Here is a 57,671-nt window from a genome sequence, read left to right on the forward strand (position 1 = left end):
GTAAATCCGGTTGTTGGTGCTGGTGATCCATTCGCAGAATCGATCCCATACGTTGGCGCTTTCGCGACGTTGTAAGGTTGTTGTCATTGTTTTATGATTGCGGTTATTTATGAATCAGGCAGTAAAGTCTTTGCCTGTGAAACTACTTTACACTGCTTTACAATTTTTAATCAACTTTTGTTACTTTAGTAAACCTGATGCAAGTTATTAGTTTTGCTTATTTAAAAGCAAATACTCGTTGTTTGCTTACTTCTCTGGGAATAATAGCTTTGTATATTACCGCTATTCTGAAAAAAATTAACCCTCAGCTTACAACTGGGGGCTTTTTTTGTTTGGCAAAATGGCATATCTCTAAATTAGAGGGTTGTTATGGTATTGGGGTAGGATACATTCCATGCGAAAAGTACTGACTTGCATTACCCCTGGTAGTTTGCTAGGGGTTTTATTTTTTATTTAAACTGAGAGCGATCGCTCTTAAATATTCTCCTGAGAAATTTATTTTTAGCGATTTTAATATAAGTAATTTTAGAATTCCCTACTTTTGGGAATTAATGAGAGATGGCGATTTTAATTCAACCATAGGACTGACAATAAATATAAGCTTATATCAAGTTTAGAATCAAGTACAACGAAGAATAATGGCAGATTGGCAAGAAATAACAGGTGGCATCACAGCACCCAGAGGATATCAGGCGGCGGGAATTACCGCAGGATTGAAACCTTCGGGGTTGCCAGATTTAGCTTTGATATTTTCAGAGGTGGAAGCGATCGCAGCAGGTGTATTCACCACCAGCCAAGTCAAAGCAGCCTGCGTAGACTATTGTCGCCAACGCTTGCAAGCTAAACAGAGCGCTCGTGCCATTCTCTGTAATGCTGGACAAGCAAATGCTGCTACAGGTAATCAAGGCTGGTTTGATGCTTTAGAGTCTGCGCTGGCAATAGCCCAAGCCCTGAACATCTCATCTGAATCTGTGTTATTGGCTTCCACTGGCGTGATTGGTCAAAGAATTAAGATGGATGCCTTGCGAAGTGGGATTCCCAAGGTAGTAGCAGCACTATCAGACACAGGCTCAAATGCCGCCGCTGGGGCGATTATCACTACAGATTTGGTAACAAAATCCATTGCCCTAGAGACAACTATAGGCGATGCCTCCGGCGGGCTGCGCCAACGCCCAGTAAGAATTGGTGGCATTGCCAAGGGTTCCGGTATGATTCACCCCAACATGGCAACCATGCTGGCATTTGTGACTTGTGATGCTGTGGTTTCGCCTCACCTTTGGCAACAGATGTTAGCCAGAGCAGCTGATAGAAGCTTTAATTCCATCACTGTGGATGGTGATACCAGCACCAACGACAGCTTAATTGCCTTGGCAAATGGTCAATCTCGCACCCCAGCAATTATAGAATGGGGCGCAGAAGCAGAGAAATTAGAGGCGATGTTAACAGCAGTCTGCCAGCATTTAGCCAAAGCGATCGCTCGTGATGGTGAAGGTGCAACTTGTCTCATTGAAGTGGAAGTGACTGGCGCTCATGATGAACTCTCAGCTAGGCAAATAGCTAAAACTATCGCTGGTTCATCCTTAGTTAAATCTGCAATCTTTGGACGCGATCCAAATTGGGGACGCATCGCCGCCGCCGCCGGACGTGCAGGTGTGCCCTTTGAGCAAGAAAACCTGCAAATTAAGCTAGGAAATTTCTTAATGTTAGAAAATGGACAACCTCTGGAATTTGACCGTGCAGCAGCGAGTGCTTATTTGAAAAAAGCAGCAGCAGGTGCTTATCTCCAACAGGATACGGTATTAATCTCCGTTAATGTTGGCAATGGTTATGGTGTGGGTAAAGCTTGGGGTTGTGATTTGAGTTATGACTACGTGAAGATTAACGCCGAATACACTACTTGAAATACTCACAATTGCTTGGTTGAGACAATCATAACTAATTTCTGGACATGACATAGCAATCCGTGTAGGAGTTACGAACAAAAAGATCCCCGACTTCTTGAAGAAGTCGGGGATCTAAGCCTCTCGGTGTTTCCAAATCAAATAGGATTACTAGATAAATCATAGTCTCAACATAATAGTCATTATAAATTAAAACTTATATATGACACATTACGACTAAAATTAAGTTAGAAAATAAACCATAATAGTAAATCATAAAATAAACATAATAGTCTTCATAAACAAGAGTCTATATATTAGAAATTATTCCTATAGTTAAGGATAATAGATAAATTTTTACTTATACATTCAATCTAATATTTGTTTAATAATCCCGAATCAAAGTTAATAATTTCGGCTTCAAAGGCTGTAAACTGATCTCAACAAGGTGAATGATACCTCTGCATCACATTAAAAAAGCAGAGCCAGTAATTTAACCGAGTTCTTATATAGGTAGCTATTTCATTGATGAAATGGCTGCGATCGCTTGGTCAAATATAGCTAGATTAATCATTAATAATGCAAGAAATACAAGGTTTTTTGCCTAAATTGTCATAGCTATAAAAAATAATATTCACGTTTTCAGGAGATATTTATGACAGAATTTTTTAATCAAATTTCTCGCCGCAAATTTATCTTCACAGCCGGAGCATCTGCGGGTACTATATTCCTCAAAGGCTGTTTGGGTAATCCTCCTGAAAACCTTACTGGGGCAACCACTCAAGTAAAAACAACTGCTAAATCTGTTGTTAATATTAGTCCAGAACAAACACCAGAAACTACTAGAGTCAAGTTGGGATATATTCCCATTGTAGAAGCGGCTCCTTTAATTATTGCTAAAGAAAAAGGCTTTTTTGCGAAGTATGGAATGACTAATGTTGACCTTTCCAAACAAGCTTCTTGGGGGGCAGCTAGAGACAATGTAGAAATTGGTTCTGCCGGTGGTGGTATAGATGGCGGTCAATGGCAGATGCCAATGCCACATTTAATTACAGAAGGTTTAATTACCAAAGGCAATCAAAAAATTCCCATGTATGTATTATGTCAGTTAATTACACATGGTAATGGAATTGCGATCGCCAGCAAGCACCAAGGCAAAGGTATTAGTTTACAACTCGCCAGCGCTAAGTCTTTATTTAAGGAATTAAAATCTTCAACACCCTTCACTGCTGCATTTACCTTTCCCCATGTCAACCAAGATTTGTGGATTCGCTACTGGTTAGCAGCAGGTGGCTTAGACCCGGATGCAGATGTCAAGTTGCTCACAGTACCAGCCGCACAAACTGTGGCCAACATGAAAACCGGAACAATGGATGCCTTTAGTACAGGTGACCCCTGGCCTTATCGCCTGGTGCAAGACAAAATTGGTTACGTAGCAGCATTAACCGCAGAAATTTGGAAAAATCATCCTGAAGAATATCTTGCCATGAGAGGTGATTGGGTTGATAAAAATCCTAAGGCTACCAAAGCAATTTTAAAAGGAATTATGGAAGCCCAACAATGGCTAGATAATTTTGATAATCGCAAAGAAGCGGCTGAAATTCTCGCTGGACGAAATTATTTCAACCTTTCTTCACCGGAAATACTAGCCGATCCATACCAAGGCAAATATGACATGGGTGATGGTCGCAAAATTGATGATAAATCAATGGCTGCTTACTACTGGAAAGATGAAAAAGGTAGTGTTTCTTATCCCTACAAGAGTCATGATTTGTGGTTCATCACTGAAAACGTTCGCTGGGGATTCTTACCCAAAGATTATCTAGATAATAATGCTGCTAAAGCTAAAGAACTGATCAACAAAGTCAACCGCGAAGATATTTGGAAAGAAGCTGCCAAAGAAGCTGGAATTGCTACTGCTGATATTCCGACAAATATATCTCGTGGTGTAGAAGAGTTTTTTGATGGCATCAAATTTGACCCCGAAAAGCCAGAAGAATATCTCAAGAGTCTCAAAATCAAAAAGGTCAGTATTTAGTCATTGGTCATTAGTCATTGGTCATTAGTTATTTGCAAAGGACAAATAACAAATAACAAATAAAATTTCAGGAGAATACAGCATTATGACACTCGCCCAAAAACGTCCTGCAAGCCCTAGATTTAGTAATAGCTTTATAGCCAGTCTGCAAAAGCAATTTCCTGACCTGATACCACCAACGATCGCGATCGCCATCTTCCTCATTCTCTGGCAACTCTTCGCCTGGACTCCCGGCGCAACATTACCAGGGCCAATACAGGTTATCCAAGACACTTGGGTTTTGATTTTCTGGCCATTTTATGACCGAGGTGGCATTGATAAAGGTCTATTTTGGCAGATTCTCGCTAGTCTACAACGAGTTGCCATCAGTTATACTCTAGCTGCGATCGTTGGTATTGCCTTGGGCATTTTAATTGGGGTGAATAAAACCATGTCCAAAGCTTTAGACCCCATCTTTCAATTATTGCGAACAGTACCACCTCTAGCCTGGGTTCCAATTTCTTTAGCAGCTTTACGACAAAACGAACCCGCAGCCTTATTTGTAATTTTCATCACTGCAATTTGGCCCATCTTAATTAACACTGCTGTCGGCGTTACCCAAATTCCCCAAGATTACAACAACGTCGCCAAAGTTCTGCAACTTAGCCGCAAAGAATATTTCACTAATATTTTGATTCCGGCGGCATTACCCTACATCTTTACCGGCTTGAGAATTGCGATCGGTTTAGCTTGGTTAGCGATTATTGCCGCCGAAATCGTCATGTCCGGTATTGTCGGAATCGGCTTCTTTATCTGGGATGCCTATCAAAATAACAACGTCAGCGAAGTTATTTTAGCTCTAATTTATATCGGCATTGTCGGCCTGGTGCTAGATAAAGCAATGGGTTGGCTGCAAAACAAGATTTTACCAGCAGAACAGAAATAGGGACTGGGTACTGGGGACTGGGAAAGAAATTTCCTAATCCCCAATCCCCAATCCCCAATCCCTAATCCCCAATCCCTAATCCCCAATCCCTAATCCCCAATCCCTAATCCCCAATCCCTAATCCCCAATCCCTAATCCCCAATCCCTAATCCCTAATCCCCAATCCTCTATGTTCGTAGCTGTCGATCAAATTGAAAAAGTTTTTGAATTAACTGGTGGTGGCAAATATATTGCCCTTAAAGGAATCGACCTCCAAATTAAAAAAGGAGAATTCGTATCTTTGATTGGTCACTCCGGTTGCGGCAAATCCACACTCTTAAATATGATTGCGGGTTTAGATTTGCCTACAGAAGGTATTGTTACTCTCGAAGGACAAAAAATCACCAAACCTGGCCCAGACAGAATGGTGGTGTTCCAAAATTATTCGCTATTACCTTGGCGGACAGTCAGAGAAAATATTGCCCTCGCCGTGGACTCGGTAATGAAAGGTTTACCCGCAGATGAACGCAACGCTATTATCGAAAAACATATAAATATGGTGGGTTTGCGTCCCCATGCTGACAAACAACCGGGAATGTTATCAGGTGGACAAAAGCAGCGAGTTGCGATCGCCCGCGCCTTAGCAATTCGCCCCAAATTACTGCTGCTAGATGAACCCTTTGGTGCGTTGGATGCACTCACACGTGGCAATTTGCAAGAACAACTCATGCAAATTTGCGAAGAAAATCAAGTTACTGCGGTGATGGTGACACATGATGTCGATGAAGCGGTGCTGTTATCTGACAGAATCGTGATGTTAACCAACGGCCCCGAATCTAAAATCGGCGACATTTTAGAAGTGGATATTCCCAGACCCCGCAAGCGGATGGAAGTAGTAGAACATCCCAGCTACTACAGCTTGCGGAGTGAGATGATTTACTTCCTGAATCAGCAGAAACGCATCAAGAAAATTCGGGCGCGGAAAACTGCCGACGTTGCCCGTCATGGATTAGAAAAAGTTAACCTAGAAATTGGCTTTTTACCGCTTACCGCTTGCGCCCCTTTGGCAGTTGCTAAAGAAAAAGGCTTTTTTGTCAAGCATGGTTTAGATGAAGTTAACCTCGTGCGCGAAAGCAACTGGCGGGGTATCGTCGATGGCATAAGTGGCGGTTATTTGGATGCGGCTCAAATGCCTTCAGGGATGCCGATGTGGCTAACTTTGGGAGGACATAATAATCAACCCCTGCCCGTTGTCACCGCCCTTACCATGACTCGCAACGGTAACGCCATCACCTTGGCAAAACACTTTTACGACCAAGGGGTGCAAACCTTATCAGATTTCAAAAGATATCTGCTTCGCACCCGCGAACAACGGCACACAATGGGGGTAGTGCATCCCGCATCTATGCACAATTTGCTGCTGCGTTACTGGCTAGCGGCGGGTGGAATCGACCCCGATAGCGATGTGGATATGAAGACCATTCCCCCAGCGCAAATGGTAGCCGACTTAAAAGCCGGAAGTATTGATGGTTACTGCGTGGGTGAACCTTGGAACTACCGCGCCGCCGTGGAAAATGTCGGCTTTACCATCGCTACTGACTTAGAAGTTTGGTTCGGGCATCCCGGTAAAGTTCTTGGTGTGCGCGAAGATTGGGCAGAAAATTATCCCAATACGCATATTGCTTTGACGAAAGCTTTGCTAGAAGCTTGTCAGTATTGTGCAAATCCCGATAATGCCCAAGAGATTCGGCAAATTTTAGCAGGGCGAGATTACGTCAGCACTGATTTAGAATACATTCAACTCGAAGATCCAGATAGTCTCACTTGTGACTTAGACCTTCCGTTGCAAGACTATGCCCATCACCAGTTTTATTCTGAGTCTGCCATTAACCGCCCTAGTCGCACCGAACAAATTTGGATTATGAGTCAATTGGCGCGTTGGGGTGATACTCCCTTCCCCAGAAATTGGGTAGAAGTTGTGGAACGGGTGTGTCGAGTGCGTGTTTTTAGCACCGCCGCACGAGAATTAGGTTTAGATATTAGCTATATTCGCCAACCGATCAAACTCTTCGATGGTACTCCCTTTAATGCCGACGATCCGATCGCTTATCTCAACAGCTTGAAAATCAAACGTGATTTTTCAGTTGCGGAAGTTGTTCTTGATGCACCAAGAAGGAGACTCGCGTCATAAAAAAATCGTGAGAGAAAGAAGGAGTGGAAGAAGTAAAACATCTTACTTCTTGTGGGATGGGCGACACGAGTGCCCGTAATTAAAGGCGGGCAAGATGCCCACCCCACAAGATTAAATAATTTTAGTTGTTAAAAATCTCTTGAACTCCGTTAACGAGCCTTTGAACTGGATGAATCCACCTTTGAACTCCGTTAACGAGCCTTTGAACTGGATGAATCCACCTTTGAACTCCGTTAACGAGCCTTTGAACTGGATGAATCCACCTTTGAACTCCGTTAACGAGTCTTTGAACTAGATGAATCCACCTTTGAACTCCGTTAACGAGTCTTTGAACTAGATGAATCCACCTTTAAACTCCGTTAACGAGTCTTTGAATTAGATGAATCCACCTCTGAACTCCGTTAATGAGCCTTTGAACTTCATTAATAAACCTCTAGGTTGCAGCGAGTAGTCCCCAGTCCCCAGTCCCCAGTCCCCAATACCCAAATACCCAATCCCCAAATACCATGCAAAACCGCAACTCAACAGCTACAAACACACTAGGAAAACCATTAACCACTGCAACCACCAGCCGCAGACCTTTCCTAGAAATTAAAGACGTTACCAAAGTCTATCCTACAAAGAAAGGCCCCTTCACCGTACTCGACGGCGTTAACCTCAACGTCGAACAGGGCGAATTTATCTGTGTCATTGGTCATTCGGGCTGTGGCAAATCGACACTGCTAAATATGGTATCCGGTTTTAACTTTCCCACCTCCGGGCAAGTGTTACTCGAAGGAGAACCCATTACCCAACCAGGCCCAGACAGGATGGTTGTCTTCCAAAACTATGCCTTGCTACCTTGGCGAACTGCTTTTGAAAACATCTACTTAGCTGTTAACGCCGTTTATCCCAACAAACCACAAGCCGAAAAAAGAGCGATCGTTCGCGATCATTTAGCAATGGTGGGACTGGCTGATGCGATGGAAAAGAAACCGATGCAAATGTCCGGCGGGATGAGACAACGGGTTTCTATCGCCCGTGCTTTGGCGATTCGTCCCAAAGTTTTAATTTTAGATGAACCTTTTGGGGCGCTGGATGCCATTACCAAAGAAGAGTTACAAGAAGAATTGCTGAAAATTTGGGGCGATAACCGTTGTACAGTGCTGATGATTACTCACGACATCGACGAGGCACTATTTTTAGCAGACAAATTGGTGATGATGACCAACGGCCCCCATGCGAAAATTGGTGAAGTTATGGAAATTCCTTTTTCTCGTCCGCGCGATCGCGCCAGAATCATGGAAGATCCACAATATTACCAATTACGTAACTATGCCCTAGACTTCCTCTTTAACCGCTTTGCCCATGATGATGTAGGTTAAGTGCGATCGTCATTAATTTTTTCCAGAATAATTCTTTGTTCCTGCCGTCATCACCTCGCATGGTGACGGCAATCACGCGTTGGGATTCCAGCTAATTTTTCTGACATAACCAAAATGCCCTGCTTCTTAAGAGCGAAAGTAGTATTGGAGAGATAAGAGGACTTGATTTTGGATTATTTTCCATGATACTCTGCATTTATCTCTTTAACTACTATTTGTCGATAGACTTATCGTAATTTTAATAGCGGACTGTATTTTTCATTTGAATTAGCCATAGTTGGCACAAGTAATTTCTAAAACTGTCTTGAGAAAAAACTTATGGTCATTACACAAAGACGTAAACTTGGACGTTCTGGACTAGAAGTATCACCATTATCTTTTGGTGGCAACGTGTTTGGTTGGACAATTGATGAAAATACTTCATTTGAAATTTTAGATCACTTTATAGCGGCTGGAGGTAATTTTATTGACACAGCCGATGTCTATTCCAAGTGGGTTCCAGGAAATCAAGGTGGAGAGTCTGAGGTAATTTTAGGAAAATGGCTCAAACAGCGTGGTAATCGCGATCAAGTGGTAATTGCTACTAAGGTTGGCAACGATATGGGTGTTAAAGGCAAAGGACTTTCTCGTAAATACATCCAACAAGCTGTTGAAGACTCATTGCAAAGGTTACAAACTGATTATATTGATCTATATCAATCACATATCGACGATGAAACTACTCCACTTGAAGAAACTCTTGAAACCTACGGAGAATTAATTCGTCAAGGAAAAGTACGTGCAATTGGTGCTTCCAATTATAGTGCAGAACGTCTTTTACAAGCATTAGAAATCAGCCGTCAGCATAGCTATCCTCGCTACGAAAGTCTTCAGCCTCGTTATAACTTGTATGACCGAGATGATTATGAACAAGATTTACAAAAAATTTCCCAAGAACAGGAAATTGGTGTAATTAACTATTCCTCTCTGTGCAGTGGCTTTCTCTCTGGGAAATATCGCTCAGAAAAAGATTTGTCTATTAGTCTCCGTGGTAATTCCGTAAAAAGATATTTAAATCCTCGCGGGTTCCGAATTCTAGAGGCAATTGATCGAGTGGCAAAGACTTATAATTCTACTCCCACTCAAGTTTCTTTAGCGTGGTTAATTGCTAATCCGACGATTACCGCTCCTATTGTTAGTGCAACAAAAATTGAGCAACTAAACGATATCATTAAAGCTGTCAATCTTAACCTCGATAAAGATGCAATTGACCTTCTTAATCAAGCCAGTTCTTCAGAAATTTAGTTAGGAAAAACCCTTGATTTTTTAATAATTATCATTACGTAGCTTCTCTTGCTTCGTTGTACTAATAGGAATAATTTTCCCACACATTAAGGATCAATATGACTAGCACAATTTCTTTTGACCGAGTGTCTGATATTTACGATGCCACTAGGGGATTTCCACCAGGGATTTCTGAGCAAGTCACCGACTTTATTCTCAATCTAGTTTCACCAACAGCAGAGACTAAATTCTATGAAACGGGTATCGGTACTGGCAGAATTGCTGTTCCAATTGCTAAAAGAGGTTATTCATACACTGGTGTAGATGTTTCCGAAAATATGTTGGCTGAACTGCACCAAAAATTAGAGGGTGTATCCCACCAATTAACAGCAATCAAAGGAGATGCTACGGCTTTACCATTTGATGATAATTCTTTTGATGTAGCTTTAACAGTTCATGTGTTTCACCTGATTGCTGCTTGGAAGCAAGCTTTAGCAGAAATCCGCCGCGTTCTCAAACCTGGTGGTATTTTGCTCTACACTCACGGTCAGGCTGCCTCTGTTAAGACTGATGAAGATGTCAATTCGCAGAGATGGGAATTTACTGAGCGTTGGAAAGCTATATTAGATGGCTACGGTCATCCTTTACCGCATTACGGTGCGACGGAAGAAGAGGTGTTAACAGAGTTGCAAGCCCAAGGTGCTACTTTATCCACCGAAATAGCTGCCCAATGGCGAGTTGAAGATACTGTGGGTAAATTGCTAGAAAACCAAGAAAACAAAATCCAAAGTGCAGCTTGGACGATTCCTGATGAGATATTTACTCGTGCTGTTCAAGACTTGCGGGAGTGGGCTTTGCAACACTATGGTTCACTAGATTATATTTTGCCCCAAGAACGTCAGTTCAAAATTGTTGTAGTCCGCAATTGGGCTTAATTTATGATGCCCTAGCAAATTGGTAGCTCTTATTGGGGAGACAAGGTAGACAAGGGAGACATATTGCTACCTTGTCCCCCTGCTTCTATTGGATGCAAAAATTGAGTAATTTAATTTTTGGATGTTCCTTAGAGGAGCAGTGTTTGCGATCGCATGATTATTCACTGTTTTTCATCCCTCAGATTAATTTTTGCCAATAACATCGCACAGATGGCGATCGCTGTGAGCAACGTTTACGTCAGTCACCGATCCGGTTGTGAGAAGAAAATAGCGGCGCTTGATCCCTGTTGAAACTTTGTGTGTGACACTCATCTCAATTATCTTGTAGTTTAGAATGAAGGCACGACAGTACCCTTATAGTTGGTATTGATAAAATCTTTTAATTTCGGATCGAGAAGCAATTTATTGAGTTTTTGGATGTTGGGGTCATTTGCTTTTTCAGGCAAAATTGCCAAGCCTGTAGCATATTTTTTGTCGGCAATCCCAATATCATCTAATGCAATGGGGGTAAGATTTATCTTGGCTTGGAGAAGGAAGGATGAATATGCCACAGCTAAATCGAGATCATCTAATGCTCTCGCAAGGGCGTAATTGTCTAATTCCTTGATTTTGAGATTTTTGGGATGGGCAATTACATCTTGTACGGTGAAATACTCACCTGACTTATCTTTCAAATTGATTAAACCAAGATGTTTCAGAAATTTCAAGGCGCGATCTTGATTACTATCATCATTAGAAATGCCAATTGTCGCCCCTACCGGAATTTCACCAACCGTTTTTATTTTTAGCCGTTTTGAGTAGAGTGCAAATACGGAAGTATAGCTGCGATTTAGCATGACAAAATCGGCATTCAGTCTTTTAGCGGCTTGCTTCATAAACAGTTCATGCTGGAAAAGATTAGCATCAATTTCCCGATTTTTCAGGGCATCATTAATCTTTACCGAATCACCAATTGTCACAATTTGGAACTCTAAGCCTTGACTAGGAGCTAGTTCTTTTTGAATGAATTTTAAAATATCTTCTGTGACAGTATTTCGAGAACCGACTTTCAGTAATGATGTTTTAGCTGACTGAGTAGTTGACTGGCTTACTAATTGACTAGTTGGTGAATTTTGCTTGGGTGTGCAACTAGCAAAAAGAATCGATGCGATCGCTGACCCTGTTGTAATGAGAAAATAGCGGCGCTTTATCCCTATTGAACAATTTACTTGGTGTTTTACACTCATTCGATCATCTCCTCATTTAGAATACAGGCGCAATCATGCCCTTATAGATGGCGTTTCAATACGGTTCGGTTAACAAATTTATCTGTTGAGGCAAGCAGGGGAAGCAGGGGGAGAAGAGAGGTAGGGGAAGAAGAATTAACTTTGGCAAAACTCTGCGTATCTTTGCGTTTACCTCTGTGTTCCTCTGCGTTTAAAAAAGTTACGAACTTATGCAAAGCTGTACTTAGTAGGATGAGCATTGCCCGACCGACACAACATTACTAATCATTCACACTGACGAGTTTGGGTAGTTGAGCAACTGGAATATCAAGCACGTATGAGAGAATCTCTTGCCGCCATGCGTCATAAATTATTGGCAGTTCTTTCACTTCTCCAATACCAAGGGCAACTTGATTTACTTTCCAGTAGTTTTTCAGATAGGCGTTGCGTCGTCGCTGACCTTCATTGTCTAATTCAATAATCTGTTCAATCAGTTCAGATTTTTGAGAGGGGGAAATATTGCCGTAGTTGTTACGCCACCAATCAATCACACCAATTCGGTGTTCCGTCTCGTCTGGAAGAATTCTCTCAGCGCCAAATTTACTAGTTTCTGGGTCATTAATTTTGGTTAAACGCCGATTAATTAGTAGGGTTGCAACAATGTGGAGTTCGTAATGAAACTCGTAGGCGAGAAACCCTAACAAGCTGCGAGTAGACAAATCTCCGATGAAACTCCAGTGTTCCTGCACCTGGCGTTTAATTTCATTAATTGGATCGTATCCTAAGATTGTTTTAACGCGATCGCGGCTATATTGAGCGTGTGCCCCATCATCTCCTAACTGTCGGCTCAAAAACAGTTGCAAGTGTAGGTCATCTGGAATTAAGTTAGCGATCGCATAGGCAGAAACTTGAACAATATAGGAATCATGGGCCGCTCCAGCAATGAGATACTGAGCAAAGTTTTCCAGTTCTTCTTTTGAGGCTATGGGGCGCGGTTCCTCAACAGGGGTAGCTGGAATATGGGGAGCAAGTCTAGCGAACAATTTGTTGGCGGTTTCAGTTTCAAAATCACGATAGCCTGGACGTGCTATAGCTACAGTCATATATAAACCTCAATGCAAAATTTACTGATTATTTTAGAGACGGCGATTTATCGCGTCTCTTGCCTTAACCGAACACTGGAACAGCCTCACGTTTTTGGCGAGCATATCGGCTCTCTGGCCTTTCCAGTCCATAGTGTTCTCGGAGGGTGCGACCAGTATATTCAGTGCGGAAAATACCCCGACGGCGCAACTCTGGCACAACAAAATCAACGAATGTTTCCAACCCTGAAGCGATTACGTCTGGTACTACGTTGAACCCACCGACTGCACCCGATAGAAACCATTCCTCGATGGAATCTGCCACCTGTTCCGGCGTTCCGACGATAATTCGGTGCATCGTACCACCACCGCCTAGCGCTTTAATCAACTCGCGCACAGTTAGATTGCCACGTCTAGCAACATCAACTGCAACTTTGAACATAGTTTGATTCCCATCTACTGGCAATGGCAAATTCTCAGGCAAACCCTTGTCCAACTGCAAAACCTCAGGCTCGACCTGAAGTATATTAGCTAACCTACCAAGCCCGTATTCAATTGGTACTAGTTCCCAAAGTTCTTGTTCACGGCGCTTTGCTTCCGCTTCCGTGCTGGCAATAACGGTTACAAGACCTGGTAGGATGACTATTGAATTTGGCGATCGCCCAAATTTCCTAGCGCGGTCACGCAAATCATTGGCATAAGCAATTGCCTGTGGCAACGATTGGGCAGATGTAAAGACCACTTCTGCATATTTCGCTGCCAAGTCTCGGCCATCATCAGAGCCGCCAGCTTGTACCAAAACTGGCCGACCCTGTGGCGATCGCGGCACGTTTAACGGCCCTTGTACAGAAAAATACTTACCCCGGTGATTGATTTTATGTACCCGTGAAGTATCGATAAAACGCGCAGAAGCTTTATCACCAATGAATGCGTCGTCTTCCCAACTATCCCAAAGGGCTTGTACCACCTCAGTAAATTCCCCGGCTCTCTCATAGCGTGAGCCATGTGAGACTACATCCGTCTGGCTAAAGTTATGAGCGGCTTCAACATTAGCCGTTGTCACCACATTCCAGCCGACGCGGCCGCCACTGGCATGATCTAACGACGCAAAGCGCCGGGCAATATTATAGGGTTCATTATATGTAGTAGATGCTGTGGCAATCAAGCCAATGCGTTCGGTAGCTGCTGCCACTGTCGCTAGAGCGATCGTTGGCTCCAGCGATTGAAATGGCCGATATTCAGGATGATCGCTAAGAGCAGGATGATCCGCAAGAAAAACTGCATCGAAAGTTCCGCGCTCACACAGCTTGGCTGTACGCACATAATATTGAACATCCGCATTAAAAGCACCCGGCTCACTATCAGGCCAACGCCAAGCCGAGCTATAGTTGCCAGCATTATTAAAAAGTAAATTCAGGTGTAATTGGCGACCATTACTCATTATCCCGCTCCCTAAATTACGAATTACGAATTACGAATTAGTATTAGCCAGTCGTTACCGAATTGAACTTCCGGCTCAACTCAACACTGACATCAATTTTTTTGGTGATATCTCCCGATTCCAGCAAGATATCGGCAATACGTTGTTGACGCTTCACTAGATCATCATCAATAGGAACGAATGCTGCTGAACTTACTGAAGCAAAGTACTTTGCTCGTTTGGGTGTCTGCTTGCGCTTCTCGACGTAAATCTTTTCTACAACATCAAGATTTTTGGCAAACCAAGACCAGTGAGTTCGTAATCGCGTTAAAAATTCAGCCAGTGCTTTACTCTTATCAGCATCGCCAATCACATCGTTGCGTGCCGCGAAAGCAGTAGCCCCTAAAATTCCGAGGTCTTCTCCATATACCAAAACACGGGATTTACCGCTATCAATATCTTCCTTGATCGCGCCCAAACTCCCTGAATACACGTCAGCACGACCTGATGTGAACGCCGCAGCGGCCGCGGAGCCGTCAACAAGCATCACAGGTTCGATATCAGTGGCCTTCAACCCTGCTTTGCTCCGCGACAAAACGTATGTTAAATAATTTAATCCCCCAAAATTGGAAGCCCATTTCTTGCCACGCAAATCTGCGAGTGTTTTAATATCGGCACTGGTACGCACGGCCGTGATATACGTCCGAAATGATGGATCGGGGTTCTTCCACAAAGCCACAATCTGGAGAGGGATATTCGCCTCCGTCCATTCGGTTTTTGCCCGACCTTGCTCAATAATTAATGAAGTGTCACCCAACAAACCGACATCAATGGCTTTAGAGTAGAGTGCCGAGAGTTGCGCCGCAGGGCCGGGAATAATCGCCCATTGTAAATCGAATGGTAATCCATCCAGCACCCCAGACGCAATTACGGTTTCTTGTAAGGCGTTATCTTGTAAACCGACAATGAGCTTGAGCCTGTCTGTGCTAGAACTCACAGGTTTGGCTGTGACTGAAGCTTTGTCACTTTCGCTTTTGGGAAGGTCGCGGCAGCTAGCAAGTACTCCAACAGTAAATGCTCCCAGAGATATAAGAGTGCGCCGTCTGTTAAATCTCATCAGTGGTCTCCAGTTCAACGCTCCACAAGGTTAGCTGTACGTACATAAGTAGTTGTAAATTATTGGTCAAATTAAAAGCTTGTGTAACCTCGTTAACCTCGTTCTCAGCCTCCAGGCTGGGAATGTATTCACAGAGGCTCTGCCTCTGGTCAAGAAAGAGGAGGCGGAGCCTGGGTTCCCAGCCTGGAGGCCGGGAACCAGTTAATTAGTAATTATTTGCTTATGTAGATGGTACTGTTGCCGAATTGAACTTCCGGGTGTTATGAACGCTGACATCGATTTTTTTAGAAATCTCTCCCGCTTGAAACAATCTATCGGCAAGATTTTGGTTACGCTTGAGCAAATCATCATTAACGGGAAAAAATGCGGCAAAGCTTTGTGCTGCGAAATATTTTGCTAACTTGGGTTTCTGCTTGCGTTTCTCGATATAAATCTTTTCGACGGTATCGAGATTTTTGCCATACCAGTCGTAGTGCTTGCGGACTCGCTCGAAGAACTCAGCCAATGCCTTGCTCTTATCTGGATCGCGAATGACATCAGTGCGGGCTGTGAAAGCACCACCAGCGAACATTCCCAGATCCTCTGCGTGAAGCAAAATCCGCGCTTCACCACTATCTAGGGCTTCCTTAATCGTGCCGACGCTTCCCGAAAACACATCAGCACGACCTGCTTTAAATGCAGAACCGGCAGCAGCTCCGTCAACGAGTTGTATATAGTTGATATCTGTCACCTTCAGCCCCGCTTCGATTCGTGACAAGACGTACATAAAATAATTGATTCCACCAAAATTTGAGACCCATTTCTTACCCCGGAGATCCGCCAATGTCTTGATATTGGCACTGTTGCGTACAGCAGTGATGGTGGCTCGGTATGCTGGATCGGGGTTCTTCCGATAAGCCACGTTCTGGATGGGGACGGTTTCCTCTGTCCATTCAAATTTTGCATTACCTTGCTCTACAATCAGCGTACTGTCACCCACCAAACCGACATCGATCGCTTTGGAATAGAGTGCGGCTAACTGGGCAGCAGGCCCCGGAATCACAGCCCATTGCAGATCGAAGGGCAATCCTTCTAGCACTCCAGAGGCCGCGACAGTTTCTTGTAAGGCGTTATCCTGTTGTCCTACAATCAGCTTGACTCGCCCAGTACTAGAACTCACAGGTCTGGCTGTGACTGAAGTTTTGCCACTTTCGCTTTTGGAAAGATCGCGGCAACTGGCGATCGCTCCCGCAGTCAGTGCGCCAAGGGATACGAGAACGTCACGTCGGCGAAATCTCATGATTGCCTCCAGTTCGACACAACTGTATTTTCGATAATGTGGTTTGGTAATACGCCGAGTTCTGCCAGGAGGCGAACGCGGAGGGCTACAAAGGCCGGATCGGCGCGATCGCGGGGTTTGTCCACATTGACTGTTAAATCAAGACCGACAGAGCCGTTCGCCAGTACCAGAATGCGATCGGCAAGTAGGATTGCTTCGTCAACATCGTGGGTGACGAGAACGACGGCAGGATGATGGCGTTCCCAGAGTTGAGCGACTAGTTCGTACATTTTGATCCGAGTCAGGGCATCAAGGCTAGCGAATGGCTCGTCGAGAAGTAGCAGACTCGGCTCTCTTACCAAGGCTCTAGCCAGGGCCACACGTTGAGCTTCCCCACCGGAGAGGGTTTTGGGCCAAGCATCAACATGGTTGCGAAGTCCGACTTCTTCCAAAGCTTGCAGTGCATCTCGGCGTGCGCCACGTCCTTTGTGTCCCAGTACCACGTTTTCCCAGACTCGTTTGGCAAGAATCAGCCGTGGCTCTTGGAAAACAACTGCGCGGTTTGCCGCGACTCGAACTGAGCCGCCATCGCTTCTGTCAAGTCCCGATAACAGACGCAGCAGTGTAGTTTTACCAGTACCGGAGGGGCCAAGCACTGCCACAAATTCTGCGGGACGGATTGTCAAATCAATACCATCGAGAACAGCCCGTTTGCCAAAGATGCGGCGGACGTTGGTGAGTTCAACCGCATGGGACGAGCTAATTTGGGTTGGTGTGTAAACGTGATTAACTAAGGACAATGTTAGGCCTCCAAGGTAGAGCTAGCCGTTCAATTAGACGCATCACAACATCATTGGTAATGCCAAGCGCTGCATAAACGATGATGCCTGCAATGATGATGTCGGCTCGTTGGTTAGCGTTGGCATTGTTGAGGATATAGCCGATGCCCGATCGTGCATTGATTTGCTCGGCTACAACTAGCGCCAGTAAGGAGGTTCCGGCGGAGAAGCGTAGACCAACCAAAATAGAAGGTAATGCGGTCGGGAGGATTACATGGCGCACTATCTCCTGGCGCGAAAGTCCGAAGACGGTGGCAGCCTCTAAGAGTTTGGGATCAACACCGCGAACACCTGCGTAGGTATTTAAATAAATGGGAAAGATAGTGGCAACAGTAATCACAATAATCTTGGCTGTCTCATCGATGCCAAACCAAGTGATGAATAGTGGAACGAGGGCGATAAATGGGATCGTCCGCAACATCTGGAGTGGCGCATCGAAGATTTCTTCACCAATCCGCCACAGTCCAGCAAATAGCCCCAGCCCCAGACCAATTGTGCCGCCGATGGCTAGACCGGTTAAGGAACGCGATAAGGAAGTTGGTAGTGCTTCTTGTAGGTCGCCGAGTCTGATTAACTCTGCAAATGCCGCTAAAATATCCGTCGGAGACGGGAGAATCTGCGGTGGGACGATACCGAATACCGAAACCAGCTGCCAGAGGATGACAATCAATGCTGGGCTGGCTACTCTCAGCAGCCGACCACGCCAAAGATCCCATACCTCATGCCAGGGCGATCGCTTGCTTCTGGCGCTGAGATCCACAAGCACTAGAGGTTGATCGAATAGTTCTGCGTCTGGTTTAACCCCGCTTGAATCGAAAGCACTCACGATAAAAACCTGAATTTTATTTATGGTGAATTAAGATAATCTGATACGGAATAAAGATGATTTCCAAAAAAAGATTTTCCTGTTTTGGCGAGATCGGTGCTTTCGCCTTGAGATCCAAATAAATTTTAATCTACTAAAAATCTATCGGATTGTCGTAGATTGATAATCCCAAATTTTCTACAAGTTGTCAATTTGTTTTAATGTCTTTTTGCAACAAAGATTCAAGGTTGAAAAAAGGTGTTGGAGCGATAACTTCTCTAGGAGACGCTGCGCGAATATTAAGCGGCGTTAACACATTTAGGCAATGGCTTCAAAATTGCGATCGCTGATTACGCAATTGTTACAAAAAGTTAGGGGATTTTGAGCGATCGCATCTCTACGCCAAGATGACAACGGTTTTTATGTATTCAGACTACAGGACTTACGGAAAATAATGAAAAACGAACCGCAAAGGACACAAAGGAATAAGATTTCAGAGAGTTATTGTGTGAGGTAAAGAGTAGCGATCGCACCTGTGACAAAAAACTAGGCTGTAATGACGTAGAGTTGTAGTCTGTGCGTAAATCCTGAAAAGTAGCGATCGCACTTATGACAAAAAACTAAGCTGTTAAAATCGTAGATTAACTATCAGACTTGAAAAAACGGTTGATGGGGCGGGTTAGTCCCAGATTTTCACGTAGGGTATTACCTTCATATTCTTTACGGAAGATTCCCCGCTGTTGAAGTTCTGGGATAACCTTGTCTATAAAATCATTCAATCCTTCAGGCAGATAAGGGAACATGATGTTGAAACCGTCAGACCCTTCCTCAGTCAGCCATTGCTCCATATCATCGGCTATAGTTTGGGGCGTGCCGACAAACGCCAGTCCGCCGTAACTGCCGACGCGTTGAGCCAGCTGTCTAATGGTTAACTTCTCACGTTGCGCTACTGCCACTACTCGCTCGCGAGAACTTTGTCCGGCGTTAGTCTGCGGAATTTCCGGCAATGGGCCATCTGGATCGAAGCTCGAAACGTCGTAGCCAAGTGCGCCATTCAAGCTAGCAATACCGCTGTCATAGTGTACCAGACTATCTAAATGGGCACGCTTGGCGATCGCCTCTTCCACAGTTTCGCCTACGATGACCAAAGCACCTGGAAGAATTTTGATGCTTTCTGGGTCGCGTCCAATAGCCCAAGCTCGTTTCTTAATATCAGCAAATAAAGCCTTACCTGCTTCCAGATTACTAGCGGGGGCAAACACAACCTCGGCAGTTTCGGCCGCTAATTGCCGTCCTGCTTCAGAAGCACCAGCCTGAACAATCACCGGCCAACCTTGGACTGGTCTAGCGATGTTCAACGGCCCCCGCACTGAGAGATGTTTTCCCTGATGATCCAAAACGTGAATTTTTGCGGGATCGAAATAAATTCCCGATTCCACATCTCGAATAAAGGCATCGTCCGCGAAGGAATCCCAAAGACCAGTTACGACATCATAGAATTCTCTAGCGCGCACATAGCGTTCATCATGCTCTACTTCTTCTTTCAAACCAAAGTTGAGCGCTGCATCTGGATTGGATGTGGTGACAATGTTCCAGCCAGCGCGGCCGCCGCTGATATGGTCAAGAGACGCGAACCGACGGGCAATGTGGAAAGGCTGATCGTAGGTTGTGGAAGCAGTAGCAACGAGTCCGATGTGTTCAGTAACGCTGGCGAGGGCGGAAAGCAGAGTGAAAGGCTCGAAGGAAGTGACGGTGTGGCTGCGTTTTAGCGCGTTGATTGGCATATTTAGCACAGCTAAGTGATCCGCCATGAAGAATGCGTCAAACTTGCCCTGCTCTAGTTTCTGGATGAATTGTTTCAGCGCCGGGAAGTTAAAATTGGCATCAGGTAAAGCCCCAGGATAGCGCCAAGCGCCTGTATGTATGCTTACTGGGCGCATGAACGCGCCTAGCTTTAATTGCTTTGATCTGCTCATTAGCTCTCCATAAACATTAGTTTTAAACGCGCCACTTTACTAATGGTTTATACAATAAATGAATTTAATTAAGAAGTAAAAAGATAATCCCCATAAATAAATTGAGGGGATTTGATAAGGATCTATTATTTCGCTCTACGAGATACCAAAGGCGATCGCGCTACGCCACGACGCTCGCTCGTTCGCTCTTAGCGTCTCCCTTTGGGAGAAGACTCGCTAACGCTGCGCTATCGTTAACGTGAGTTCGACTGGTCATATCATGTTCACCCAAAAGACCTCTCCCTGGTTTTACTACGCAAAATCTGTCCCTCTCCGACTCGGAGAGGGACAGACTTGAACTTTAGTTCAAGGCAGGGAGAGGTCTGTCGAACTCACGTCAAGTTAAGGCAGATGCCTAACCCACAATATTGGATAATTTATTTCTTGGAGTTTCCTTAGGTTAAAATTGCCCCACCCATCAATCGCTCATACCGATACTTCAACTCTTCTTTCATCAAATACCAACGCTCTAAAGTTGCATCCATCTCTATAATTTTTTCTGCTGCTTGCCGCGCTAAAAGTAAAACTTCTTCATCTTCAAGCAAACTCGCTAAGGTAAAATCTGGCACACCTGATTGACGAGTTCCCAGTACTTGCCCTGGTCCACGAAAACGCATATCCATCTCAGAAATGAAAAAACCATCCTGAGATTGTTCCAATACCTTCAAACGTTGTTGAGCATCAGGACTTCTGGAACTGCTCATCAACAGACAGTAAGACTGAGCCGCGCCACGACCGACACGCCCCCGTAGTTGGTGCAGTTGTGATAAGCCAAATCGTTCCGCATTTTCAATGAGCATCACCGTAGCATTCGGTACGTCTACACCAACCTCAACAACGGTAGTAGAAACTAAAACCTGTGTTTGGTTATCACGGAATTTGGTAATAGATTCATCTTTTTCAGCTGAACTCATTCGACCATGCAGCAGCCCCACTTGAAAGTCGGGGAAAATGCTTTCCTGTAACTTTTGATGCTCATCAACAGCCGATCGCAAATCTAGTTTTTCTGATTCTTCTACCAAGGGTAAAACCACATAAACTTGTCTACCTTGGGCAATTTCTCGGCGGATGAGGTCATAAGCATGGTTGCGTTGCTGACCTGACAATACTGTTGTCTGAATCTTTTGTCGTCCTGGTGGTAACTCATCAATCTGGCTGACATCTAAATCCCCGTGTATTGTCAGTGCTAGGGTTCTAGGAATTGGGGTAGCTGTCATCGTTAAGACGTGGGGTTGCTCGCCTTTTTGCTGCAAACGCGCCCGTTGTTCTACCCCAAAGCGGTGCTGTTCATCTATCACTACTAACCCTAGCTGTTGAAAGTTTACAGGGTCTTGAATCAAGGCATGGGTTCCCACTAATAGGGGTAATTCACCAGTTCCTAACTGAGAATGTATTTGTCTTCTTTTCGCAGCTTTGGTGGAACCTGTCAGTAATTCCACTGGTAAATGCAAGAGATTAAACCAACTAACTAACTTGCGATAATGTTGTTCTGCCAAAACTTCTGTGGGAGCCATCAGCGCCGCTTGGTAGCCAGATTGAATCGCCGCGAGGATAGCCAGCACGGCTACAACTGTTTTCCCAGAACCGACATCGCCTTGCACCAAACGATTCATTGGCACGGATTTTTGTAAATCGTTAAGAATGTCGTTAAGGACTCGTTGTTGTGCGCCAGTGAGTTGAAAAGGTAGTATTTCGTAAAATTTCTCTACAAGTTGACCGCGTGGGACGAGGATGGCGCTAGTTTGAATCGCTCTTGCTTGCTGTTGACGTTGCAGTAAACCAAGTTGCAGATAGAAAAATTCATCAAACACTAGGCGACGACGGGCAACTTGTAGGGCGGTGCTATCGCTAGGAAAATGGATATTAGCGATCGCATCTTTCAATTCTATCAAACCATACTTCTGCCGCAAACCACTTGGCAGAGGGTCTTTCAGGTTAGCCGCAGCAGGCAAAGCAGTAATTACTGCCTGTCGTACTGTATTCGCCACCACGCCCTCAGTTAGTCCATAAATTGGCACTACCCGCCCAATATTTAGTGACTCAATCGTATCTCCTGGATTTGCCAAAACCTCTAGTTCGGGATTATCCAGTGTCAAACCGTATTTACTTTCTTTCACCAACCCACACGCCGCCAGAATACTACCGACTGGATAACGGCGTTTTAAACTTTCTTGCCAAGCGCGACTGCTAAAGCGCGTACCTGCGTAAAAACGACCAATTTTGATTTGACCGCTATTATCTTTTACTACGAGTTCTAAAATTGATAATTTCTGATTTTTTGGGCTAGTAAAGCAGTTGCAACGCTTCACTGTTGCCACTATTGTCACCGTCTCACCCGCCTGTAACTCGCGGATATTCACCTGACGCGCATAATCAATATGGTCGCGAGGATAGTAGAAAAGCAAATCGCGGACAGTATGTAAACCAAGCCTTGCCAAATTATCAGCTTTTTTAAAACCTATTTCTGGCAAATCACTGAGTTTTTGCTCAATTGTTGGTGCAAGCCTCCGACTGACCTCAGCAACAATTGAAGATTTCGGATTTTGGATTTTTAATTGATTAATTCTCCCCTGCTCCCTGCTCCCTGCTCCCTGCCCTCTGCCCTCTGCCCCCTGCTTCCCTTGCTCCTCTTGCTGTAGTTGTGATAGATACCTGCGAGTCTCTGCTACTAAATGTTGTCTTTCTTCCAATGCTAGATGTGGATAACTGGCAAATTGCACCGCTAGTCCTTGCCAACGGCGGCGTTCAGTTTGGGGTAAGCCTGTTGGGAATTTGCCCAAAGTTAGGCTCAAAAATTCACTGAAACGATATTGTCTGCCCACCAAGTCTGTAAAGCCATGTTCAGCTTCTATTGCCAAGGCTTTATGCAATCGTATCCAATCTGGTTTTTCATTAGTCATTGGTCAGCAGAGTTAGAAGTTAGGGAGTTAGGAGTGAGGAGTTAAGAGTTAGGAATAAATAACTCATAATTCATAACTCATAACTTTATTCAAACCAACTAGAACGCCATGCGGCTTCAGCTTCCGCGATCGCTTTTTCCCGATGTTTCTTTTGATACTCCCGTCCTAGCTTGTTTAGCTGAACTAAAATATTGCGGATTTGCCTGCGTTCAGAGGAGAGTGTCACATCAGCAAATTCTATTTCCCCTAGCCGCAGGTTAATAGCCATAATTTGTGTGAGTCCAGAATCTTCTAACTGCTGCTCATTTTCAATTTCAATTACTAAGTTTAATAAGTTTGGTGGCCCTGGCATTACCTCGGAAGATGCTTCTGATGCCGCTGCCGCCGCTGCTAAAATCGGTTCTGGTAATTTTTTGGGTAATATCCCAGCTTTTTGTAACAAAAGATTAGCATCGTGCGAAAGTTTTTTCAGTATCTCTTGCGTGACCTCTTCTAATTTCTGTTGCCATGTTGCCAGTTCTATAGGATTAGAGGTATCGGGTGTAAGAGGCTCAGGGATAGACTTGTCTAGAGTCACAGAAGATGAAGAAGTAACATTTTCCTCATCTCCCTCATCTCCCTCATCTCCCTCATCTCCCCCAGTTTCCTCACTTTTAATATAAATGAGCAATTGTTCAGCCGCCAGTTGACCTAACTTGCGGATGGCTTGTTGCAATTGTTGCCGCTGATTCAATGACAAGTGCAGAAAGTTTTCGGGATACCCTTGGGTACAGAGGTGGTAACTTGCGAGAATCAACTGTTTTCGGACAGCTAGCCCTAAGGTGGCTAGATAACTAGCATAAGCGGTCTGTAGTTCTGTTGCGATCGCTCGGATCGCTTCTTTCAGTGCTGCAATATCCTGCTCAATTCGCTCGATTGCTCTTGCCATATATTTTCGTTCTTGCCCATCTGAACCATTAAATAGTACAAATGTACAAATTTATTTTAGGATAACTTTCCAGAGAATTTTAGATTTTAAATTTTTATATTTTAAATTAAATGCGATATTTCGCGTCTGTAATAAATAAAATACAGGTCAAGCAAATAGCCTGACCTGTTTTGTCATTAATCATTTGTCCAGAGTCTAATGACTAATGACTAATAATTAGACGCTGCCAATTTGTGCAGCAACTTCATCAGCAAAGCTAATTTCTTGCTTTTCAATGCCTTCGCCAAGTATATAACGGACAAAGCGAGTTACTTGAATCTCTTCGCCTAATTGCGCCTTCGCTTGCTTCAAGAGGTCTTCCACAGAAATACTCTGATCGCGAATGTAAGGCTGATCGAGCAAAGTCAATTCTTTTAGGCGTTTTTCAATCCGTCCCTGAACAATTTTCTCTTTGATGTTATCTGGCTTGTTCGCCAAATCGTCCTTACCCAATTCAATGTCTTTTTCCTTTTGGGCAACTTCGGCGGGGATTTGGTCTACGCTTACGTACTCGACATTTGGGCAAGCCGCAACTTGCATTGCAGCGTTCCGTGCCAAGGTTTGGAACTCTGAATTAGCAGCCACCGACTCAGTTTGGGAACCCAGTTCTACTAAGACACCAACTCGACCGCCAGTGTGAATGTAGCTGTCTACGATACCTTGTGTGCCTTCTGCTATTGCATAATTAACAAAGCGACGCACTTGGATTTTTTCACCAAGGGTGGCAATAGTTTGCTTGATGAATTCTTCTACAGTACCACTTTCATTCTCAATATAGGGTTGAGCGAGCAAAGACTCAACACTATCAGCTGTCGCTGCTTGCTTTGCTAGGTTCTTAACTAAAGCTTTAAAAGCCTCGTTACGAGCAACAAAGTCTGTTTGACAGTTGACTTCTATGAGTACTCCGACTTGACCACTAGGCTGAATGTAAGTTTCTACCAGACCTTCTGCCGCAATGCGATCGTTTTTTGCCCCCGCCTTAGAGATGCCCTTTTTCCGTAGCCAGTCTGCGGCTTCTTCTACGTTGCCTTCAGTCTCTATCAGCGCCTTTTTGCAGTCCATCATGCCGGCACCAGTTTTTTGGCGTAGCTCTTGGACGAGTTTTGCAGATATTTCCGCCATGTTGCCTCAATTCCTAACTTGACCTCGAGTTGTAATCGCTCACCTAATTTAGTACTGAGTACTGAGTTTTGTTAGCGTTAACGGGGCGTTTAGCCCGTGCTGAGTTTTGAGTGTTCAGTTATCAATTTTATTCTTCATTGACAAATCACAACTTACAACTTCAAAAATCAAGACTCAGGACAATTCAATTTGCCGAGTCTTTCTATCTTACTCAGCACTCAGCACTCAGCACTCTTCACTATTCTTCTGTTTCCTCGTCGGGGATTACGGCATCAGTATATTCGGTTTCTTCGTAGTCATCGTCATACTCACTGCCGTCGTAATCTTCGTCATACTCTTCAGCTTCCAGCTGACCGTGACGACCTTCATAAATGGCATCCGCCAATTTTCCGACTATCAGCTTAATTGATCTGATCGCATCGTCGTTTGCGGGGATGGGGATATCTACTACATCTGGGTCACAGTTTGTATCCAACATGGACACAATAGGAATATTCAGCTTTTGGCATTCTTGAACTGCGTTATATTCCCGCCGTTGGTCTACAATTACCACGATATCGGGTACTTTCCGCATTGTTTTAATGCCGCCCAAGTATTTCTGAAGCTTCGTCATTTCCCGACGTAGCATCGATGCTTCTTTTTTCGGCAATAAATCTAGTGCGCCAGTTTCTTCACGGCGTTCTAAATCTTTCAAGCGATCTACCCGTGTTTTGATGGTTGCCCAGTTGGTCAACATTCCACCTAACCAGCGTTGATTAATGTAGTGGGAACCACAACGGCTGGCTTCTTGGGCAATAATTCCAGCTGCTTGGCGCTTGGTGCCGACAAAAAGAAATTTCTTCCCTTGTTCTGCGTTTGATCGCATGTAGTTGTAAGCATTATCCATCAACTGGGCAGTTTGCACCAAGTCGATAATATGCACACCATTGCGGGAAGTATAAATGTAAGGAGACATTTTTGGGTTCCAGCGCCGGGTCTGATGCCCAAAGTGAACCCCTGACTCCATCATCTGAGCCAATGAAACTACTGGCATATATTTTTCAACTCCGATTCGGGTTAAACCTCCATCCAAGTGTATTTCCCAACTGGGAAACACCCGAATTCTTAGATGTGCGAGATTAGTTAACCATACTAGGTTAGCATATTCCGAAGTGTTGTAGCTGGTTGACAGAGTAAGGGCAAAAAATAGCTTTGCCAACTCAACAACTGAGCAACGCTATGCTTGTATTTGAAAATATTGCTATTTTAAAACCTACTTGCGGTCTTCTTGCTCCTTGGGTTTGGGTTTTTGTCGCCGTTGTTCTACCTGATCGTCGATAGTTTCTCTCATTTTGCGATCAGCAGCGTCCATTGCAGAATACTTAAAGCGGTTGATTATGCCACTGAACAAGTTGCTAAAGAATCTTTCGATTTCTTGCATAATTTTATACCTCAATATTTAAAGGTAAATTCTTGACTCGACATTAGCCTTGGACTTTTTAGTGGAAGTGGGAAATGAAACGCTAATCTGTACTTGAAGTATCTGTTAGTCTCTTAGCGTATTTAAGTACTTAAAGGACTGGCGGTTTGTTTATCCTTTAAACAGTTTTGCTTGAAAATGACTGTATAAAACAATATTCTCAATCAAATCAGTATTGTTGAGACTTAAAAGATTGAAACGCTTTGGACGTTTATATATTGTATTCTGTCTAAGGTAATAAATGTGGCAAGGACACAGGTAACAAATTGTTTCCTTGGCAAAATCGTGGGCACGGGACTGTATGTTACTCAATAGTATCAGGGTCTACATTAAGCGATCGCAACCTCGCCTTTAATTGTTTTATCTGCGATTCTGCCTGTTCTGCTCGTTGGCGTTCCTGTTCTGCTCGTTGGCGTTCCTGTTCTACCAGTTCTTCTGCCTGCTGTCTTGCGAAAACTTCCTGCCTTAAAGCCTGTGCCAGTTCATCAGGGATCAGTAATTTTTCGCCTGTATCCTCTCGGTAAAACCCAATTAGCCTTCCCTCAATCACCAACCGCAGTTGTAACGGTTCACTGCGTCCATCTTCTATAGGTTCGTAGATTTCTCCCCGCAGGCGATAGCCACGTAGCTGTTGTTCTACCCACTCGCCTTTAGGATCAAATAGCCAGTATTCCTTGACACCTAGTTGCTCATAGAGGGTCTTTTTGAAGATTTCGTCTTGTCCCTTTGTCCCAAAGGATGTCATTTCAAAAATAACTGTGGGTACTTGACCCTCTTCCCAGATTTTATAGTTGTCCCGACCGCCGGATGCAACATCAAAAATCACCATTACATCTGGAGCTACCCGCAATTTGGGAAAACCCTGTGCATAGTAAAGAAATTGATTTCCCAATACTGTTGCTTGACGATTTGCCAAATACTGTTTCAGGACTTCTAAGGTAGTTAGTAAGGCATAAAGGTGGTCGTAGGTTTCTGCCACTGGTTGACCATCAGCACTGGGGTAGAAGATTTCTGATTCGACACTAACAGGTAAAGTAGCTGTCATGGTTTTAAACTCAGTGCTACGAGATTATTGTAGAACAACTCAACTTCTCTCTAACTTGAGATGTGCAAGCTTTTTAAAATATAACTAGATAACTCACAAAATCCTTCCCCTTCGGCAGCAGTGGTAATGTAAGCAGGCTGATATTTCAACTGATTCACATATTCCAGCACGTTAGCTACGCCTACAGAAACAGGAAAATAACGCCGATCGAATAAACTTTCATCATTGGGGCTATCGCCAACAGTGACAATTTGTTCTGGTGAGTACTGGGGAAAGTATTCGCGCAATACTTGCAACAATCCCACAGCTTTATCTTGACCTTGGGGTTTAATGTGACACTGCACGTTGCTATAGGTAAATCCCCAGCCTATTTGTTGACAGAGATGATCTAGGGTTTGTAGTTCGTCTTGACGCAAACCAGCGACATCAAAAGTCCAGTCGGTGAGGCGAAAGCGATTATCAGTAGATTCTTGAATTTGGGGAAATTTGGTTTGTAAATCCTCAAAAGTGGTAGCCAAATGCTGGCGATGTTGAGCTAAGTCGGGAATGGGTGTTAAGATTACTGGTTTTTGGTTCCCTGGTGGAAAGTACAAACCGCCATTTTCTGCGATCGCACCTGCTACTGGCATCAAACTACTCAATCCACTTACCCACCCAGCAGAACGTCCTGTGACAATCAGCACTTTCATGTCAACTGCGGCTAAATCCTCTAAAGCTTGCAGCAGTGCGGGAGTAAATTTTCCTCCTCTAGTTAGAGTGCCATCCATATCTGTGGCTATCAGACGAATATTGCTCAAGGAAGTAGATGAAATCTCAGACAGGGCAGGGAGGCTCAAATGTCTGGACATAGGCGGTTTGTAAAAAGCTTGTAAAAAATATTAATCATACAGCAAGATGGCCTTGGTTTTTTGGGCATCCTAAACATCAGGAGTCAAGTTTTTCAGTTTCCCAACCATGCCCACTTCGATGTTTCTTGCCCAATCCTCTGGGACAAAGACTAAAAAGGCATCCCACGAAGTGCCAGCAAGTAATCCTCAAATACCACCATTATTGTTGGTAACTTCTGGAGGACTGGCTTTAGCGGTGATTGCTTTGATTGTGTATAGCAAGCTCCAGAAGGATCAGCTGGAGAAAAAACTCAAGTTTGAACAATTCCGCGCGCGAGAACTAGAGAAAAAGTTTAAGCTGGCGCTGGAAACAATTCGCAAAATGGAAACTAATCCCGATTTGGTGAACTCACGGGACTTTAACCTAGATTATCTGCGAATGCGGATGTCAGAGGAGGTGTTTCATTTTGCAATTCTGAATCAAGTGAAGATTCAAATCAAAGAGAAAATTTCTCAAGCCCTGCGTCCAAATCAAGCCCAACAAGGATCGGTTGGAATTGCTAATAGCGCTGGACGGCAAGTAGATGAAATTTTTGATGTAGAGTATGAAACTGGTAGTCCAGGGAACTCTGCTAAACGAGTGCTGTTTCGCATTCAAGTTCGCTTAATGAAGTTACCGACGCAAGCAACTTCTGCAACTATTAGTCAAATTATTGACTGTATAGAAACTTACTTAAGCCCCATAGAAGACGAAGATAGTTGGCAACCAATAATTCAAGGTCGGATTGCTACTATGCATTGGGATCAAAAGGCTAAACCTACGCCTCTACTGGTGCTAGAACAATCGAATGAGGGCGTAAATGTAACGTTCCGTACTAGTCGCCAACCAAATACCCCAACTCCGCCAAAGTCACCTGGAATTAAAAAATCAGGCTCGGCTAGACAATAAAATATAGCTGTCATTGGTCATTGGTCATTCACAAAGGACAAATGACTAAAATCATGACTGAATGGCTGTATTTGCGGAATTACGGGTTAAAAGACCATCTTCCATTTCTACTATGCGATCGGCTATGTCTAAAATGCGGTTGTCGTGTGTCACTAATAAGATAGTCGTTCCCTGATTTTTGGCTAGACTCTGCATTATTTCCACGACATCGCGTCCTGATTGTTTGTCTAATGCGGCTGTTGGTTCATCTGCTAGCACTAGTGGGGGACGATTCACTAGGGCGCGGGCGATCGCAATTCTTTGTTTTTGTCCACCAGAAAGATTGTCTGGGTAGTAATCAACTCGTTCTTCTAGACCAACTGAACCCAGCATGGCTTTTGATTTAGCCACTGCTTCTGCTTGAGAAATATTATCGTTCAACTCTACCGCCATTTGCACATTTTGCTTTGCTGTCAAGAACCCTAGCAAATTGTGAGCCTGGAAAATATAACCAATGTTGCGTCGCATCTGCACCAGTTTGTTTTGACTGACGCCAACAAGTTCTTCACCTAAAAATTTTAAACTTCCCTCTTGTACAGACCGCAAACCACCAATTAAGCTCAGTAATGTTGTTTTGCCTGAACCTGATGGCCCGGTCATAATTACAATTTCACCCGGATAAATTTCTAGGTTGATGTCAAATAATATCTGTTTTCTCAGTGCGCCTTTGCCATAGTAGTGATTGAGGTTTTTAATGGCAATTACAGGTTCTTGTTTCATCATAATTTTGTTAGCTATAAGTTAGCATTTTTGAGATGTAATTTTAGTCTCTGTCAGAAAATGATTTCTATTAATTAAAATATATCTGCTGGATCGGCAGCACTTAATTTTCTAACTGCGATCGCACCAGAAATAATACACATCAGCATAGTCAGAATCAATACCATTACCGCTCTATCAAAACTCATAAAAACTGGTAAAAGTGTTGCAGTTCTGGCGCTGTTATACATAAACAAGGCAAAAACTATTCCAGGACAATATCCTAAAACGGCTAATAGCAAAGCTTCTTGAAGGATGACTGTCAATAAATAGTTTTGTGTATAACCTATTGCTTTTAAAGTAGCATATTCAGCTAAATGATCTGCAACTTCTGTATAAAGAATTTGATAAACAATTACAGTCCCAACAATGAAACCCATGACAGTACCTAATGTGAAAATAAACCCAATAGCTGTACTATTCGCCCAGTAACTCCGCTCAAAATCAATAAATTCTTGTTTAGTTAAAACATTTACCTCATTAGGTAAATACTTTCGTAATTCTTGAGCGACAACATTAGCATCTGCTCCCGGCTTTAATCTAATTAGTCCAATATCAATTAATCCTTTTTGACGATTATTAAATATCCGCAGAAAGTTAAGATCACTCGTAATTAAATTCCCATCTGCGCCAAATGATGCGCCTAATGTAAATAGTCCTTCTACTTTAACTCGCCGCCTCCGCACTTCTGCTGTTACAGTCTTTCCTTGATCGTAATTGGCAGCAATTGGCCCATACTCTACCCTAGAAGAACGGTCAAATAGAACTACATCAGGTAGTTTAAGTTTATCTAAATTTTCCTGAACTCCAGGTAAGTTAACTAGGTTAGTTTCTGGGTTCATTCCAAATATCAGGATACTACGAGGACGGCCTGTTAAAGGATTTTTCCAAATTGTAAAATCTAAATATATCGGATGTACTGATTGAACTGCGGGTAACTCTAAAGCTTTATATAACCGTCGTTGAGAGAAGCTTCTCATCGCCAATATAGCGTTAGATTGACTATTAATTAAAACAATATCACCTTGCAAGCTGTTATGGAATCGAACGTTACTATAATACAGAGCATCCCGGAAGCCGAGTTGCATAAACATTAAAATATCAGCAAAAGCAATTCCTGCTAAAGCCACAGCTAGGCGAGTTTTTTCTCTTGTCAGTTGTAGCCAAGACAGAGGAATTTTTTGATTCATTTTATAGGCATCCCAGCACAGTTAAGATGATTCGTAATGACGCTCTCTACGAGACGCTAAAAGCGTAGCTTGCTTCCCTATAAGGGTACGCGAACTCGCTACTGCCACGCTAACGTAATTCGTAATTAAGAACATTTCAATCCAAAATATCAAATCGTAAATTGGTATTGCTGCTCGCCTATAACTTAATTAGTTATTAATATCGACAACAACCTTGGCATAAGTTAAACCAGAAACTTTCTGGCTATCTTCTGGAGACAGAGCAATTTTAACTTCTACAACTCTGGCATCCACATCTGCTGCTGGATCTGTATTCAGCACATCTTTTTTACCAATTTTTCTGCCGATTTCTGTGACAGTTCCTTTTAATTCACCGCTAAATGCCCCATTGTCGCTGGTGATAGCGGCGTTTTGGCCAAGACGCACTTTACCAATGCTGTCTTCGGCAACTTCAGCAATTACAAACATTTGGTTGGTTTGGCCAATTTCAGCAATACCATTTGCGCCAATTGCTTCACCCGATTTGGTATAAACCTTTAAAATCTCTCCAGCAATTGGTGCTTGAACGTAGCTCAATCTCAGTTCTGCTTCAGCTTTTCTGACATTTGCGATCGCATTGCTAACTTGAGCTTGCGCTACTTGCACATCGGTCGGACTAACATCTAAAATTCTGCTCAGTTTGGCTTTTTCTTCATCGATTTGTCTTTGCAAAGTTGCTAAAGTTTTGTCACGGTTAACTTTGGCTTCGATGAGTTGCTGTTGCAAAGTTGCTAAATTTTGGATTTGATTCGCTCTCGCCTCAGCAAGTTGCTGTCGTATAGTTGCCAATGTTTGCTTTAGGGTAGCTTGGCTTTCAGCCACCTGTTGATTAGAAGTTATTGCACTCAAGCGTCTACTATCCCGCTCTTGCTGAGAAATTGCACCTTCTTTGTATAAAAAATCATAGCGTCCAGCATCGACTTGGGCATTACGCTGTTGGGCTTTAATACGTGTAAGTGTTGCTCTCAGGGCTTCTCTTTGCCCACTGAGTTCAGCTTCTAGGCGATTTACTGTTGCTTGTTGGACAAGTTTATCTCCACTCAACTGGGCTGCAATCCTAGCGATCGTTGCTTGTTGACCATCTCTTTCTCCAAGTAACTGCGCTTGTAGACGAGCAATAACTGCTCTTTGAGCTTGAATATCTCTTGGAGATCCAGCCCTGACTTGCGCTAAATTTGCCCGGGCTTCTTGCACTTTCGCTTTTGCCTCTTGTAGTCCGGCTATTTGGGTATCGCGGTTGTCCAAAATTGCCACAATTTGACCTTGCCTTACCTTTTCACCCTCTCTCACCAAAAGCTGCTGAATTCGTGACGATGGTGCTAATCCTGATGATGGGGCGGACAATTTAACAACTTCGCCTCGCGGTTCCAAACGCCCTACAGCACTAATGCTATTGCTAGATGGCATTACAGGTGCAGATGTAGTTAGTTTTCTCAGCTGCTCGATTTTAGCTGTGCCTAGTATGCCAGCAGCAATTACTACTGGTACAGCTACAGCAATACCCCACCAAATCTTTGGTTGTTCGCTATTAAGCGTCTGTTCACTTGGCTTTGGCTTTTCAGTCACCCTTGACATAGTATGTTGCCCATTTACCTGAATTGTGCTGATGGAAGTAAAAATAAAAGGGTTTTTAATCAACAGCCAGTCCCGTTAGGACAAGCAACGGTGGTTTAAAGCTGGGTATGGCTTAAAAATCCATTGTGTGATGAACGCTCAACACTATGGCTTTGCAAAATGGTGTTTATTTGTATGCAGTACACTTTGACCTCTCTCTAAATCTCTCTCCTAAAAGGGGAAAGACTTTGAATTTTCCCACTTTCTGTGACGGGAAGGGGGTTAGCGGGTTAAGTCTGTATTGAAACCCAGAAGTGCTATAGTAGCTAGCTATTCAATAAGGGAACTCCAAGAAACAAATTATCCAATATTGTGGAGTGGGCATCTTGCCCGCTCTATGGACTGGGCTATCGTGTCGCCCCACAAGAGTTAATTGGATATTTTTTATTTAGAAGTCCCTAACTCTGAGTATTATTGAGACCTGAGTGCAATGGAAGTTAGCAGAATTCACAAGCAGTATGAATCTAGAGTAGAGACGCAATATATTGCGTCTCTACAAAAAATTCTAAATTGGTATGATGCGGTACTTTACTGCTACATTTACCACGGCTATAGTTAGTCAAAAAATTGAAAAGAAACATCAAAATAGACTGTTGCCTTTGTTGGATACAATCTTGCTACAAAAGTTAGTCTTCCTTAAGTGAATCAACGATTAACTAACTAAAAAATATCTGTCAATTTGAGCATTCTTAACATTAGAGTTTCCTTAACTTTCTGGTCAATGAGTTAGCTGTCTCTAGTTGCTTGCACCTACTAAGACAACAAACCATTTTGTGATATTTGCTTCAAAGACCTTACTACTCTCCCTGCTGCTGTTTTGGGACTCCATTAAACTCTCGTTGAATGAATTCTACATTTATCCGTTACCTGAAAACGTAACAGAACCTACAGATGAGGGAGATGGGAGAGATGAGGGAGATAATTCAATACGGTTCAGTTAAGGCTAAAATCCTTTTTTTTAACGAACCGCAAAGGACGCAAAGGACGCAAAGGAAGAGAAGGAAGAGAAGCTTAACTGAACTGTATTGGGAGATAATTAACTAATTTTGGGGGTTTAAGTTGCATAGCAACTAACAGAGTCAAGTTTTGTGGCTCTTGTCTTATAAGAGTTACAAAACTTAATGACGTTAGCGAGTCCGTGAACGTCATTACGAATTACGAATTATTTTAAGTTGGGAGATCGAATAAAACTGTGGTCATATAATTTTCTGCCCAAGCTGGGCCAAAGGCTTTTTCTAGTACGCGGCGGGTTTTATCGTTTTGCTGCTGTTTGGTGCAATAGTTGTGTTGTCCAGCCAGATTTTGTGTGACTTGTTCAACTGAAACAGGACGTGAGGCGATCGCTTGGGTACAATGAATGTCTAAAAATTCTCGCACCCGTGAGAGAAACATTGCTTCTTCTTCTGGGGAACTGGGGCGGACAAAGATGCAAAAATCTGAAAAGATATTTCCCCATTCAGGTAATTCACGGGGTTGGGAAAAGTTGAGTACTGTTAGTTGTGTCAGTGCTGAAGTATAAGATTCTGGTAAGGTGCGTTCTACTTGGATAGGAGAAAGGTCTGCGATCGCAGCACTAATTTGACCTCTACCCCCAACTAAATCACAACCAAACATCGGTAGGTTGTATTCTGGACGGGGAAACATGACGCAGTGCAAAATATCCAGCATATTGCCGATTTTTGCCAGTTCCAAGTGCATTTTCCGAAACTGGGGCGTTTGATAGCAACGGTTTTCAATCGTCAGTTTTTCGCCTTCTAATCTACCTTCCACATACCCCAACTCATTAGGCAAATGGTAGGGAGATAAATCCAGGTGGTGATGCCAAGCTGCCTCAATACAATCAGCTAGCTGACGAATTAGGGGATGTTGTTGCTCACGCAGCGAGGGCATAGAAGTAAATGACATAAGCTAGTTGGGAATGCGATCTAATGGCCAGTCTACAACCAGTCGTGCCATACCTGTTGTGGTCTGCAATATAAGCAAACACTTAATGGGGATTGGGGATTGGGGATTGGTCATTGGTTATTAACTTTGGACAAAGGACTATTGCCAGAAATCTGTGACATCGTATCCCAGTTCCGCAAGCATGTGCCGCAGTAGGGGTAAACTGAGTCCAATGACATTGCTGTGACAGCCGGCGATTTTTTCTACGAAGAAACTACCAAAACCCTCAATGGCAAAGGCACCGGCACACTTGAGGGGTTCACCTGTGGCAACATAAGCTTCAATGGCGCGATCGCTCATTTGAACAAAGTAAACTCTTGTAACTTGAGACTTGACTAAAGTACGGTTTTGGTCTATATCAATTAAGGCGTGACCTGTGTACAAATCACCAAAGTTACCTTGCATTATCTGCCAACGAGCGATCGCTTCAGAAGTGTTTGTTGGTTTGCCGTAAATTTCACCATTCATCGACAAAACTGAATCACAACCCATAATCAAAGCTGATTCAAACTGCGGGGCTACAGTTTTTGCCTTGTAGTCGGCAAGAGTTTTAACCAATTCTGCTGGATCACTTAGTTCAATTTGCGACTCATCAAAGTCACTAGGTCGAACTATCGGTTCAATACCAACAGTTTGCAGCAACCGGCGTCGGGCTGGGGAAGCTGAAGCAAGTACAAAAGGTGGAATTTTCATGAGATTTTAGAAAAATTTGTTAATTGGGCATTGGGCATTATCTTTATTTTTGATATTTTCTCTTCCCTTTTCCCTATTCCCCACTCCCTATTCCCTATTCCCTACTCCCCGATTAATAAACAGAAAAAGAATTAACAACCTCATCAATCATCCGTTTAACTTTCTGCCAGCGTTTTTCAGGAATTGAGGCGTTGAGGGTAAAAAGTTTACCACGACTCACAGCAACACTGGCGATGTTGTGACGTTCTTGTTGATTGGGGAGTTTAACCTCATACTCCAAAAGGTAGTATGTTTTACCGTCTACTTCTCGCTGCGCCGCATTGACTAATTCAGCCGAACGACCAGAGTCAGGAGGCGCGAGAGCCGCTTTTCCTAATTTGTATCCTACTTCTGTTGGGGTTCCTAATTCTGATAAGGTTTTCCCTTCTGGAACTGGGCTAATCACAACCGAAACGTTTTCAGACACCTCAATCAAATCGTGGAAAACCACATCTGGCCCATTGGCAACTTTAACTGGCAGCCAGCCGTTAGGATATGAAAACTGATAGCCATCACTAGTGTCTACAAAGCTTTTGAGTCCAGACGCAGCAGCTACATCAGAATTACTCAGACTGAAGCTCAACACCAATAGCAAAATTAATACAATTCGTTTCCACATTTCTATAGATTCCTTTGGGCTGGAGATAAGACAAGGCTTGCATCATTTCTCGTTTTTATTCTCCCACCAAGCGGTACGCTTCGGATAATGTATTAAATCGTGAAGTATAAATGCTTATGTTCCCTAAGGTGTAATTATAAAAAAGAGAGGCAGATAATTCTACCTCTCCTATACAGGGATAGACAAATTAATTGAACTATCCCATGATTAATTCCAACTAAATAGACTTAGTATCTGTTGGGTTTGTGAACAAGGAAGCTAAGAATTTGGCACTGTTTGATATTGTCAAAACCCACAACACGGATATAGCTGGTGTTGAATTGAGAACGGCATCCTTGAACTTCGCTCAATACTTCTTGAGTAGATTTAGCATTGAACAAAGGTAGTTTCCACAGTGTCCAATATAATTCTGTTGGCTCAGAAGTTTCGTTAAATTCGATCGCTGGAATGTAACCTTGATTCAAAATGTACTGGATCTGCTTGGCAATTTGAGCGTCAGACAGAGGGGGAAGATAAGAAAGGGTTTCGTAACGACGCTCTTTTGGTAAAGTTTGCATAGCTTTTGATAATGGGTTGCGATTTTTACTATCTAGATTGACCGAACTAATTGGATAAGTTATCCAAATTCTGATCTGAAGTTGTTTGCTGTTCTGGTTGCAGACTGGGGTTAGATGTGTCTATTCGTGTGATGCGTTCTAAATGCTGGCGACGCTGCTCCATGTTGGCTTGTTGAATGCCAGTGCGAATCATTTCCGGTAAAAATTCTGCAATTTCTTCCGCAATGTGTTCTCTGACAGTCATGATTCGCAAAGCCAAATCTGGTTTTTCTCGCAACAGTTGTTCAATAAATGACTCACCATTTTGAATTTTGCCAGACGAAAAGTTATGCAACCAAAGTTCTAATGGCGGATTAGTTTCGCCTAGCTGTGCCAATACTGTCCTTAGAGCCTGATAAGTCAGATAGCTTTGGAGAGTTTTGGCTGTGTCCTTCGCAATTTGCTTAAGATTCATGCTTGACCCCAGCCTAAAAAAGTAAAAAGTAAAAAGTAAAAAGTAAAAAGAGGGAATGGCTATTTTCTTTTACCTTTTACCTTTTAACTTTTAACTTCAAGATCAGACGGTATCCATTGCTTCAAACTCGAACTTGATTTCTTTCCACAGTTCGCAAGCAACAGCCAGTTCAGGAGACCACTTGGCAGCTTCGCGGATGATATCGTTACCTTCACGAGCCAAGTTGCGGCCTTCGTTACGTGCTTGAATAACGGCTTCCAAGGCGACGCGGTTAGCGGTTGCACCAGGAGCGTTACCCCAAGGGTGTCCTAGAGTACCACCACCGAATTGTAGTACGGAGTCATCACCAAAGATTTCTACGAGTGCGGGCATGTGCCATACGTGGATACCACCAGAAGCAACTGCCATTACACCAGGTAGAGAAGCCCAGTCTTGGGTAAAGTAAATACCACGAGACTTGTCTTGCTCAATGTAGTTTTCACGCAATAGGTCAACGAAGCCCATTGTGATGCCGCGCTCACCTTCCAACTTACCAACTACTGTACCAGTGTGGATATGATCGCCACCAGACAAACGTAGGGCTTTAGCCAATACACGGAAGTGGATACCGTGGTTCTTTTGACGGTCAATTACAGCGTGCATCGCACGGTGGATGTGTAGCAAGATACCGTTGTCGCGGCACCAACGAGCCAATGTGGTATTAGCGGTGAAACCTGCGGTCAGGTAGTCATGCATGATGATGGGCTGTTTGAGTTCTTTAGCGTACTCAGCCCGTTGTAACATTTGTTCACAGGTTGGGGCGGTGACGTTGAGGTAGTGACCTTTGATTTCACCGGTTTCAGCTTGAGCTTTCGCAATAGCTTCAGAAACGAACAAGAAGCGATCGCGCCATCTTTGGAATGGTGCAGAGTTGATGTTTTCGTCGTCTTTGGTGAAGTCCAAACCACCGCGTAAGCACTCGTATACAGCGCGTCCGTAGTTCTTTGCAGAAAGACCCAATTTCGGCTTAATGGTACAACCCAGTAAAGGACGACCGTATTTGTTTAACTTGTCGCGCTCAACTTGGATACCGTGAGGAGGCCCTTGGAAGGTCTTGATATAAGCTACTGGAAAGCGGATATCTTCTAGACGTAGTGCGCGCAGAGCTTTGAAACCAAATACGTTACCGACGATTGAGGTCAATACGTTGGTTACAGAACCTTCTTCAAACAAGTCTAAAGGATAGGCAACGTAGGCAATATACTGGTTGTCTTCGCCGGGAACTGGTTCGATGTCATAACAACGACCTTTGTAGCGATCGAGGTCGGTAAGCAAATCTGTCCACACAGTTGTCCAAGTACCTGTGGAAGATTCAGCCGCTACAGCCGCACCTGCTTCTTCGGGAGGAACACCAGGCTGAGGTGTCATGCGGAACGCAGCTAGAAGATCGGTATCTTTTGGTGTGTAATCGGGTGTGTAATAAGTTAATCTGTAATCTTTAACCCCGGCTTGATACCCAGATTTGCTCTGAGTCTTCGTTTGAGCGTAAGACATAATTTTATCCTTCCCTGAAATCACTCTTGTTAATTATCAAACCACGTTTTGTGCAACTTCCTTTCAACCTGCTCTTAGCCCCTTTTGAGCGAAGGGAAGATCAAGAAAAATTTTGTTAGGAGTTTTCTTTGGCAAAGGTTAGCAGTTTTTTTGCGGCGGACACTTTGGTAGCGGTGGTAGCCCTCCTCACCAGTGTTATCCCTTTTTAGAGATACACGACCTAGCGCTTCTACTGTTCCCTCTTGCTAAAAATTAAAATTCTTTTTTACCTCTTCTTTGCACCAACTAAACCTTCTCAATTTCACCAAAACTTCCGCTTTTTGCGGCTTGATTTCGATAATTCCCCCATAAATCGGGATATTCAGGGGATTGGGCTGGCTGGCACACATTCCCGCCTTTACACTCCTCATATCTTCTCCGTTGATGGAAAAGATACCAGAAAAGAATTTACTTGACAGAGATTTAGCAAAGTGGTGAGCGAAAGATAAAAAAATTGCACGCCACGTAATTTGTAACTTGTTTCACAATATATCAAGAATTCGATAAGTTATTCTTTGAAAGTTTTTAACTTATCTATTTAATTTTGTTATTACATAAAGATTTAAACATTTTGTTACAAATGCTTTACAAAGTGTCATTAGTGGTATTTGGGGATTGGGGATTGGGGATTGGGGATTGGGGACTGGAGACCAGGAAATAAATATTTAACGTGAGTTCGACGAATCACAATAGTGTCCATCTAATTAGCCGTAAAAAAGACCTCTAAGAAGGTTTTACCCACTCAGTGCTGAGTGCTGAGTGCTGAGTAAATTTAAGAAGTACTCAGTACTTCTACACTACGGTAAAAGCCCCGCCCCTTGTGGGCGGAATCTTCTTATAGAGAGAAGGTTGATACCCCGCTCCGGGCGGTCTTTCAACTCAGCACTCAGCACTTGGAACTCAGCACTCTTCATTATGCAAAACCGTCCCTCTCCGACTCGGAGAGGGACAGACTTGAACTTTAGTTCAAGGCAGGGAGAGGTTTATCGAACTCACGTATATTTAAATATTTAGAAACTATAAGGAGAGGGATTGAGGGTGAGGGAAACCAGGGAGTTAACAATTCAAAATTCAAAATGACGCTCGTGACGCTCGATGACTCGCTTGCCGCCGGCGCTATCGCTCTTAGCGTCTCCCTTTGGGAGAAGACTCGCTCTAAGCGTTGGCGCAGCCTCTCGTAGAGAAGGCTTTACGCTGCGCTAACAAAATTCAAAATTAAAGAAATTTCAGACGGGGATTTAGCGAGAAACGCGGTCTTGGGATGCATCCCAAGTGGAGCGATTTCTCAAGACAAACCCCGACTGAAATGGGTGCTACATGTAGATTGCAGGTTCTTAAACCCTTTAATTTACGATAAATTGTATGTTATTTAATCTTTATTGCTTAGGAATACTTTCTTATTACCCAATACCTAGTCCCCAATACCCAGTCCCCAGTCCCCAGTCCCCAATCCCCAATCCCCAGTCCCCAATCCCCAGTCCCCAATCCCCAATGTTTAAAAAATCCCAGCTAGGGGAACACTGGAGTTAACCCAAAGCTAGTTTCGGTTACGGCTATGGGTACTGTCTCCAAAGGGAATGTCACCGTGGTATTGTTTTGCAAGCGTACTAGTTTATTGATTACTTCTATTGTGTTGGGGTTGATAGCTTTACCAAGTATGGGATGGGCACAAAAAACCCCTGACGTTAATTCATCTGATGTAGCCCCCGCTTATCTACCTTCTGCACCGCCTCCGCGAGTAGAACCCTTACCCGATGAGCGAGGAGTGCAAGAACATTCGCCAGAAACAGATTATCGTGTCGCTAACTTACTGGAAGATGTTACAGGTAATCTTTGGGTAGGTTCTTGGCGCGGACTATCGCGGATTGATCCTAAAACTGGCAAGATTATTTCTCGTGTTAGCTTGCCAAATGTTGCTATTGGTGCTTTAGCCCAAGATAAAGTAGGACGTTTGTGGGTGGGAAGTTATGAAGGATTAATCCGAGTGGACCCCCGCACTAGCGAAATCACCGCGCAGAATTTATTTTTGCCTTCTAAACGCGTGTTGTCACTGTTACTTGACAAGCGTGGTTATTTGTGGACTGGAACTGATAGCGGTTTAGCTTTAATTAGTCCCGACCAAGGCTTGATTATGACAACATTAAAAAATCTGCCTGGTGTCAGCGCCAACGCCCTGACTTTAGATGCTGAAGGTCAACTGTGGGTTGGCACTCTTGATGGATTGGTACGGGTAAATACTGCTAGTGCTGCGATTATGAAGCGGATAGCTGATTTACCAGGGACAACCGTACAAGCTTTAGCTATTAGTCCAGAAGGGTTAATTTGGGCGGGAATGGCAAATAATTTGCTAGTTATTAACCCAAAAACTGGCGCAGTGTTGCGGTCTGTAACTCGCTTACGTGGGCGTGACGTGAAAGCGATACGTTTTGCTAAAGATGGTAGTCTCTGGGTCGGGACTAGTAATGGTTTGTTACGATTAAATCCAAATACAGGAGCTGTGTTAGATGCAGAAGTTGCTGGACTTCCTTCTAGTCGGGTTCTTACCCTTGCACCTGACATCGCTAATAAATTATGGATAGGCACTAGTGAAGGTCTGGCTTGGTTAATGCCCAAAACGGACAGTGCAAAACCCCATATTGCTTTCAGTCGCGCTGTTAAGTAGGGATTAGGGATTGGGGACTAGGGACTAGAGACTAGGAAATTTTATTCCTAATACCCAATACTTAAATAACCAATACCTAATCCCCAATCCAAAATCCAAAATCCAAAATCTAAAATTGGCAATGGCAATCACTACCCAGCAATTAATTCAATGGAAACAACAAGGACGTTCAATTGTGGCGTTGACCGCCTGGGATTATGCGATCGCTCAACTCCTCGACGCAGCTGGTGTAGACTTAATCCTTGTGGGTGATTCTATGGCAGTAGTTCTAGGGTATGAAACAACACTGCCAATTACTTTGGATGAAATCATATATCACGCCAAATCTGTGCGCCGTGGGGTGAAACGGGCATTAGTAGTTGTAGATTTACCATTTTTGACGTATCAAGAAAGTCTCCAACAAGCGATGCACTCAGCTGGACGGGTGCTGAAGGAAACGGGCGCTCAAGCAGTAAAGTTGGAAGGTGGCTATCCAGCGATGGCGGAAACTGTCGCTCGTCTAGTACAAGCCGGAATCCCAGTTATGGGTCATGTGGGTTTGACACCGCAATCAATACATCAACTGGGTTTGCGACAACAAGGTAAGACGCAAGAGGCCAGTGAGAGAATTTTACAAGAAGCGATCGCTCTCGAACAAGCGGGTGTATTTTCCCTCGTGCTAGAGCATATACCCGCAGATTTGGCAATGCATATTTCACAAAAATTAAGTATTCCCACAATTGGTATCGGTGCGGGAATTCACTGCGATGGACAAGTTTTAGTGACTTCAGATGTCCTTGGACTGGCAGAAAAGCATCCACCATTCGCTAAAGTTTACACAAATTTGCGCGAGACGATTACCAAAGCTGTGCAAGATTATGCCGCAGAAGTGCGAGAGCGAAAGTTTCCTTGACTTGGGTCTGACAATTCAGGTCATGTGGAAAAGCTAACGATTGACCTAACCCCCTAGCCCCCTTCCCGAAACAGGAAGGGGGAAAATTCAAAGTCTCTCTCCTACAAGGAGAGAGAAATAGAAGAGAGGTTTTCCAGATACCGTGAAAAGTCAGGACTTGGGTAGAGTATTCTGTATTCTGACCGAAAACGACTCATCATACAAGCCCCTAAATTTATTTATGGAGATCATTAATTTTGAATTTTGTTAGCGCAGCGTAAAGCCTTCTCTACGAGAGGCTCCGCCAACGGCATGGCTTCTCTACGAGAGGCTGCGCCAACGCTTAGAGCGAGTCTTCTCCCAAAGGGAGACGCTAAGAGCGAATGAGCGTCATTTTGAATTTTGAATTCGAGCGTTCGCCCTTGGCGTCTCGTAGAGAAGCGACGTAACTCCTGTTTTATATACCAGTTTTTGAGGCAGGGAAAGTAATGAGTAGAACTGTGCAAAATGTATCTCCAATTATCATTGCACACCGAGGCGCTAGCGGCTACCGTCTTGAACATACTTTAGCTGCTTATGAGTTAGCAATAGCCCTGGGTGCTGATTATATTGAACCTGATTTAGTCTCTACCAAAGACGGCGTTTTAATTGCTCGTCACGAAAATGAGATTTCTGAAACCACCAACATTGCAAACCATCCAGAATTTGCTCACTTGCAAACTACCAAAATAATTGATGGCGAAACCAAAACTGGCTGGTTTACTGAAGACTTTACCCTAAGAGAACTGAAAACACTACGAGCTAAAGAGCGAATTCCCCAACTGCGCTTTCAAAATACCGCCTATGATGGACTCTTAGAAATTCCGACGCTGCAAGAAATCATCGATTTAGTCAAAGTTAAAAGTCGCGAAATTAATCGGGAGATTGGCATTTACCCAGAAATTAAGCACCCAACTTACTTTCAATCTATTGGATTAGCTCTAGAAGCACCACTACTTGCAACTTTAACAGCCAACGGTTATCAGGGAGCTAACGCACCTGTTTTCATTCAGTCTTTTGAAGTGAGTAATTTACAAGATTTATCTACAAAGACAGATTTACCTCTGGTGCAATTGCTGAATGACAGTGGTAAACCTTATGATTTTGTCGTTAGTGGTTGTGAAAGCACTTATGCAGATTTAGTTACAGCATCAGGTTTAAAAGAAATTGCTAAATATGCAAAAGCGATTGGAATTCATAAAAATTTACTGTTTCCGAGAGACAGTAATGGTAAATTGCGTAGACGCATTCGCGAAGCGTCTCGTAGAGAAGAGGCTTGTTGCCAGACATCGCCTACATCTTTAGTTACAGATGCTCATGCAGCAGGTTTGCTGGTTCATGTCTGGACTTTCCGCAATGAAGACTACTTTTTACCACTAGACTTTCAAGGAAATCCCCAAGCTGAATATGAATTATTTTTCAACTTAGGTGTTGATGGCGTATTTAGCGATTACCCAGATATGGCTTTCGCAGTGAAGGAGAAACTTCAATTTAAACTTGGTTCCCCATGAAATTCAGGATGATCAAATCAAAGTTGTAGTAATAATGAGCAACAATATTCCCAACTGATTCATTCAACAAGTTGGGAATCTGAGACTCTCAATTTTCACAAACTAGTCATCACCTGAGCTAATTGATTAGATAAATCAATTGCAGACTCCTGGCATTTCTTAAATAAAACTCCAGCTAAAAAATAATAATTGCCAGAATAAAATGCCATCTGATTTTTTTGAAGTTTTTCGATATGCTTCTTTACCTTGGGATCAGAGCTATAGTAGCCAAACTGCAAAGGTAAAACCATGAAGTTTTGAACATAATAACCATTTTCTTTTGCTATGTTCAACGTATTTATGGGATTAGAAAAGCTAGATATTAAAACCAATACATTTTCATAACCTAACGATAAAAGCTCGTTAGTAATTGTGGCTCCATCCACGCCTCCAAATAAGAGTGGCATATAAATATCATTATCTGGTGCGGGCAGATAGGGAGGATTGGCTACCAGATATTCGGCATCGGGTTGAGAAGCATTAAACAAAGATGAATTATGGATAATATATTTATTAGTGAGATTGTATTCATCGATGGTTGAATTTGCCACTTTCCATGCAGAGGTATTTAATTCAAATCCCTGGATGACTCCATCAAAGTTGTTCCTCAATAAGGAATTGATTACAGGACTACCATCTCCTGAACCAAACTCCACAATAGATTCAGAATTTTGACAATTTCTGATCACAAAGCTTTCTAAGCAGTTGGAGTAGAAATTAGATTCTTCAGGACAAAAAAAGATATCTTTCATTTGACTTCACTTCAATGTATAAGGTATAATCAGGGTAATAGGAGGTTATTTATTACCTTGTATAAAGGCAATAAAAACTGTTCCTTTAGCAACCATTTGCTAAAGAAATGTATTTGCAGGTGAGTAAGCAATAAAATGACTTAGAAATGTCAAATTACAACGCTAAAAATAACCTGCTATTTATAGTTTTTTGGATTGTTCATACGAGTCAAGCGACTTATTCTGCTTCGCGTATAGATCGCACAACAGCGTCAGCGGCGCGATCGCCCATGAGTTTCTCCTGGTCATAGCCAAGCAAAAGTTCCCACGCATCATTCGGATAGCGTTCTGCCAAAGACAAAGCTACATCATCTAACATCCAACGACCGTGACGTTCATCTTCCCTGATGTGCAGTTCCCAATAACCCATCGCCGCCTCTGACAGTTCCAATCGTTGCGCCGCCGCTAGATAGTTTTTATAAGCCGCAGGACCAGCCACCTCAAAGTATGTCAACGCGCCACTGTAACGCAAGAAATAGCGTTTGCGATCGGTAGTCAGAAAGTTATGATTAGCAGCGGCTAAGACTTGCCAAGGGACTAAATCAAAGTATCCTTCTGGTTCAGTGTTCATCCCAAATTCAGCCAGCATTTGAGCAAAAAATGTCGAATGCTTGCGCGATAAACGACCATTGCCGTATTCTTCTATTAGGACTCGCACCAGCGTACACTGCACTTCATTAGCAGCACCACCCAATACGTAGCAAAGACGACTACCTTCAACCAAGCCATCAAAGGAGCCGATCGCTAGTAAGTGACGATAGCCAGCTTCAGTCATTTCCTCACGAATGTAGCGGCTACTCTCCGACAAAGGCGGATTTAAATCGGCAGAGGCACGCTCAATTAAAGCGTGTTTTACATCCAATTGTTGCAGTGCAGCCACATCGAATTGTGCTAATTCCCACTGTTGCCAAGCAGCTTCGATTTGGTCACGACATGAGTACAAATAAAGCGATCGCTCATTGGTATAGTTTTGCAAATCGTCGTACCAAAACAGCTTTAGCCGATTAATTCGATAAAGTATTCGTTGGAGAAAACGGTGAGCCTGTTCATCAGAGCTATCATTTCCATAAGCAGCGCCAATTGCCATAGAGAGCGTCTGTTCAAACTCACTAGCTCTTATAGGATTTGCATCCAGTTTATTGTCCAAATCCTCCATTGCTAGCAGTTCTAAAAATTGCTCTTCAGCACGCTCGTATTTGGTAATTGTTCTTTCTTCAGTTTGCGTGCTATTTTTCGCCGCCCCAGCGTTAGGAAATATAACTAAATTGCTTTGCATGGAATCTTCGGTAGCTTTAGAAAAAGTGAGAAATTACTTTCACCTCTAATATCTAAGTTTCCACACCAGTAGCTTTCTGTACCTCTTTCCCTGGTTATAAAGAAAAATTAAGTTTCAGACAAAAGGGGCATTGGGCAAAATAGTTCCGAGTGCTGAGTTAGGAGTTTTCCCCTTACTCCCCCTACCTACGGCACTTTCTGCTGCTCAATCACCTTACTGGGCGGAATTTGCTCAAGAGGAATCAGCGCTTCGATTACTGACTTGACAATTGGGGCGGCGACAGTAGAACCATAAGCACTTTCTCCTTTTGGTTCATCCACCAATGCAAATACTACATAGCGAGGAGATTCCACGGGCAAAATAGCTACGAAGCTGGTCATTCTCGCACCCTTGATATATCCGCCATTCGCACTAGCTTTTTGGGCTGTACCAGTTTTACCAGCAATGCGATATCCCGGAATTTGTGCCGCCTTGCCGCTGCCTTGAGTAACAACAGTTTCCATCATTTCCAAAACCTTTTGGGCTGTTGCGGCTGAGAAAATTTGGCGGGGGGTGGTGTGATTTGGTGAATCATGCATCTGCCCTTTGCTATCAATCAGCCCGCGAACTACATGGGGTGTAACCAACTTACCGCCATTAGCTAAAGCACCGTGCATTTGCACTAGCTGTAACGGTGTCATGGAAAAGCCTTGCCCAAAGGAAGTAGTAGCTGGTTCAATTGGCGAAGCGATAAATTCTTCTTGACTTTTGAGCCGTCCGCCGACTTCAAAAGGTAAATCTGTATCAACTTTTTGTCCTAGCCCCAAGCGTTCTAGCCAGTTGTAGTAAATTGAAGGCTTTAAGCGTTGGATAATTTGCACCATCCCAATGTTGCTGGAATATTGCAAAATCTGAGCGATGCTGATTCGCCCATTACCATTATTCATGGCATTTTTGATGGTGTAATTAGCGACTCGAATAGAACCGGAGTCATTAAACATATCATCTGGTTTGATGACACCATTTTCGAGAGCGATCGCTACATTCAAAGGCTTAAAAGTCGATCCCGGTTCATAAAGATCCGCCACCGTCCAGTTTTTAAATAGTGAAATATTAGCTTTAGCGTATTCATTAGGATTATAAGTAGGCTGAGAAACGAGGGCGAGTAAGGAACCGTCCAAGGCATCCATGACAATTACTGCCCCACGTTTGGCGTCAAACTTCTCCATCTGTTGTTTGAGCGCAATTCGAGCAATTCGTTGCAGACGGCTATCAATAGTAAGTTGTAGTCGCAAATCATCAAAATGCAAAAAACCTTCAGGTGCATGATCCGGCATCAGTACCCCATTCCCCGATCGACTAAGCCGCACTGTTTGCACAGGACGTTCTAGCAACTTCTCTTGAGAATATTCCACACCGGCTTGACCACGACGGTCAACGTTCACATAGCCCACCACGTCAGAAACCAAATCGTCTGGTGGATAATATCGGGAGTATTTTTGAGCCCACTCTAGGCCATTTAAGCGCAAAGAGATGACGCGATCGATAATTTCTTCTGGTAAGGCTGGCGCAAGTATAATTCCGCTTCTTTTACTTTCAAAAGTTTTCACCAATTCAGCAGAATCTTTTGCCAATATTGGGGCAAGTCGCTCTGCCATATCCTCATTAGACTTATCAAACAGCTTGGGATGAGCGTACAAAGTATATACAGGACGGTCAATCGCCAGCAGATTACTATTGCGATCTACCACTGGGCGACGGGGCATAAAAGGTCGCAAATTCACCATTTGCTGGTTGCGTGCCTGCTCAGTTAACTTTGGCCCCTTGACAATTTGTAAGTTATACAAGTTAATAGCCAACCCCAATCCTGATGCCATTAATACGCCCCAGACAATGAACAGTCGGGACTTAGTGCTGGATGTTTGGTCTTGGATACTAGAGGCTAATTTTCCCAAAAGCCCTCGTTTATCACCCTTGTCCTTGTGTCGCCCTGTAAATTTTGAATTCCGAAACTTTCTGAATTTTGTTTTGCTTGGTGACTTCTGCATTGGGTTTGTCCTTTGTCCTTTGTCTGTTGCCTTTTGTGATTAACCAGAAGTCTCAGTCCTAATGACTAATGACAAATGACAAATGACTCTTAGGGATTAGTATCCCAGTGGCGAGAGTGTTTGCGGTTGCGTTTCAGAATTTGGCGTTGTGTTAGACGATGCTTGCTTAGGACTTTGAGATACTGGAGGCAAGAAAATCATTCCTTCAGGAGTTGGCGATACCAAACCTGCTGTTGGTTGTTCTGCTTCATTAGCCATTTTATTTTTCAGCGTCGCGGTGGTTGTAGTTAGCAGCCGCTCATGACGTTGGAGGTTTTGTAGTCTGCGATATGACTGACCCCAAAGCTCTTGTGAATATACCGTACAGCCATACACAGCAAGTGTTGATGTTACTAACAAAAACGCCAAAACTGACGAATAACGATGAAAGGTGTACAAGCGCAGTAACCACAAAGGTGTCACTCCAGAATTAGGCATTGTCGGAAGGCCAAAAAAACCTATCCCCTGACTCTTCTGATTCGGACTCGACTGCTCATTGAGATTTGGAACTTGTCGTCTACCCAAATCTTTCACTGATTTAGCTACAACTGGCTCATTTGTGGGAGAAACCGCTAAATTTTTCGAGGAACGCTGTTGTCTTTGAGAGGATACTGGTGGAGAAACGCTCTGTGCTGCTGACTCCACACGTGCAGGGCGTCGCCTCCCTAAAGAAAGGATGGAATCTCGCCGGAACCAATTAGCCTTTGCAGAAACAGTAGATTTACGAGCAACTACCATAATTTTTTTAGATGGAAAATACTGTACTTTAGACTGTACTTTAGATTGATTGTCTTAATTGTCTGTTTTGGCTGAGGTTAAAATCACCTTCTATACAACAAGCACACATAACAGGCTACACCCTTTTAATTTTTTTGATAGGTAGCTGTACCAGTGTTTGCATCCCCTAGATATCCAATGTTTGTAATCAGCGATTAAAAATTGGACAGCTTAACCTTTAGGTATCGCACCTAAAGTATGGCAACGTCGGGTAACAAGGTGCAATACTCTATGAAAAAAATAAAATTTTTTGCTATCATAGCTCGGTTTGCTAGAGAATTTGGTAATTTTCGTTTTGCTCCTGAGTTTAAGAGAAACTCATCAGGATGCGTAATCCCAAAAAGAATACCCCAAAGGATTGTTTTTTTTAAGTATGTAATCTCGCAGAATTAAAAAAAAGCAATAAATACGGTATCGTATTCAACAGGCGAAAAATTGTTCTAGCCACAATTGGTGAAAGAGGAGTTATGAAAACAAAAATCTTTGGTTTTGCTCTAATGTTAAGTCTGGCTACAATTCTCGGAGCTTGTGAAGGTGGTGGTGGTGGTGGTACTGGTACTGCTACTCCAGCTGCTACAGGTGAACCAACTGATGCACCTGCTCCTGGTTCTACTCCTGCAACGACTCCCGTAGCACCTGCAACGACTCCCGCTGCTACTCCTGCTGCTACTCCTAAATAAGGCATCTTAAACTTTAGTTTAAATCACGCCCAGAACTGCTTAGTGACAGCGTTCCTAACTACATAGCTTAAATTAATTAGGTTCGCATGAAAAGTGCTGAGTGCTGAGTTCCGAGTGCTGAGATGAAAGACTGCCCAGAATATGCGGGGTATCAACCTCCTCCCGATCAGAAGATTCCGCTTAACATCGGGTGAGGCTTTTACTATACTGCAAAAGTGCTGAGTATTATTCTTACTCAGCACTGGCTAAAAGCCCCGCTATCGCTAACAGCACTCAGGACTCAGTACTGAGTATGGTAAAGAGGGTTCCTTCCTCAACCAAGTGTCCGCCTGATAAAACTTTGTTTCTAATCCGAGTGAGTTGAGTTATGTGAATCTCAGCCATTTGTTACGCAAGATACTTCCCTCTTTTGGTATTTTGAATTACTGAGACTACTGAGTTTTGAGAGAGCAAAATAATTTAATTTATTGCGATCGCTAACTGGCAATTGCTCTTGAGCATTCCCTGTAGTCTATCCTGTATCAGGAAAGACCTGGTAATGTCACTTGATATTGCCAGATTTTTATTGCCAAAATTTAGGTATAGGGCATGGGAAAAATAGATTTTCATCCTGCGTTGTGAACGCAGTTTAGAATATGGGGAGAGTGAAAGCGAGAAAGGCGATAAAATTACTGAGCTTAATTGTGATTAGTGCAACTTTGCTTATATTAAGTAGCGATTGGGGGTCATCTGTAATCGCATTACCGCCACCAGAGGATACACCAGAAGAAATATTACGGACACAAATTATCATAGAAGCGCGATCGCCTATTGATGGAAAATTCCTCACAGCTGCCGAATACATCCAGTTGCAAGCCCAACTGCAAGAAGTCCCGCCACCAAAACTAGAACCCAAAATTCGAGAACAGATTTACTTGCTTCGCTTACGTAAAACCCTGCTTCAGTTCTTCCCATTTTTACATTTTTAATAAATTAGTCATTTGTCATTTGTCATTTGTCATTAGTTATTAGTCATCCCCAATCCCCAATCCCCAGTCCCCATTCTGATGTAGGATAACGGTGGCGACAAAATTGCAAATAAATGTAAAGAATATATATAGATAGTTTAAAAAAGTAGATTTAGTCAATCACGTTATTTCACTTAGGTAGCTTCATGTCCATAACCACGATCGCCCCTGAACAGGTTAACAGCATCGTTTGGAATCAGCATAACGATCCCTTTGAAATACTAGGTTCTCATCCCATAGAACAAGACGGCCAAACTGTCTGGGCTGTGCGGGCTTACTTACCAAATGCAAGTGCAGCATGGGTTGTTCTTCCTGAACAACGGAAGGAATACCCAATGCAAACGGTGCATCATCCCCACTTTTTTGAATGCACCATTGAAACCGCACAACTGGCAAACTACCAGTTACGCATTAAAGAAGGGGAGCATGAGCGTGTCATTTATGACCCTTACGCTTTCCGTTCTCCTAACTTGACAGACTTTGACCTGCATTTATTTAGTGAAGGCAACCATCACCGGATATATGAAAAACTGGGAGCGCATCCCACAGTAATAGACGGCGTTAAAGGCGTTTATTTTGCCGTTTGGGCACCCAACGCTCGTAATGTCTCATTGTTGGGAGACTTCAACCTCTGGGATGGACGTAAAAACCAGATGCGTAAAGGCCCTACCGGAGTTTGGGAATTGTTTATTCCTGAAATCGGTGTGGGAGAGCATTATAAATATGAAATCAAAAATTTTGAAGGACACATTTACGAAAAATCCGATCCTTATGGTTTCCAGCAGGAACCCCGCCCGAAAACGGCATCCATTGTCACTGATTTAGATGCTTACAGTTGGAATGACGAAAGCTGGATGGAAAAGCGGCGTCGCACTGACCCTCTTACCCAGCCTGTCTCAGTCTATGAAGTGCATTTAGGCTCTTGGTTACACGCTTCGAGTGCAGAACCAGCAAAACTCCCCAATGGTGAAACTGAACCTGTAGTTATCGTTTCAGAACTTAAGCCCGGCGCACGGTTCCTTACCTACCGAGAACTTGCTGACCGAATCATTCCATACATCAAAGAATTAGGATACACCCATCTAGAATTGCTGCCCATTGCGGAGCATCCCTTTGATGGTTCTTGGGGTTATCAAGTAACTGGTTACTATGCCCCTACCTCCCGTTTCGGCAGCCCCGAAGATTTCATGTATTTTATTGACAAATGTCACCAAAATGATATAGGGGTAATTGTAGATTGGGTTCCTGGTCACTTCCCTAAAGACGGACATGGTTTAGCTTTCTTTGATGGTAGCCACCTATACGAACACGCTGACCCCCGTAAAGGCGAACACAAAGAATGGGGTACTTTGGTGTTCAACTACGGTCGCCATGAAGTTAGTAATTTTCTGGCAGCAAATGCCCTCTTCTGGTTTGATAAGTATCACATTGACGGGATTCGTGTCGATGCTGTTGCCTCGATGCTGTATAATGATTACTGCCGCAAACCAGGAGAATGGCTGCCCAACAAGTACGGTGGCAGAGAAAACCTTGAAGCAGCAGATTTTCTGCGTCAGGTAAATCACATTATCTTTAGCTATTTCCCCGGCATTCTCTCAATTGCTGAAGAATCTACTTCTTGGCCAATGGTATCTTGGCCGACCTACACAGGTGGACTGGGCTTTAACTTGAAGTGGAATATGGGTTGGATGCACGATATGCTAGATTACTTCAGCATGGACCCTTGGTTCCGCCAGTTCCACCAAAACAACATTACCTTTAGTATGTGGTACAACCACAGCGAGAACTTCATGCTGGCTCTGTCCCACGATGAAGTGGTGCATGGTAAGAGTAATATTATCGGTAAAATGCCGGGGGATACATGGCAGAAGTTAGCTAATATCCGTTGTTTATTTACCTATATGTTTGCTCACCCAGGCAAGAAAACCATGTTTATGAGTATGGAGTTTGGGCAGTGGAGTGAGTGGAATGCTTGGGCAGATTTGGAGTGGCATTTATTGCAGCATGAACCACACCAACAGTTAAAAACGTTTTTCCGGGAATTGAACCATCTCTACCGTTCTGAACCAGTTTTGTATACCCAGGATTTTGCTGAACCGGGGTTTGAATGGATTGACTGTAGCGACAATCGCCATAGTGTAGTTTCCTTTATCCGACGCGATCAGGATTCTAATGATTTTGCGATCGTCGTTTGTAATTTTACACCACAACCCCATTCTCATTACCGCATTGGTGTACCGCAAAAGGGATTTTATACTGAGTTGTTCAATAGTGATGCGCGTCAGTATGGCGGCAGCAATATGGGCAACTTAGGTGGTAAGTGGACGGATGATTGGTCTTTGCACAGTCGTCCTTATTCGCTGGATTTATGTTTGCCACCTTTGGGTGTGTTGATTCTCAAGCTGGATAAGAAGAAGACTGCTGAGGTGATTGGATAATAATTTGGGGTGGGCATCGCCCACCCTTAATTTTTGTTTAAGATGAAAGATAAATAATCACTATTGAAATTTTCTACGAATTAAATCTTTTTCGCCGACTTACTTACTTAAATATGGTTTAGCGCGTCTTCATACAGAATTGGATTAACCCATGTTCGCCCTTGGCATTCTGTAGGAAAGGTGGGTTTTTTCGTCTCTATAGCCGCGACTTATAGTCGCCAGGGCTTTTAAAACATCTTCTGATAAAGACCAGACTGAAGTATCAACAATGACTGAAACTTGGTAAAACGAAAAACCTTTTCCCATTCCCCACTTCCTACTCTAGAAGAGATTTGACCGCATTTAGTAATTGCTGTTTCGTAAAAGGCTTAGTTAAATAAACGTTTGCACCTTGCCTCATTCCCCAAATCCGGTCAATCGGCTGATTTTTAGAACTACAAATAATAATTGGCACTTTTTGAGTTGCTGGATTTCTTTTCAGTTGGCGACAGAATTCAAAACCGCTAATTTCTGGCATTACCACATCAGTAATAATTGCATCTGGCTGGTGATTTATTGCCTTACTCATCCCATCTTTGGCATCATAAGCTTTAATTACCGTGTGTCCGCTGTCTCTTAAAAAACTATTGATTAACTCTAACTGAGAAGGAGCATCTTCGACAACTAAAACCGTAGCCATATTTATTTGTACTCACTAGCTTAAAACCGTTATATTTTACCGTTAATTTAAGCCAAATGCATGAAAACTATTTTTAGTAATTCGGCGCGGGTAAACGGTTTCGTCAGATATCCAGATGCCCCGACTAATTTCGCTTTTACTTTGTCTACAATTCCTTTATTACCAGTGACAAAGATGATAGGAGTTTTCTGAAATATGGAATTATTTCGTATAATCCGACACAACTCATAACCATCGATTCCTAGCATATTTAAATCCAGCAAAATTAAGTCTGGTTTATGCCTTATAATTGACAAAACTGCTTTTACTGGGTCGTTGATAGTCACTACAGAAAAATTTTCGTTTTCTAAGAAATAGCTAATTTCTTTAAGAATTGTCGGGCTATCATCTACAGAAACGATTTTATGGACTTTTTTTGCTGTGACAGTAGCAGCCGTTACTCTTTGGGAAGCATAATTTATGTTATCTGATATTGTTGGTTCCTGAAAGTTTTCTTTTGAAGGAGTAGAAATCTGTGGTAATCGCTGAACAGGAACTATTTTCTCTTCAGGAATATTTGGATAAGAATTGACAGTGGTACTTAGTTCTTGTTTGGTGTCAACTAACCCTGAAATCAATTTTGAGAAAAGCGATTGCTCCTCAAAAATCTTTGGTAATCTATCATAAGGTGGATCGGGTTCATGTAAGATAATCGCACCCTGAAGGATGTAAGGGTATAAATTGCGAGCTAGTTGGATTTCATCTTGATTCAAAATTGCAGCCAGATGACACACGCTAAAACCCTTCATCCAAGTAGTTAAATCTGGCTGGAGTTTTGGTAAATCTTGGTTCTCAAGTTTACTGTTAATTAACAGGTATGGACGTTGATATGGAGAAGAAATTTGGGGAACAAAAGCTTGCCAATTCTGTAATTTTAGTTGGCAACGATCTAGAATCTTTTCTACATCTAGCCTGCAAATTTTTGTCATTCTACTAAGTGGTTCTGCTAATTCATAACTACCTTCTTTGATTAGCAAAAATGATTCAATCACTTCTTTAACTAATTCTTGAACCAGCACTGCTGCTTGCGTAGAATGTAGATGTTGTTGACTAACAAGCCAAGATATAGCCTGATACTCAGGAGGATAGTTTCTCGAATTGTTGTCATCTTCGATTAACTGACTGTGTACATCAGGTTCAAACATCAGCCTTACTTGAACACGAACTTCACTGTTAAGGAGTGGAATTTGGTGGCTGAGGCGACGTAAATGGCGTTCTAGTCTATCAAAGGGTTCTACTGAATGGGTGGCGTAGGTTATTTTGCCCTGTTCTAAGTAAATTGACCAAGAGACTGAGTTACTCAATGCTTGTAAGCAAGTACTGTCGGAGCAATTGGATAACTGTCTTAACAAACTGAGAGGACGTAGTTGGGTGAATGCGCCTGAGTTATTCATATTTTTCAAGTTTTTTGCGGAATCAAGAATCGAACATTTGTAGATTAAAAATATCAGTTTATGAAATATTTTCTTCTTTGTAATATTTCTCTACGCACAAATTATCTCTTTGAAAATATGTATATATATTAAAAACTATAAGTTTTATAACCGATTTGTTACATTTGGCACGTCCTACTTAATTTATCTCAAAAAACAATTAGTGGGTATGAATAAAAGTAAATAATTATCATGGCCAGACTAACAGTCGATGTTAGTTGCTTCTAACCTTTACTGACTACTGAAGAGTCTTGGGTGAAGACCTTAAATAATGACGTTTATTTATGCCTACTCAGAAAAGCAAGCAAATTTGATTCCAAGTTAGCGCAGTTACACTGGTATACTTCTAGAGTTAACGATCTTAATTATGGTTAATTACTTTTCTCTTAAAGAACAGTTCTCCTACATAAAATCTTTAAAAAGTTATCTAGGAAAGTTTACGTATTTATTGTACTGTAGGTTTAAGGGATATAAATTTTTGGTAGATACATTACAACAGGTAATGCTAGATTTTGATAAACTATTTTTTGCTAAACTAAAATGTACTCAAGTTCTTCTTAAATATATAGAGAACTTCATGAAAATAATTTGTTTAATAAAGATTAGAGCATCTACCACTAGATACTATATTCTATAGTCGCTTCAGCGACTAGCTGGAATTACATACTCTCGAGCAAAGGGAAATAAAGCTTTGAACTTTAACATAACACAAAAAGTTATGCATGATACATTAAGACTTGATGAAGTAGTAGAATTTGCTGAGAACCCAGAGCCACGGTGTCCTTGTGTACTTCTATTAGACACATCTGGCTCGATGCAAGGAGATCCGATTGAGGCTTTAAATCAAGGTTTACTCAGCTTAAAGGATGAATTAGTCAAAAATTCCTTAGCTGCAAGACGAGTGGAAGTGGCGATCGTCACTTTTGATAGTAATATCAATGTAGTACAAGACTTTGTGACTGCCGATCAATTCAATCCGCCTATTTTGACCGCACAGGGCTTGACTACAATGGGTGCGGGAATTCATAAAGCTTTGGACATCATTCAAGAGCGGAAATCTCAGTATCGTGCCAATGGCATTGCTTACTATCGTCCTTGGGTGTTTATGATTACCGATGGAGAACCGCAAGGCGAGTTAGAACATACTGTAGAGCAGGCATCCCAACGCTTACAGGGAGATGAAGCGAATAAGCGCGTAGCATTTTTTACGGTAGGTGTAGAAAATGCGAATATGACCCGTTTAAATCAAATAGCTGTACGTACTCCCCTGAAGCTCAAAGGGCTGAACTTTATCGAGATGTTTGTCTGGCTGTCAACTAGTATGTCAGCTGTTTCTCATTCTCAGGTAGACGAACAGGTAGCACTACCGCCGATTGGTTGGGGGACTGTTTAATTAAAATTGCAGCTTGGTGTTTACACAGCCAGCTGCTGGACAAAAAATCTATGAACATATCAAAACAGATTACTCAATGGCGGATTGTGGCTGCGTCTGTATGTGGTACAAGTCACTTAAAAAACAATCAATTATGTCAGGATGCTCATCATTGGCAGATATTGTCAGATAATGTTTTAGTGGCGGCGGCAGCAGATGGCGCGGGTTCTGCAAGTCTTGGGAAAGTGGGAGCAATGATTGCTGTGGAGACAGCAATAGAAAACATTTCAACCATTGGGCTGAACCGAAAAAGTTTGAGTGATGATGTTTATGTGCGATCGCTTTTAAATGATGCCATACTAGCTGCTAAAAAAGCTGTAGAAGCTGAGGCAGCTACTTCAGACAAACAGCCTCAAGATTTAGCAACTACCTTAATTATGACGGTTGCCACACCAGAAGTTGTCGCTGTGGCCCAGATAGGTGATGGTTTGGCAGTGGCAAAAGATCGCCTGGGCAATCTGTTGGCACTGACTATGCCTGATAGCGGTGAATATATCAACGAAACTACTTTTTTAACTTCGCCCAACGCCATAGACAGAGCGCAGATGAGATTATGGCGCACAGACATAGTAAATGTTGGTATCATTACCGACGGACTACAAATGTTGGCTTTGAATATGGTTGTTGGCGAACCTCACAAACCATTCTTTTTTCCCCTGTTTGAATTTGTCGCCAATACCGAAGATAAGACATTAGCTAAGGAGCAATTGGTAAAATTTTTACGGTCAGAGCGGATTACGCAACGCACTGACGATGATTTGACACTCATTATAGCCGCATTCAACGACTTATAAGCAATAAATTTACAGGTTTCTCATCTTAAATAA

47 protein-coding genes are annotated in these 57,671 nt (G+C 43.0%); 16 read left to right on the forward strand and 31 right to left on the reverse strand.

Features of this window, described 5'->3' with window-relative positions; genetic code table 11:
* Window positions 1–638: 638 nt before the first annotated feature.
* From argJ to V7L07_RS08330, 7 genes are all read left to right on the forward strand, one after another.
* On the forward strand, window positions 639–1,901 hold the full coding sequence (gene argJ / locus V7L07_RS08300) for a bifunctional ornithine acetyltransferase/N-acetylglutamate synthase (protein ID WP_335056757.1): 1,263 nt from the start codon (window positions 639–641) through the stop codon (window positions 1,899–1,901).
* A 634-nt stretch (window positions 1,902–2,535) separates the two neighbouring features.
* On the forward strand, window positions 2,536–3,918 hold the full coding sequence (locus V7L07_RS08305; RefSeq protein WP_335056759.1) for a CmpA/NrtA family ABC transporter substrate-binding protein: 1,383 nt from the start codon (window positions 2,536–2,538) through the stop codon (window positions 3,916–3,918).
* An 85-nt stretch (window positions 3,919–4,003) separates the two neighbouring features.
* Entirely contained in the window at window positions 4,004–4,843 is an 840-nt protein-coding gene (gene ntrB / locus V7L07_RS08310) for a nitrate ABC transporter permease (protein ID WP_335056761.1), read from the forward strand.
* Window positions 4,844–5,012: 169 nt separating this feature from the next.
* A complete protein-coding gene (locus V7L07_RS08315) occupies window positions 5,013–7,013 on the forward strand; it encodes an ABC transporter ATP-binding/substrate-binding protein (protein ID WP_335056763.1) in 2,001 nt (666 codons plus the stop codon).
* Between the two features lie 506 nt (window positions 7,014–7,519).
* The gene (locus tag V7L07_RS08320; RefSeq protein WP_335056765.1) at window positions 7,520–8,377 is read left to right on the forward strand and encodes a nitrate ABC transporter ATP-binding protein; all 858 of its coding nucleotides are present in this window, start codon (window positions 7,520–7,522) and stop codon (window positions 8,375–8,377) included.
* Window positions 8,378–8,695: 318 nt separating this feature from the next.
* Complete coding sequence (locus tag V7L07_RS08325; protein WP_335056766.1) at window positions 8,696–9,661, forward strand: aldo/keto reductase; 966 nt, start codon at window positions 8,696–8,698, stop codon at window positions 9,659–9,661.
* Window positions 9,662–9,759: 98 nt separating this feature from the next.
* On the forward strand, window positions 9,760–10,575 hold the full coding sequence (locus V7L07_RS08330; RefSeq protein WP_335056768.1) for a class I SAM-dependent methyltransferase: 816 nt from the start codon (window positions 9,760–9,762) through the stop codon (window positions 10,573–10,575).
* A gap of 183 nt (window positions 10,576–10,758) precedes the next feature.
* Here V7L07_RS08330 and V7L07_RS08335 read toward each other — a convergent pair whose 3' ends face one another.
* From V7L07_RS08335 to V7L07_RS08410, 16 genes are all read right to left on the reverse strand, one after another.
* Window positions 10,759–10,887, reverse strand: coding sequence for a hypothetical protein (locus V7L07_RS08335; protein WP_335056770.1), 129 nt, complete (start codon window positions 10,885–10,887; stop codon window positions 10,759–10,761).
* A gap of 17 nt (window positions 10,888–10,904) precedes the next feature.
* Window positions 10,905–11,801, reverse strand: a complete 897-nt coding sequence (locus V7L07_RS08340) for a MetQ/NlpA family ABC transporter substrate-binding protein (RefSeq protein WP_335056772.1) — start codon at window positions 11,799–11,801, stop codon at window positions 10,905–10,907.
* 260 nt (window positions 11,802–12,061) lie between these two features.
* Window positions 12,062–12,883 carry a hypothetical protein gene (locus V7L07_RS08345; RefSeq protein ID WP_335056774.1) on the reverse strand — a complete coding sequence of 274 codons (822 nt, stop codon included), beginning with the start codon at window positions 12,881–12,883 and terminating at the stop codon, window positions 12,062–12,064.
* 64 nt (window positions 12,884–12,947) lie between these two features.
* Window positions 12,948–14,303 (reverse strand): LLM class flavin-dependent oxidoreductase, encoded by a 1,356-nt coding sequence (locus tag V7L07_RS08350; protein WP_335056776.1) that lies wholly within the window; start codon window positions 14,301–14,303, stop codon window positions 12,948–12,950.
* Between the two features lie 43 nt (window positions 14,304–14,346).
* The gene (locus V7L07_RS08355) at window positions 14,347–15,399 is read right to left on the reverse strand and encodes a PhnD/SsuA/transferrin family substrate-binding protein (RefSeq protein WP_335056778.1); all 1,053 of its coding nucleotides are present in this window, start codon (window positions 15,397–15,399) and stop codon (window positions 14,347–14,349) included.
* Window positions 15,400–15,619: 220 nt separating this feature from the next.
* Window positions 15,620–16,678, reverse strand: a complete 1,059-nt coding sequence (locus tag V7L07_RS08360; protein ID WP_335056780.1) for a hypothetical protein — start codon at window positions 16,676–16,678, stop codon at window positions 15,620–15,622.
* Entirely contained in the window at window positions 16,675–17,457 is a 783-nt protein-coding gene (locus tag V7L07_RS08365) for an ABC transporter ATP-binding protein (protein ID WP_335056782.1), read from the reverse strand. Before V7L07_RS08365 ends, V7L07_RS08360 begins: the two co-directional genes overlap by 4 nt.
* Window positions 17,444–18,322 (reverse strand): ABC transporter permease, encoded by an 879-nt coding sequence (locus V7L07_RS08370; RefSeq protein ID WP_335056784.1) that lies wholly within the window; start codon window positions 18,320–18,322, stop codon window positions 17,444–17,446. Before V7L07_RS08370 ends, V7L07_RS08365 begins: the two co-directional genes overlap by 14 nt.
* A gap of 620 nt (window positions 18,323–18,942) precedes the next feature.
* Window positions 18,943–20,277 (reverse strand): LLM class flavin-dependent oxidoreductase, encoded by a 1,335-nt coding sequence (locus tag V7L07_RS08375; protein ID WP_335056786.1) that lies wholly within the window; start codon window positions 20,275–20,277, stop codon window positions 18,943–18,945.
* 434 nt (window positions 20,278–20,711) lie between these two features.
* Window positions 20,712–23,216 (reverse strand): ATP-dependent DNA helicase RecG, encoded by a 2,505-nt coding sequence (gene recG / locus V7L07_RS08380; protein WP_335056788.1) that lies wholly within the window; start codon window positions 23,214–23,216, stop codon window positions 20,712–20,714.
* Window positions 23,217–23,301: 85 nt separating this feature from the next.
* On the reverse strand, window positions 23,302–24,144 hold the full coding sequence (locus V7L07_RS08385) for a hypothetical protein (RefSeq protein WP_335056789.1): 843 nt from the start codon (window positions 24,142–24,144) through the stop codon (window positions 23,302–23,304).
* Window positions 24,145–24,360: 216 nt separating this feature from the next.
* Window positions 24,361–25,305, reverse strand: coding sequence for a translation elongation factor Ts (gene tsf / locus V7L07_RS08390; protein WP_179063811.1), 945 nt, complete (start codon window positions 25,303–25,305; stop codon window positions 24,361–24,363).
* Between the two features lie 238 nt (window positions 25,306–25,543).
* Window positions 25,544–26,338 (reverse strand): 30S ribosomal protein S2, encoded by a 795-nt coding sequence (gene rpsB, locus V7L07_RS08395; RefSeq protein ID WP_335057086.1) that lies wholly within the window; start codon window positions 26,336–26,338, stop codon window positions 25,544–25,546.
* 219 nt (window positions 26,339–26,557) lie between these two features.
* Window positions 26,558–26,725, reverse strand: a complete 168-nt coding sequence (locus V7L07_RS08400; RefSeq protein ID WP_335056790.1) for a hypothetical protein — start codon at window positions 26,723–26,725, stop codon at window positions 26,558–26,560.
* Window positions 26,726–27,068: 343 nt separating this feature from the next.
* Entirely contained in the window at window positions 27,069–27,809 is a 741-nt protein-coding gene (locus V7L07_RS08405) for a Uma2 family endonuclease (protein ID WP_335056792.1), read from the reverse strand.
* A gap of 50 nt (window positions 27,810–27,859) precedes the next feature.
* Window positions 27,860–28,657 (reverse strand): HAD family hydrolase, encoded by a 798-nt coding sequence (locus tag V7L07_RS08410; RefSeq protein ID WP_335056794.1) that lies wholly within the window; start codon window positions 28,655–28,657, stop codon window positions 27,860–27,862.
* Window positions 28,658–28,763: 106 nt separating this feature from the next.
* Between V7L07_RS08410 and V7L07_RS08415 the strand changes: the two genes are divergently transcribed.
* Window positions 28,764–29,585, forward strand: a complete 822-nt coding sequence (locus V7L07_RS08415) for a hypothetical protein (protein ID WP_335056796.1) — start codon at window positions 28,764–28,766, stop codon at window positions 29,583–29,585.
* A gap of 51 nt (window positions 29,586–29,636) precedes the next feature.
* On the opposite strand, the gene V7L07_RS08420 is transcribed toward V7L07_RS08415, so the two are convergent.
* From V7L07_RS08420 to V7L07_RS08460, 9 genes are all read right to left on the reverse strand, one after another.
* Complete coding sequence (locus V7L07_RS08420) at window positions 29,637–30,344, reverse strand: DevA family ABC transporter ATP-binding protein (protein ID WP_335057088.1); 708 nt, start codon at window positions 30,342–30,344, stop codon at window positions 29,637–29,639.
* Window positions 30,345–30,418: 74 nt separating this feature from the next.
* Window positions 30,419–31,573, reverse strand: coding sequence for an ABC transporter permease DevC (gene devC / locus V7L07_RS08425; RefSeq protein WP_335056798.1), 1,155 nt, complete (start codon window positions 31,571–31,573; stop codon window positions 30,419–30,421).
* Window positions 31,574–31,762: 189 nt separating this feature from the next.
* Window positions 31,763–33,187 carry an HlyD family efflux transporter periplasmic adaptor subunit gene (locus tag V7L07_RS08430; protein WP_335056800.1) on the reverse strand — a complete coding sequence of 475 codons (1,425 nt, stop codon included), beginning with the start codon at window positions 33,185–33,187 and terminating at the stop codon, window positions 31,763–31,765.
* Window positions 33,188–34,393: 1,206 nt separating this feature from the next.
* Window positions 34,394–35,131 carry a phycocyanobilin:ferredoxin oxidoreductase gene (locus tag V7L07_RS08435; protein WP_334778102.1) on the reverse strand — a complete coding sequence of 246 codons (738 nt, stop codon included), beginning with the start codon at window positions 35,129–35,131 and terminating at the stop codon, window positions 34,394–34,396.
* 138 nt (window positions 35,132–35,269) lie between these two features.
* Window positions 35,270–35,863, reverse strand: a complete 594-nt coding sequence (locus V7L07_RS08440) for a Maf family protein (RefSeq protein ID WP_335056802.1) — start codon at window positions 35,861–35,863, stop codon at window positions 35,270–35,272.
* Between the two features lie 112 nt (window positions 35,864–35,975).
* Window positions 35,976–36,521, reverse strand: coding sequence for a photosystem II reaction center PsbP (gene psbP / locus V7L07_RS08445; protein ID WP_179063821.1), 546 nt, complete (start codon window positions 36,519–36,521; stop codon window positions 35,976–35,978).
* A gap of 227 nt (window positions 36,522–36,748) precedes the next feature.
* The gene (locus tag V7L07_RS08450; protein ID WP_335056804.1) at window positions 36,749–37,078 is read right to left on the reverse strand and encodes a ribulose bisphosphate carboxylase small subunit; all 330 of its coding nucleotides are present in this window, start codon (window positions 37,076–37,078) and stop codon (window positions 36,749–36,751) included.
* Between the two features lie 46 nt (window positions 37,079–37,124).
* Window positions 37,125–37,532, reverse strand: a complete 408-nt coding sequence (gene rcbX, locus V7L07_RS08455) for a RuBisCO chaperone RbcX (protein WP_335056806.1) — start codon at window positions 37,530–37,532, stop codon at window positions 37,125–37,127.
* A 102-nt stretch (window positions 37,533–37,634) separates the two neighbouring features.
* Window positions 37,635–39,065 carry a form I ribulose bisphosphate carboxylase large subunit gene (locus tag V7L07_RS08460; RefSeq protein WP_335056808.1) on the reverse strand — a complete coding sequence of 477 codons (1,431 nt, stop codon included), beginning with the start codon at window positions 39,063–39,065 and terminating at the stop codon, window positions 37,635–37,637.
* A gap of 1,594 nt (window positions 39,066–40,659) precedes the next feature.
* Here V7L07_RS08460 and V7L07_RS08465 point away from each other — a divergent pair.
* From V7L07_RS08465 to V7L07_RS08475, 3 genes are all read left to right on the forward strand, one after another.
* Window positions 40,660–41,766, forward strand: a complete 1,107-nt coding sequence (locus V7L07_RS08465) for a ligand-binding sensor domain-containing protein (RefSeq protein ID WP_335056810.1) — start codon at window positions 40,660–40,662, stop codon at window positions 41,764–41,766.
* A gap of 121 nt (window positions 41,767–41,887) precedes the next feature.
* Window positions 41,888–42,658 carry a 3-methyl-2-oxobutanoate hydroxymethyltransferase gene (gene panB / locus V7L07_RS08470; RefSeq protein WP_335056812.1) on the forward strand — a complete coding sequence of 257 codons (771 nt, stop codon included), beginning with the start codon at window positions 41,888–41,890 and terminating at the stop codon, window positions 42,656–42,658.
* 467 nt (window positions 42,659–43,125) lie between these two features.
* Entirely contained in the window at window positions 43,126–44,187 is a 1,062-nt protein-coding gene (locus V7L07_RS08475; RefSeq protein ID WP_335056814.1) for a glycerophosphodiester phosphodiesterase, read from the forward strand.
* A 95-nt stretch (window positions 44,188–44,282) separates the two neighbouring features.
* Here V7L07_RS08475 and V7L07_RS08480 read toward each other — a convergent pair whose 3' ends face one another.
* From V7L07_RS08480 to V7L07_RS08495, 4 genes are all read right to left on the reverse strand, one after another.
* Window positions 44,283–44,978 (reverse strand): SAM-dependent methyltransferase, encoded by a 696-nt coding sequence (locus V7L07_RS08480; RefSeq protein WP_335056816.1) that lies wholly within the window; start codon window positions 44,976–44,978, stop codon window positions 44,283–44,285.
* Window positions 44,979–45,195: 217 nt separating this feature from the next.
* Window positions 45,196–46,293 (reverse strand): iron-containing redox enzyme family protein, encoded by a 1,098-nt coding sequence (locus tag V7L07_RS08485; RefSeq protein WP_335056818.1) that lies wholly within the window; start codon window positions 46,291–46,293, stop codon window positions 45,196–45,198.
* A gap of 185 nt (window positions 46,294–46,478) precedes the next feature.
* Window positions 46,479–48,320 carry a peptidoglycan D,D-transpeptidase FtsI family protein gene (locus V7L07_RS08490; RefSeq protein ID WP_335056820.1) on the reverse strand — a complete coding sequence of 614 codons (1,842 nt, stop codon included), beginning with the start codon at window positions 48,318–48,320 and terminating at the stop codon, window positions 46,479–46,481.
* A 96-nt stretch (window positions 48,321–48,416) separates the two neighbouring features.
* Entirely contained in the window at window positions 48,417–49,097 is a 681-nt protein-coding gene (locus V7L07_RS08495; protein ID WP_335056822.1) for a hypothetical protein, read from the reverse strand.
* 506 nt (window positions 49,098–49,603) lie between these two features.
* Here V7L07_RS08495 and V7L07_RS08500 point away from each other — a divergent pair.
* The 3 genes from V7L07_RS08500 (at window position 49,604) to glgB (ending at window position 53,261) form a co-directional block, all read left to right on the forward strand.
* Window positions 49,604–49,816 (forward strand): hypothetical protein, encoded by a 213-nt coding sequence (locus V7L07_RS08500; RefSeq protein WP_335056824.1) that lies wholly within the window; start codon window positions 49,604–49,606, stop codon window positions 49,814–49,816.
* A 635-nt stretch (window positions 49,817–50,451) separates the two neighbouring features.
* Entirely contained in the window at window positions 50,452–50,784 is a 333-nt protein-coding gene (locus V7L07_RS08505; protein ID WP_335056826.1) for a hypothetical protein, read from the forward strand.
* 185 nt (window positions 50,785–50,969) lie between these two features.
* Entirely contained in the window at window positions 50,970–53,261 is a 2,292-nt protein-coding gene (gene glgB, locus V7L07_RS08510) for a 1,4-alpha-glucan branching enzyme (RefSeq protein ID WP_335056828.1), read from the forward strand.
* A gap of 316 nt (window positions 53,262–53,577) precedes the next feature.
* Here glgB and V7L07_RS08515 read toward each other — a convergent pair whose 3' ends face one another.
* Together V7L07_RS08515 and V7L07_RS08520 are read right to left on the reverse strand one after the other, a co-directional pair.
* Window positions 53,578–53,940, reverse strand: a complete 363-nt coding sequence (locus V7L07_RS08515) for a response regulator transcription factor (RefSeq protein ID WP_335056830.1) — start codon at window positions 53,938–53,940, stop codon at window positions 53,578–53,580.
* Window positions 53,941–53,987: 47 nt separating this feature from the next.
* Window positions 53,988–55,373, reverse strand: coding sequence for a response regulator (locus V7L07_RS08520; protein WP_335056832.1), 1,386 nt, complete (start codon window positions 55,371–55,373; stop codon window positions 53,988–53,990).
* 757 nt (window positions 55,374–56,130) lie between these two features.
* Here V7L07_RS08520 and V7L07_RS08525 point away from each other — a divergent pair.
* A complete protein-coding gene (locus V7L07_RS08525) occupies window positions 56,131–56,805 on the forward strand; it encodes a vWA domain-containing protein (RefSeq protein ID WP_334711139.1) in 675 nt (224 codons plus the stop codon).
* Between the two features lie 50 nt (window positions 56,806–56,855).
* Complete coding sequence (locus V7L07_RS08530) at window positions 56,856–57,638, forward strand: PP2C family serine/threonine-protein phosphatase (RefSeq protein ID WP_179065982.1); 783 nt, start codon at window positions 56,856–56,858, stop codon at window positions 57,636–57,638.
* Window positions 57,639–57,671 lie beyond the last annotated feature (33 nt).

Origin of the sequence: Nostoc sp. (assembly GCF_036916985.1) — a bacterium.
Taxonomy (GTDB): Bacteria; Cyanobacteriota; Cyanobacteriia; order Cyanobacteriales; family Nostocaceae; genus Nostoc.

What these genes read in the sequence shown, in the direction of transcription:
- argJ (WP_335056757.1), top strand. Translation starts at nt 639, where the DNA reads ATGGCAGATTGGCAAGAAATAACAGGTGGCATCACAGCACCCAGAGGA.
- V7L07_RS08305 (WP_335056759.1), top strand. Translation starts at nt 2,536, where the DNA reads ATGACAGAATTTTTTAATCAAATTTCTCGCCGCAAATTTATCTTCACA.
- ntrB (WP_335056761.1), top strand. Translation starts at nt 4,004, where the DNA reads ATGACACTCGCCCAAAAACGTCCTGCAAGCCCTAGATTTAGTAATAGC.
- V7L07_RS08315 (WP_335056763.1), top strand. Translation starts at nt 5,013, where the DNA reads ATGTTCGTAGCTGTCGATCAAATTGAAAAAGTTTTTGAATTAACTGGT.
- V7L07_RS08320 (WP_335056765.1), top strand. Translation starts at nt 7,520, where the DNA reads ATGCAAAACCGCAACTCAACAGCTACAAACACACTAGGAAAACCATTA.
- V7L07_RS08325 (WP_335056766.1), top strand. Translation starts at nt 8,696, where the DNA reads ATGGTCATTACACAAAGACGTAAACTTGGACGTTCTGGACTAGAAGTA.
- V7L07_RS08330 (WP_335056768.1), top strand. Translation starts at nt 9,760, where the DNA reads ATGACTAGCACAATTTCTTTTGACCGAGTGTCTGATATTTACGATGCC.
- V7L07_RS08335 (WP_335056770.1), bottom strand. Translation starts at nt 10,887, where the DNA reads ATGAGTGTCACACACAAAGTTTCAACAGGGATCAAGCGCCGCTATTTT.
- V7L07_RS08340 (WP_335056772.1), bottom strand. Translation starts at nt 11,801, where the DNA reads ATGAGTGTAAAACACCAAGTAAATTGTTCAATAGGGATAAAGCGCCGC.
- V7L07_RS08345 (WP_335056774.1), bottom strand. Translation starts at nt 12,883, where the DNA reads ATGACTGTAGCTATAGCACGTCCAGGCTATCGTGATTTTGAAACTGAA.
- V7L07_RS08350 (WP_335056776.1), bottom strand. Translation starts at nt 14,303, where the DNA reads ATGAGTAATGGTCGCCAATTACACCTGAATTTACTTTTTAATAATGCT.
- V7L07_RS08355 (WP_335056778.1), bottom strand. Translation starts at nt 15,399, where the DNA reads ATGAGATTTAACAGACGGCGCACTCTTATATCTCTGGGAGCATTTACT.
- V7L07_RS08360 (WP_335056780.1), bottom strand. Translation starts at nt 16,678, where the DNA reads ATGAGATTTCGCCGACGTGACGTTCTCGTATCCCTTGGCGCACTGACT.
- V7L07_RS08375 (WP_335056786.1), bottom strand. Translation starts at nt 20,277, where the DNA reads ATGAGCAGATCAAAGCAATTAAAGCTAGGCGCGTTCATGCGCCCAGTA.
- recG (WP_335056788.1), bottom strand. Translation starts at nt 23,216, where the DNA reads ATGACTAATGAAAAACCAGATTGGATACGATTGCATAAAGCCTTGGCA.
- V7L07_RS08385 (WP_335056789.1), bottom strand. Translation starts at nt 24,144, where the DNA reads ATGGCAAGAGCAATCGAGCGAATTGAGCAGGATATTGCAGCACTGAAA.
- tsf (WP_179063811.1), bottom strand. Translation starts at nt 25,305, where the DNA reads ATGGCGGAAATATCTGCAAAACTCGTCCAAGAGCTACGCCAAAAAACT.
- rpsB (WP_335057086.1), bottom strand. Translation starts at nt 26,338, where the DNA reads ATGCCAGTAGTTTCATTGGCTCAGATGATGGAGTCAGGGGTTCACTTT.
- V7L07_RS08400 (WP_335056790.1), bottom strand. Translation starts at nt 26,725, where the DNA reads ATGCAAGAAATCGAAAGATTCTTTAGCAACTTGTTCAGTGGCATAATC.
- V7L07_RS08405 (WP_335056792.1), bottom strand. Translation starts at nt 27,809, where the DNA reads ATGACAGCTACTTTACCTGTTAGTGTCGAATCAGAAATCTTCTACCCC.
- V7L07_RS08410 (WP_335056794.1), bottom strand. Translation starts at nt 28,657, where the DNA reads ATGTCCAGACATTTGAGCCTCCCTGCCCTGTCTGAGATTTCATCTACT.
- V7L07_RS08415 (WP_335056796.1), top strand. Translation starts at nt 28,764, where the DNA reads ATGCCCACTTCGATGTTTCTTGCCCAATCCTCTGGGACAAAGACTAAA.
- V7L07_RS08420 (WP_335057088.1), bottom strand. Translation starts at nt 30,344, where the DNA reads ATGAAACAAGAACCTGTAATTGCCATTAAAAACCTCAATCACTACTAT.
- devC (WP_335056798.1), bottom strand. Translation starts at nt 31,573, where the DNA reads ATGAATCAAAAAATTCCTCTGTCTTGGCTACAACTGACAAGAGAAAAA.
- V7L07_RS08430 (WP_335056800.1), bottom strand. Translation starts at nt 33,187, where the DNA reads ATGTCAAGGGTGACTGAAAAGCCAAAGCCAAGTGAACAGACGCTTAAT.
- V7L07_RS08435 (WP_334778102.1), bottom strand. Translation starts at nt 35,131, where the DNA reads ATGTCATTTACTTCTATGCCCTCGCTGCGTGAGCAACAACATCCCCTA.
- V7L07_RS08440 (WP_335056802.1), bottom strand. Translation starts at nt 35,863, where the DNA reads ATGAAAATTCCACCTTTTGTACTTGCTTCAGCTTCCCCAGCCCGACGC.
- psbP (WP_179063821.1), bottom strand. Translation starts at nt 36,521, where the DNA reads ATGTGGAAACGAATTGTATTAATTTTGCTATTGGTGTTGAGCTTCAGT.
- V7L07_RS08450 (WP_335056804.1), bottom strand. Translation starts at nt 37,078, where the DNA reads ATGCAAACTTTACCAAAAGAGCGTCGTTACGAAACCCTTTCTTATCTT.
- rcbX (WP_335056806.1), bottom strand. Translation starts at nt 37,532, where the DNA reads ATGAATCTTAAGCAAATTGCGAAGGACACAGCCAAAACTCTCCAAAGC.
- V7L07_RS08460 (WP_335056808.1), bottom strand. Translation starts at nt 39,065, where the DNA reads ATGTCTTACGCTCAAACGAAGACTCAGAGCAAATCTGGGTATCAAGCC.
- V7L07_RS08465 (WP_335056810.1), top strand. Translation starts at nt 40,660, where the DNA reads ATGGGTACTGTCTCCAAAGGGAATGTCACCGTGGTATTGTTTTGCAAG.
- panB (WP_335056812.1), top strand. Translation starts at nt 41,888, where the DNA reads ATGGCAATCACTACCCAGCAATTAATTCAATGGAAACAACAAGGACGT.
- V7L07_RS08475 (WP_335056814.1), top strand. Translation starts at nt 43,126, where the DNA reads ATGAGTAGAACTGTGCAAAATGTATCTCCAATTATCATTGCACACCGA.
- V7L07_RS08480 (WP_335056816.1), bottom strand. Translation starts at nt 44,978, where the DNA reads ATGAAAGATATCTTTTTTTGTCCTGAAGAATCTAATTTCTACTCCAAC.
- V7L07_RS08485 (WP_335056818.1), bottom strand. Translation starts at nt 46,293, where the DNA reads ATGCAAAGCAATTTAGTTATATTTCCTAACGCTGGGGCGGCGAAAAAT.
- V7L07_RS08490 (WP_335056820.1), bottom strand. Translation starts at nt 48,320, where the DNA reads ATGCAGAAGTCACCAAGCAAAACAAAATTCAGAAAGTTTCGGAATTCA.
- V7L07_RS08495 (WP_335056822.1), bottom strand. Translation starts at nt 49,097, where the DNA reads ATGGTAGTTGCTCGTAAATCTACTGTTTCTGCAAAGGCTAATTGGTTC.
- V7L07_RS08500 (WP_335056824.1), top strand. Translation starts at nt 49,604, where the DNA reads ATGAAAACAAAAATCTTTGGTTTTGCTCTAATGTTAAGTCTGGCTACA.
- V7L07_RS08505 (WP_335056826.1), top strand. Translation starts at nt 50,452, where the DNA reads ATGGGGAGAGTGAAAGCGAGAAAGGCGATAAAATTACTGAGCTTAATT.
- glgB (WP_335056828.1), top strand. Translation starts at nt 50,970, where the DNA reads ATGTCCATAACCACGATCGCCCCTGAACAGGTTAACAGCATCGTTTGG.
- V7L07_RS08515 (WP_335056830.1), bottom strand. Translation starts at nt 53,940, where the DNA reads ATGGCTACGGTTTTAGTTGTCGAAGATGCTCCTTCTCAGTTAGAGTTA.
- V7L07_RS08520 (WP_335056832.1), bottom strand. Translation starts at nt 55,373, where the DNA reads ATGAATAACTCAGGCGCATTCACCCAACTACGTCCTCTCAGTTTGTTA.
- V7L07_RS08525 (WP_334711139.1), top strand. Translation starts at nt 56,131, where the DNA reads ATGCATGATACATTAAGACTTGATGAAGTAGTAGAATTTGCTGAGAAC.
- V7L07_RS08530 (WP_179065982.1), top strand. Translation starts at nt 56,856, where the DNA reads ATGAACATATCAAAACAGATTACTCAATGGCGGATTGTGGCTGCGTCT.